Below are 57,671 nucleotides of genomic sequence, written 5' to 3'. Positions count from 1 at the left end.
GTAAGAACAACCCTGATTTAAGCAGCTTCCCGATCAATGCGGACATTGTCGAGCGTTACTACCAAACTCGTGCCATCAAAGCCATGCTTGCAGCCTATCAACGTAAAGAACGTGCAGGCTTACTGATTATGGCAACAGGCACAGGTAAAACACGTACTGCCATTGCACTGGTCGATGTGCTGATGAAAGCCAATGTAGTGCAAAAAGCCTTATTCCTTGCAGACCGCACTTCATTGGTCAATCAAGCGCACAATGCCTTTAAAGCCAATTTAAAAGATGCCTCATTCGTCAATTTACTTGAGGATAAAAATCAAGTTGGTCGAGTGTATTTCTCGACCTATCAAACCATGATGGGTTTGATTGATGAAATGAATGCCGATGGCACACGTAAATTCGGTACAGGCATGTTTGACCTGATTATTGTCGATGAAGCACACCGCAGCGTCTATCAAAAGTTTGGTGAAATTTTTAAATATTTCGACAGCCTACTGGTGGGCTTAACTGCGACACCGCGGGATGAAGTGGATCGTGATACATACGCACTGTTTGGCTTAGAAAGCGGTGTCCCAACCGATTACTACGACCTCGATCAAGCCATTGCCGATGGCTATCTTGTGCCACCGAAAGCTTATTCTGTTCCGCTTAAATTTATGCGTGAAGGCGTGAAATATGACGAACTCTCAGAAGAGGAAAAACAACACTGGGACAGTCTAAATTGGGGCGATGAAGATGCACCTGAAGAAGTCTCAGCATCCAAGATTAATAAAGAGCTGTTTAATACAGGCACGATTGATTTAATGCTCAAGCACTTGATGGAAAATGGTATTAAGACCGAAGGTGGAGATCGTTTGGGTAAAACCATTATCTTTGCCGTCAATCAAAAACATGCCCAGTTTATTGCTGATCGCTTCAATGAAAACTATCCGCAATATGATGGCAAGTTTGCCCGTGTCATTACCCATGCCACTAAGTATCCTCAAAGCCTGATTGATGACTTTAGCAAGAAAGATTTACCTGAACCGCAAATTGCGATTTCAGTGGATATGCTCGATACAGGCATCGATGTACCTGAAGTGGTCAACTTAGTGTTCTTTAAAGCTGTGCGTTCTAAAGTGAAGTTTATGCAGATGATTGGACGTGGTACTCGACTCTGCAAAGAATTGTTTAGCCCTGAAAAAGATAAAAAAGAATTCTTTATTTTCGACTATTGCTCTAACTTTGAATACTTCAATGAAAACCCTGATGGTGCGCCTGTATCGACCACAGAGCCTCTTGGACAACGTTTGTTTAAAGCACGTTTAAATATCCTGAGTTTACTGAATGCGAAGGACGATGCCACCGAAGAGCTAAAAGCTGTACAGCAAGATCTACGTCAGAGTTTACAGACTGAAGTGAAGTCCATGAACAATGATAACTTCATTGTGAAATCTGAACTTGAGCATGTTGAGCATTTCAAAAATGATGATGCTTGGAACAACTTAGATGACCTTGCCATTGGTACGTTACGAGAACACATTTCTAAATTACCAAACCAGTTTGAGCCTGAAACCTTAGAGGCCAAACTGTTTGATATGTTGTGTTATAACCTTGAACTAGCTGTGTTGGAACAGAACAATACAGCGATTCAGAGTTATGCCAATCGAGTGATTGAAATTGCTTCTAAACTGGAAAGCAAAGAAAATATTCCTGTTGTTGCAGAACAGATTGCGCTAATTCAAGACATTCAAACCGTTGAATATTGGAAAGGCATTACCTTGCCAATGCTTGAGGCGATGCGTAAACGTATTCGCGGCTTGGTGAAACTGATTGAAAAATCGACCTCAACTATTGTCTACTCCATGCTTGATGATGAAATTGGAGATATGCAAGCAGTTGATATTCCAGTGGTATCAAGTGGCGTAAACCTTGCCCAGTACCGTAAGCGTGTAGAGAGCTTTATTAAGGCGAATGAAGACCACATTACCATTGCCAAGCTCAAGCGTGGTTTGGCATTGACTCCAACGGATTTGAGTGAACTTGAACGCTTTGTTTTTGAAGCACAAGAAGTAGAAAGCAAGGAAAGATTTGAAGCATGTTTTGGGACAGAAAAATCTTTACCACTTTTCATTCGCTCATTGGTCGGTTTGGATCGTAAAGCTGTACAAGAAGCCTTTTCAACTTATTTACAAGGTTCAAGCTATAATGAAAAGCAAATCCGCTTTGTGGAAATGATGATTGATCATTTGACTCAAAATGGTGTGCTCGATGCTGCACAACTATATGAGCCACCATTTAATCAGATTCACTATGAAGGCATTGATGGTGTGTTTGCTGATGGAGATGCTGACAACATATTTGGGGTGGTTGAAGCATTTAATGAAGCGGTGGCTTAGATTATTAAATAGGTAATAACATGACTAATAAATATTATAATTCATTAAAGCAGGTTTGGGTTTCTGCTGATAAAGATGACGGAATTGAGAACGAAACTTTTGAGTCCGATATTAAAGGGAAATTAAAATCAGCTCTTCAGATGCCTAATCTTATGGTGTTGGCGGGAAGTGGAACATCATTAGGTGATGTTGTAAAAGGTCCCAAAATGTGGGATTTATGGTTGGCATGCACCACTAATGATATGGATATAATTGCTAAGGAGTGTTTTGCTGAAAATAAATTTGATATCACTATTGAGTCAAATCAAAACATAGAAATATGCCTATCCCATTGCGAAGCTTACTCACAAGTTAGTACAACAAAAGAAAAAACGACTCTATTCATAAAAAAATGCAAGGAATTAATTTTAGAAAAATGCCGTTTTATTAATGATAAAGATGCACAACTTCTTGGTCATAAAGAATTTATTAGAAAATTAGCTAGAAGAAAATCAAAAGATCCTAGAGTTAAGCTTTTTACAACCAATTATGATACCTGTTTTGAAGATGCCGCTGGACTATTAGGTATTACTGTAATTGATGGTTTTTCATTCTCTATGCCTCGGATCTATGATGCAAGGTTTTTTGATATGGATATTGTTCGTAGAAACACTTCTTCTTCTTCGACCAACACCCATTATTTAGAAGGTGTTTATCAACTCTATAAACTCCATGGCTCTACAAATTGGAGTCGTCGTAACACTAACTCTTATATCATCGAACAAGCAGAAAATGTAACAGCTGAAAATAGTTGTATGATTTTTCCTGCAAAGGGAAAATATCAGCAGTCATATATACAGCCTCACTTAGAGTTAATTGCTCGCTTTTCTCAAAGTTTAAGAGAGCCGAATACATGTTTAATCATTGCTGGATTTGGATTTAATGATGATCATTTATCCGAGCCAATATTATCCGCAATTCTCTCAAATCCACACTTAAAAGTTATAATTGTCTCGCCAACTATTGAAAGTGATATTGAAAAACCATCATCTGAAACATCGAAGTATTGGGGAATGTTTAAAAAAATTGCAGATGATAGAAAGAATGATGAGATTTTCTTTCTAAATTGTGATTTTCAGCAATTTTCGAGTTTTATTCCTGATCTTACGGCTTTATCTCCTGCCGAAAATTTTCATGAAAATATGAAAAAATTATTTGGAGATAGAGATGCTTAATGAAAAGGGTGTAATCAAATCAGAATTACTTTTTGGAAAGGTAAATGCAGTTACTGCCAATTCTGTAAACTTTGAGTATATAAATTTACAACACCAAGCAACTTACTATCATGGCAAACGTTATGGAAAAGGAGAAGTTGGTGAGTTCATATTAATTGAAAGTCAAGTGAACTTAATTCTTGGTCGTATCGTAGAAATCAAAAAGGATGATTTAGATAAGTCTAATTTAGACATAGCTGGGCGAATCCAACTTCTTGGCACAATTCAAATGGACAGTTTGTATGTAACTGCTGGAGTTGAATATTATCCAAATATTAATGATCTGATCTATTCAGCACCTCATGAACTTATCGCTCAGCTTCCTAAAAGAATGAATAAAGGAACACCAAAAGTTGAACTAAATTTAGGTTTCATAGATTTAGATCAGGGTTGCGATATAAATGTAACACCTGAAAAACTATTCGGTCGCCACCTAGGAATCTTAGGTTCAACAGGTGGTGGTAAAAGTTATACGACAGCCAAAATATTAGAAGAATGTCGAAGATTTAACTCGAAAATAATTATTCTTGATCCAACTGGAGAATATAAAGATTTCATTGGTGATGATATTGAAAATATTCATTTGAGTGATCCCATTAGCCCAGCCGTTGGGTCTTGCGCTGTAAGTTTGCCAGCAGAATGCTTCCAAGAGACTGATTTTATAGCATTGTTTGAACCTTCAGGCAAAGCACAAGGTCCTAAATTTAGAGATGCTATTCGTAGTCTTAGACTTGTTCATTTATTAATGCTTAAAAACGATCAGCATTTAGAAAAAATTAATGACGGTGTTTTTTTAAAAATTGGAAAAAACGAAAGTAATTGGACAGAATCTATCAAGTATGTTCGAGGTACAGAGCTTATCGAAGATCCTTATATGCCATTTAACCCATTAAGATTATGTAAACAAATTCACCAAGAATGTATTTATCCAGCAGATCAAAATGGAGTATGGAAACCTGATCCATCGGGTTTCAGCTATTGTCTTTCATTAATATCAAGAATACATGGAATAACGACATCTAAAACTTTTAGATTTGTTTTTAAACCAGAGGATTTGCCAACTCTTGTACAAAAAATAGATGATTTTTACATATCAGATAAAAAAATTTTAAGAATCGATCTAAGTGATGTAGGTTTTGAATTTAAGGCTAGAGAAATTGTTGCAAATGTAATTGGAAGACATTTGTTAAATCAGGCTAGAGCAAGACGATTTTGTAATAAGCCAATAGTTGTCTTTCTTGATGAAGCACATAACTTTCTTGGAAAAGCTATTGGTAATGAAGATACCATTGCCCAATTAGATTCATTTGAATTAATTGCAAAAGAAGGACGTAAATTTGGTCTGAATATTTGTTTGGCAACCCAGCGACCAAGAGATATCACAGAAGGAGTGCTAAGCCAATTAGGAACACTGATTGTCCATAGACTTACTAATGATCGTGACAGAGAAATTATTGAACGTGCATGTGGTGAGATAGATAAAGCTGCATCCGATTTTCTACCAAGCCTACAACCGGGTGAAGCTGTTCTAATAGGTAATGACTTTCCGATACCACTAACTATTAATATCCACAAGCCTTCGATAACTCCAAACTCATCTGGGGCAGATTTTCAAAATAAATGGTTGTAAATTGATCGGTATATAAGTGAATAGAGATAGTAGAATATGCCAAAAAATATTGATTTGGATGAAGAGCGTAGAAATGAATTAAGCATGCAAATGCTGGAAGACCTTAAAGCAATTGCGGCTTTAGAGCAAAGACCGATAAATTATTTTAAAATGGATAAAAAGGGAATTTTCTGTGAGGTACAAATTTTACAAAATAATCAGGTTAAGAAGAGCAAGGACAATCCGAGTAAGTCAATTAAAAATTAATTTCAGATTCTGTTTTAAATAGATGCTGAAATTGTTTTTAACTTTGACCTCTGTAGATCAATCAGCATAATATGAGGCTTAGTACAAAGTACGTTTGATTGATTATTAAATTTAATTAATCGCAATTTTATATCACTAATATAAATAGGCCTTAGGAATATATAGAAAATTATGACCCTAGAAGATTTAATCAACAATTTGAAAAATGATAAGTTAGATTTGGAAATAAAAATCCGTTCTCTATGTGATTTTTATTTCTATTCGGGGTCTTCTCAAGAAAATGCTAAAATAATAGCCAATGAACATGATGATAATCAAATTGATTTAATTGTTTTTGCTACCCAAGTTGTTGATAAATTGAACAAAAAAGAAGTAATTAATATAGATCAATTTGAACATGTTTTTTTCAACTTAGTAGTTTTAACGAATAGATTGAATTTCCCTGAACTCATAAATATTGTTTTAAATTTTGAGAAAATATTTAAACATGATTCCATGAGGTTTCACTATCTAAAAAAAGTAGCACAAAAAAATATTAGTTATGCAGAATATTTGTTTAATTTCATAGTTACTAGATTAGATGTACATTATGATAAGTTAGGTCTAGCAGTAGCTTGCTTAACCATTTTTGACCCTATCAAAACAAAAGACTTTATTTTGAATCACTTTGACCTAGAGGAAAAGAATATAGATTCATTATTAAATGCAGTTCGATACTTAGAATACTCTTCAACTATTGATGCGCATCAAATAGTAGATAAAATTAATAATTTAATAAACAAAGATCAGCTAAATAGCTCTCAATTTTCTCAGATTTTAGAAATTGTTACTTACATTTCCTTGCAACATAACAATCTAGAAAATCATGTTATTAATACAATAGAGCTAATTCTTAGTAAGATTAGTCCCACTGATATTTCAGAAAAAGCTGCCAACTTATTGTTTTTTGAAAGTGCTAAGATTTCAAAAAGCTTAAAGCAAAATTTTTATCAAATGATCATCAATGCTGAAAATATTTCTCATCAAATTTGTAATAATTTGGGTCTAACTATAGAAAATCAAAGTACTGATGAAGATCTTAGAGAATTAATAGAGATTATTGAACAACTTTTACTAAAACACGAAAATATTTCCATTAAAAACTTTCATACCTATTATATTTGTGAAAATTCAGACCTGCTTAATAAAATAGTTACACGATGGTTTCTCTCCAAAAAGAAAAATTTATGGGAATCTGCATCGGATATAATTACATCTAATCATATTAAGTCATTGCACATAGATTTTTCATGGGTTATTAATTTTAAAGAAGAAGACTCTATTTTTTTAACAAAGAAAGCAATTGGATGGTTATATATACACGAAGGCCTCATTCTTAACTTTATAATGGACATTTTAAATTGTATAAAAAATCCAAAAATAGTTCTCCAAATTTTAGATTTAGCTTTCCAACATGTAATTATAAATTATGAACCTCAACAAGTTGCCTTCTTTTTTGACTTAAAGAATTACACTGAGGAAGAAACGAAAAGTATAATTATAGGATTAAAAACCGAACATGAAGTTATTTATACCGATATAAAACAAGCTAGTGATTTAAAAGAGTTAGCCTGCCCCTTAGAGCACTCAAGACTAATACAATATAAAAGACATCATGAAAATGAAAAAATAAACAAATCAGCTGATGCTCAGTCAGTATTTGCTGATCTATTTACAAAAAAAATTATGTTATATGGCGAAACTCATATCCACATTGCGAATACTGGAAGCAATGAGATAACTCTTCAAGAAGATGCTCTCAGTTCTTTTTATTATAATATGACTTTACCTCTACAATATTTCACCGATCCCGTATTATCAGCATATCAAAGACAAATTTTTATGAATGAGGGGATGGAAAAATGAAATTAATATTGAAAGAATACTTAAGATCATTAAAAGAGCGTAATGAACTAGATGCCCTCCTACCTGACCTCTTAACCGAAATGGGAATGATTGTAACATCTTTGCCACAAAGAGGAACACGTCAAAATGGTGTGGACATAATGGCGGTAGGTAAAAATACTAAGCAGGAAGATACGGTCTTTTTATTTTCAGTAAAAGATGGTGATTTAAATCGTACACATTGGAACGGTGGAAGTGATCAAGCACTGAGACCTTCTATCGAAGATATTATTGATGTATATATACCTAATAGAATCCCTCAAGAGCATAAAAATAAAAAGGTTGTCATATGCCTATGCTTTGGTGGAAATATCTTAGAACAGGTTAGAGAACTTGTTTCCAGTTACACCTCTCAAAAAACAACAAAACGCATCTCATTTGAAGAATGGAATGGAGATAAAATAGCTGAATTAATTATTCAGCATTTACTCAAAGAATCTCTTTTACCAGTTGGTTTTCGCGAAGAATTAAGACGTTCAATTGCAATGATAGAAGAGCCTGAGGCTTCTATTCAATATTTCCATTCTTTGTTGCAACTTATTGAAAAATCAGCACTAAGTGTTTTACGTAAAATTCGCTTGATAAACCTATGTCTATGGGTTCTATACTCATGGTCACGAAACTTATATAATCTAGAAAGTGTTTATCAATGTTCTGAAAAAGCTCTCTTTATATCTTGGTTGATTGTCAAAGATATTTATCCGAATAAAAATAAAGAAGCTACAGAAGTGAGAATTGCTTTTGAAAATATAGTTAGAGTTTATAGACAAATTACTGAAAATTTTATAGATAAATTTAAGCCTTATTGCGATAAACAATATGCAATATCCGCTAATGCGCATTATGGTAGCCATGCAAATACGAATATAAAACTATTTGATATTCTGAGTAGATTTTCTGTTTATGCATATTGGTTATATTCAGATATACAGAATGAAAATGATCAGGATCTTAAACAGAAATTAATCGACAAGCTTTGTAATCATCTTGATGTGTTACAATCATTAATATTGAATAACTCAATTCTTTTTACACCAATAAAAGATTCTCAAATTATAGAAATTTCATTATTTATTCTAGCATTTAATCTGAGTAATGAAGAAGAACATATTAAATTCCTTAAGCTCTACGTAACTAATTTAATAAATGCATTAAAAACATCATACGGTATAAACTACTTGTATCCTGTTATATATGAAGATTTTGAAAAGCTATTAAATCATTCATCACAACATGATGATAGTTATTTTAAAGAAGCAACATCTGGTAGCTTAATGCTTCCAACTTTAGCATTAATTAGTGCTCTTTTTGAAGATGGTCCATCTTTTAAAATAATTCAAGAAATACAAAAGAACAAACTTTCTCATTGTAATTTTCAATTTTGGTTTCCAAGAGAAAAATCAGAAAACATCATGTTAAGCTCATCTGATCGACTGCATGGAGCTTGTTGGTCAAGTGTACCAATTCAAAAAAACATGCCTGAATTTCTGAATGAGGTTCAAATCATGTTATCTCAAAATGAACATTTGAAAAATTTTTCACTTTTGAAAAATAATTTAGATCCTATATTTTTAGTTGCCTGTAGACATTATCGCCAACCTATTCCTTTGAATTTCACAATTTAAGATTTAGATATATTATCTAACTTTCTTGTGGGCAATTAGGATGAAAATATGGAATTTTTATTTATTTTTTATTAAATTTTATGGAATTTTTTAAATATGGAATTTTTTTTTAAATAAATCTTAAAAACAAAAACTTATAGAAAAATTCCATTTTTACTTGTATAGATTGGTTGGCGTTAAAGTATTTAAAACCTGTTTGGTCTAAACCTGTTAAAGACACAGTTTCAAGTTCTAGACCATTTTTATGTAAGTCTTCGGAAACCACTTGTTGTACTTTTTGCACAAAGTCCACGCGTTTTTCATGCAACTCTTCCATCGCCATTTCAGCTGCTACTGCACGCAAGGAATCGACAAATTTCCCTTCTACAAGGTTCTTCAACTCATTTGGAGACATGGTTTTTTGTCCCAGAGTCTGTGCGGCAACTGCAATTGATTCTGCTAGTGGCTTCACACGGACATAGAACTCAGCCATGACATCGACGCGCATACGGTCACGGGTAATGAGCGCTTGATCATCAGCACGGCGAACCTCTAAACGTAGCGTGTTCATGTTGACAGGGATAATTTCATGTAATACAGGCAGTACAATTGCACCGCCGCCTAAAATGACTTTTTCGCCGCCAAAACCGGTACGTACGAAAGAGATTTCTTTGCTTGAACGACGGTAAAGACGAGCAATAATAATGCCGATAATGACCAGAGCAGCAAAGATAATCCCTGCAAGAATAAGAATGTTATAGAAATTGTTGCTGAGCATAAGGGTCCCGATTTTATTTAAAGTTATCAGTAGAAAATAAAAGAATTAAAGTGAAATGGCTTTAAAGCCAATCTTGGTTTTTTGAGTCAAAATGACTTCTTGACCTTGAGAAAAATGAAGGTCTGTTTCAGGTTCAACCAGTACATAATGCGTTTGTCCGAACTGATCTTGAACACGTGCTTGAGCAGGTGAGTTGACTTTAGCCTCACCTAAAATAATCAGTGCTGTTCGTCCAATTAGTTCTTCACTGTAAATTGCTGTGGTTTCATCTTGTGGCAAAATTTTAGCAATCAGCATGGCGCTGTAACGTATCATAGGCATCGAAAATACGAGGCAAAGAGGTGCCATGATCCATGCACTCCAATAGCTCCCGGTCCAAGTTTGAAGAATGGACTGTAGAATAAAGCCACTTAAGCTATACAGGGTGAGGAAGATAATCAGCCAAACCAAGAGAGGAACACGGCCAATAAACAACCAATCCAGCAGGGCATTGAGCCAACCTTGATCGGCATCTAGTGCAATGTCGACGTCTTTAGTACTGCCTAAGTCATCAGGTAGGAATTGGTCAAGTAGGCCTTGTGAGCCGCCGCCTAATACCAATAAAATCAATTGTAGCAGTCCCAATAAAAACATCAGACTGAGGCAAATACTAAAAATTAAATTGGATGGGTGAGTAAATAATTCCCACATTCTAAAGGTTCTCTATTTTTATGCTGTTATCAATTAAGTGTAAATTTTTAAAAAGAATTGTATTGAAATTGGGCTTTAGCATAGCATTCAAAAAACAGAATGTCTAAGTTTGTTGGAACGTAAAGTGAGAGCAGTTTAATTGGGATTTAGTAAATTTTAGGCAAAAAAATACGCAATGATTGGGGTATTCATTGCGTAGAACTACGAATCTGTTGTTACACAGTTTCGGTAAAAAGGAGAAATGTTATATCTCAGGGTTAATCTAAGCTATGAACTTATCATAAGGTCTGCGCGTTCTTATTTCATGAGTATTCACGTTAATTACTGTAAATTTAGGTTAACAAACGACACTAAATGTCAGTTTTTGAGATGCATGTAGCTTATTCGTGTTTATTTCGCGATTAAAAAAGCCTTTCTCTGTGAGAAAGGCTTTAAAGAAGCGCATTAGTTTAAGACCGGATTAGAAATGAAACACCCCTAAACCTGATTTAACTTCATCTAGAGTCTGTTGAGTGATATCACGACATTTGTCTGTACCGGTCTTTAAAATATCCATGATGTAATCAGGATCTTTCGCAAGTTCCATTCGACGTTCACGAATTGGCGTGATCAGCTCTTTCAATACGCCTTCAAGACGCTTTTTCACCGTACCATCGCCCAAACCGCCACGGCGGTAATGTGCTTTAAGTTCTTCAACTTCTTCTTTGTTTGGATCAAACGCATCTAAATAGGTAAATACGATATTACCTTCAACCTGACCTGGGTCTTCAACACGCAGGTGGTTCGGGTCGGTGTACATCGCATTCACAGCTTTTTTAATGTCTTTATCTGTTGCATCCAACACAATGGTATTGCCTAAAGATTTCGACATTTTGGCTTTACCATCAAAGCCGGGTAAACGGCTCATATTGGAAAGCAGAGCCTTACACTCAGGTAGTAATTCCTGACCAATCTGACGGTTTAAGCGGCGTACGATTTCATTGGTCTGTTCGATCATTGGAATCTGGTCTTCACCGACAGGTACAACCGTTGCTTTAAATGCGGTGATATCTGCCGCTTGTGCGACGGGGTAGCATAAGAAACCAGCTGGAATATCTCGTTCGAAACCACGCATCTGAATTTCAGACTTAATGGTTGGGTTACGTTCTAAACGAGACACGGTCACAAAGTTGAGATACAACATGGTGAGTTCATTTAACGCTGGTAAGCTCGACTGAACGCAAATGGTGGTTTTGGTTGGGTCGATCCCGACTGCTAAGTAATCTGTGGCAACTTCAAGAATATTGCGGCGAACTTTTTCAAAGTTATCTGCATTGTCAGTAAAGGCTTGCGCATCGGCCAATAATAAATGCTGATGGTGTGAATCCTGCAAACCCACACGTGAACGTAAAGATCCGACAAAGTGCCCTAAATGAAGTTGTCCCGTTGGACGGTCGCCTGTCAAAATAACAGGACGGTTGTCTTGATTACTCATTATCTATTTCCAAAGTCGTCGTAGCGACATGCTATTTTCAAAGAATGCAGACATTGTACGGCATAATCTTTTTCAATGTCAGTCTTAAAAAAACTGCAGTGAAAAAATTATAAAATCAGTTAAATTTCAAAAAACAAATATTCAAAAGCTTAGATCACAGATTAAAATGTCAGAATTCTCAAGATGGATAAAAATAAATGGCGAGTAGCTTATTAATATTACTAGATGATATTGCCACGATATTAGATGACGTTGCGGTCATGAGCAAAATGGCGGCAAAAAAAACGGCGGGTGTTTTGGGCGATGATTTAGCACTCAATGCACAACAGGTCAGTGGGGTTCGTACTGACCGTGAGCTGCCTGTGGTTTGGGCTGTGGCAAAAGGCTCTTTTGTTAATAAATTGATTTTAGTCCCTGCGGCGCTGTTGATTAGTGTGGTTGCACCGTGGCTGATCACGCCACTGTTAATGATTGGTGGCTTATTTCTATGCTATGAAGGGGTAGAAAAAGTCCTGCACAGTTTGCATCACAAAAAAGCCAAAACCGAAGAAGAAGCCAGCCAAGAATTAACTGCGATTGAAACGGATATGGCGACTTTTGAGAAAGATAAAGTCAAAGGGGCGATTCGTACCGACTTTATTTTGTCGGCAGAAATTGTGGTGATTTCATTGGGGACTGTGGCTGCTGCAACTTTTTCAACCAAAGTTATGGTGTTGTCTGTAATTGCCATTTTAATGACTGTCGGTGTATATGGTTTTGTGGCGATGATTGTCAAAATTGATGATTTAGGACTGTATCTGACTCAGCAAGCCTCTTCATTTAAGCAAACGATTGGCCGCGGTTTATTGGCTTTTGCACCAAAGCTGATGAAGACCTTAACTATCGTGGGCACTATCGCGATGTTTTTAGTGGGTGGCGGTATTATTTCCCACGGCGTGCCTTTATTGCATCATTTCACTGAAGGTTCAGTGGATTATGCTGAACATATTCCAACTGTGGGCAGTATCATTGGAGCATTAACCCCAACACTGATTAATTTAGTGATCGGTTTTGTGGCTGGTTTGATTGTATTGGCTATTGTGAGCTTGATTAAAAAAGTTTGGCCAAGTTCAAAAAAGGCATAAACTGGATTGGGTCAGCATGAATTAGAAGAAGGAAGAGTGCTATGCGTTGGAAGGGACGTCGAGTCAGTAGCAATGTCGAGGATCGCCGCGGTGGTGGCGGTGTCAAGGCGGGTGGCATCAGTATTTTAGGGCTGATCGTGGCCTTTGTGGCATGGAAATTTCTAGGAGTCGATCCGCAGCAAGCCTACCAAGCCACTAAACAAGTGACTGCACAAACTGGAGCAGCAGAAACCCAAGGTTTGGATAACCCAACGCCTGATCAGCAGGAAGCGATGGACTTTGTCGGTACGGTACTGGCCGATACTGAAGACACATGGAGTCAAATTTTCCAACAGCAATTGGGACAACAATATGTTCCACCGAAGTTGGTGATGTTTTCAGGGGTGATCAATTCGGGTTGTGGTACTGCTCAGTCTGCAATGGGGCCGTTTTACTGTCCAGCAGATCAGAAGGTGTATATCGACACTACTTTCTTTAAAGACATGCGGACTCAAATGGGTATTGGCGGTGAGCAAAACCAAACGGAGTTGGCGCGCCAAGATCAAGCGGGTGACTTTGCTCAGGCTTATGTAGTGGCACATGAGGTTGGACATCATATTCAGACCATTTTAGGGATTTCTGAACAAGTGCAAAAGGCTCGTGCACAGGGCTCAAAAGCGCAAGGCAATGCTTTATCGGTACGCCAAGAGTTACAGGCTGACTGTTTAGCAGGAGTATGGGCGCATCATAACAATCAACGAACTCAGTTCTTAGAGCAAGGCGATGTTGAAGAGGCGATGGATGCGGCACATAAGATTGGTGATGATTACCTACAAAAGCGGGCAACAGGGCAAGTGGTCCCTGATAGCTTTACCCATGGAACCAGTCAGCAGCGTATGACTTGGTTTGGCACGGGCTTTAAGTCGGGGCAAGTTGAAAGTTGTGATACTTTTAATCAAGCCATTTAAGTCATAAAAAAAGAGGTGATTAATCACCTCTTTTTATTTTAACCAATTCATTTCTATCGGTTTAAGAACTGCTTAAAGTTTCGAGCAATACGGACACTCACATATAACGCAATACAGGCAAATAACAACACCCCAAACACCACATACTTTAAGTTGCTCATATCCGCACGGTAAAACTGTTGAATTTGTTCAGGCGTATAACGCAATGTTTTAACATCTTGTGTGCGTGTATCGAGATAACTGACTTGCTGAATATAGTTAAACTGACCTGCTTTGAGTAGTTCAATTGACTGAATTTGGCGGGTATGTTGTTCGTTGTAATCATCCACACAAATGTCAGTTAAATAATGATCACAGCTGAGTTTGGCGATATAACCCTGATTGGCCACATGCAAATAAATATGATCATCGGGAGCTTTATTGTTTGAAAGTAGAACCAGTGTTTGATCGGGACGAGAGTTCATTTTAAAACTTTGAGCTGCGGCGAAAGTTTGCTCAGCTTGTAAAATTTCTTTGGTTTTTGCAAAGCAGGTCAGAAACAACGCAAAGGTGGTCATGAAAATAATCAGTGCGAAGAACATCCGAAAGATGGTTTTAAAAGTGAATTGCATAGGAGATCAAACTTGGCCAAAGGGAAAGTTCACGCATAAAAAACATGCATATGTCTTATGTTAATTCATCATCAGGAGAAATGTTAAAAAAATTATTTTTTTCGGGCGTTGATGTGAAAAATGATTAAAATATTTCGAGCATCAATGTGTATGAAATGAACTTTTATTCCATATATCAGCACCGAAAGCCGCCGTCTCCCCAACCGCCCAATTTGGAAGTTCAATGGGAAATTATTTTTTTCTACAAGTTTTTACCGTTATTTTTGCATTATCCATTGCAACGACTATTTTTAATAAACGTATTTTAGGTTTTCCCCAAGCCATTGGCGTACCCATCGTTTCTGCCATTTTTGTCTTTATTTTACAGTGGGGCGCGAGCCTGCTGAGTGGTAATCAGTTTATTACCATCAATATTCACAACATTGAAGAAGCGGTTCGTCACATCGACTTTTATGACTTTTTAATCAATGGTGTGATTTGCTTCATTTTGACCTCTTCGGCACTGAAGTTCAAAGTCTCAGACTTACGTAGTTACTGGAAGCCGATCAGCATTTTAGCCAGTATTGCACTGGTGCTGTGCGCCGTGTTTTTTGGGGTGGTGCTCTACGGTTATCAGTTCATTATTGGACAACATGTCGATTTATTGGTGCTTTTGCTATTGGGGGCTGCATTGGGTGCAACGGATCCGATTGGGATCAAAGGCGTACTTAGTTCGGTACGTGCGCCACATCATTTAATGGTCAAGCTCGAAGGTGAATCACTGTTTAATGATGCCATGTGTATTGCCTTATTCATGACGCTCTTAAATGTCTTACAAGGTGAAAATTTTACTGTCATGGGTGTGTTGCAGACCTTACTCTATGAAATTTTTGTCGCCGTCATTATTGGTTGGGCCTTTGGTTTAGGGATCTTGCGACTGCTGCGTGGTAAGCACGAAATGGAGTCTCTCATTTTGACCACAGCACTCTTGGCCTGCGGTTCGTACTTGGTTGCACTGTTTGCTCATGCTTCAGCACCGATTGCTTGCGTCATCGGTGGTTTAATTGTGGGGAACAAGTGGAAAGAAATTTTACAAGAGCGCGAGATACGGGAAGTAAACCATTTTTGGCATACGGTTGAAGGGATTATTAACTCGTTCTTATTCACCTTAATTGGTTTGGAACTGTTTATTTTAGATCTCAGCTTTAGTCTAATTTTTGGTGGCATCATCGCGTTTATTATTCTGCATGCTTCACGTTTTGCAGCGAACTATTTATCTTTTGCCTTTTTTCCCTCTTTCCGTAAGAAAAGTTATAACGGAAGTTTGGCGATTTTGTCATGGGGGGGAGTGCGTGGAGGGATCTCCTTAGCATTGATCTTAGCGGTAGCTAACGTGCCTGAGTTAAGTGAATACAGCAGTATTTTGATTGGTTATACTTTTATCGCCGTGTTGCTTTCAGGCATGGTCTGCGGTCTAGGATTACCTGCTGTAATGAATGCGTTTTACTACAATCCGAATGAAGAAAAGACGGGTTTTAAAGGTTGGTATCAACGTCTGTGTAATAAAATGAACCGTAAAGGTTTCAAGTACATTATTGGTGAAGATGCACAGGGCTATGAAACCATTATTGTCTATCAACCTGAAGCATTGATTGATGTTAAAGCAGATGATGGCATTGCTGCGGTGCATAACCCTGAGCGAGTTCAGGAAGTGAAACGGCTGGAAAGTCCTGATAATTTTTAGTGATTTGCTCAATCAAGAAGCCCCTGTATTGGGGCTTTTTAGAATGAATGAGCTGGTTTATTTGAATCAAATAATGATGTCATTATGGAATACTTAGAATAGGGCACATTTGAAATGGCAGAATCGATAATCAAAGAACTAGCCCCGATGATTTTTCAGGTGATCGCTCAGATTCCTTATGGGCGGGTAGCCAGTTATGGACAAATTGCACGTTTAGCAGGTATTCCCAAACATGCACGTTTAGTAGGCTATGTGCTAAAACATATGGATGCAGACAGTAGTTTGCCTTGGTATCGGGTAATCAACTCCCAAGGAAAAATTAGCCTAAGTAAACTGAATGATCAGGGACAGAACATTCAAGCACAGTTACTTCTGGCGGAAGGTATTTTAGTGATTGGGGACAAAGTGAAAATGAAAGAGTTCCAGTGGGATATTTAAAATAGAAATGCTCTACCTCCGTAGAAGTAGAGCACTCGATGTATTACTGACGAACAACTAAAACTGGAATGTGCGCTTCACCTAAAACACTTTGTGCAACACTGCCTAGGAATAAACGTTTTAAACCTGTACGGCCATGAGAGCCAATGACAATGAGGTCTGCTTTAGATGTTTCTGCTTCTTTGATAATTTCACGGTGCACCACCTGACCTTCAAGTAGTTTTGCTTCAACAGGAATGCCCAGATCGCTAAATTTAGCCGCAGCTTCCTCTAGCGTTTTCAAAACTGAAGTACGTGCACGTTCAATTAAGTCATTGGTTTGAGTTGCAGAAATGTATTCGGCAGCAATGTAAGGGTCAAGTGCAAGTACTTGAACGACTGTAATTTTTCCGCCAAATGCTTTAGCAAGTTCAGCCGCTTGCGCAACTGCTGCATATGATGTTTCTGAACCGTCTACAGGGACTAAAATGTTTTGGTATGCCATGGTTATTTCTCCTTATTATCAACTGATTATACGTACAGATTTCTGTTCTAATGTATCACGGGTTAAATACAGCTTATACCTTAATATTAGCTGTATTTTTTAAAGAATAAAACCTAGTAAATTCATATGGATATTTGCATATGAAATGCTAATTTCTCACTTCTAAATTAGCACAAAAGCGTGTGAATAATAATCAATTTAACACTAAAGTTGAATGTAAATGTAGCGTTTAAGAAACATAGGCTTTGTCTAAAAAATAGCTTATATTTATGAATAGCTTACTACTTTATAAATACGATGACAGATACGAATCAACTGAATTGGCAACGGACAAATTTAGAGAATATAGAAACAGCTTGGGAAAGTGACCTTTGGGGATTCAATAGAGTGTGCCAGAGTTTTTCTGTATAGCTTTATATGACTTTAAAATATTTTTACTAATCTAAATTTATGCTAAACAGTAATACTTTGTCATGTATTTAATTTAGATTCATTGTGATTTAAATCTATAATTGCTGATTTTAAGACTTGTAAGCAAATTTTAGCAGTTTGTTCTCTAGGAGGCTTTGTTGCACAAAGATTTGAAATGCAAAGCGCCCCTAATTGAGCCAAATTTAAGGCGTAACTTGGGTAAGTGGTCGACCTAATTCCGTAAATCTGTTAAGGACTGCTACACGTGCATGGATCTCATTCACTTGGCTATCAAAACTCCTTGCACTGAGTTTATCTCCTAATAATTTGATGCAATGCATCTTAGTTTCAACCAAACTTCGCCGATGATAGCCTGACCATTTTTTCCATAGTGTCCTGCCTAAACGTTTAATTGTTCGAAGTAATTCATTTCGCTCTAGCGAGCTACTCTTTGTATCTTTCCATGGTTTCGCATTTTTTCTAGGTGGAATCACCGCATGCGCTTGCCGATCTGCAATGACCTGACGGCATTGCTTGGTGTCATAAGCTCCATCGGTATAAACAGAGTCAATCCGCTCATCTTGTGGAATCTGATTAAGTAAATCACCAAGCACCTGTGAATCACTGACATTATTGGTTGTAAGCTGAACTGCTCGTATTTGTAGGGTTTTAGCATCTATACCAATATGAAGTTTACGCCATTGGCGACGATATTCAGGTCCATGTTTCTTGCGTTTCCATTCGCCCTCACCTAGAAACTTCATGCCTGTAGAGTCCATGAGTAGATGCAGCCCATCGCTACTTTTTTGGTAGCTGATTACAATATCAATATGCTTTTGTCTTCTACAAAGCGTGGTGTAATCTGGAGCTATCCAATTTAATCCGCAAAGTTTAATCAGACTTTGCACAAAGCCAGTGACCATACGTAAAGACAGACGGAATAAGGATTTAATCATTAAGCAGCATTGGATGGCTGCGTCGGAGTAGGTTTGATTTCGCCCTTGTTTGCCTTTTGATGGCGCATACCATTGCGTAGCAGGATCAAACCAAATGGCAATATTTCCGCGACTCATGAGTGCTCGGTTATATGCGGGCCAATTGGTTGTGCGGTAGATTTTGTGTGTAGGCTTCTTCATTTGAAAATTATATCGCTGAAAAACCCTTTACAGATAGGTTTGTGCAACAAAGCCTAATGATTAGGGTCTGTTGACATTTACTGTTCATAATTAACCCTATAAAGGTAGCCATAAAAATATACAGGCTAAAGCAACAGAACTTTGATAATTTCTTTTGAGCTTGTCATATCGAGTAGCTATTCCTCTAAATTGCTTTAATCTACAAAACATATTTTCAACTAAATGCCTGATTTTATATAAATACCAGTCCATATGGTCATTGTTCGATTGGCTATTTGTTTTCTTTGGTATATTCGCTTTAGTCCCTGTTTTCCTGATCTGTTCACGCAGTGGTTCTGAATCATAGCCTTTATCTGCACATACCACTTTTGTCTCTTTTAAATCTAATGTTGATATTAAATCAGGTGCAACTTTAACATCATGTGTGGTTCCATCGGTAATCATGAAATCAATAGGATTGCCATGTGCATCAACAATCAAATGTATTTTTGAGGAGTTTCCTCCTACACTTTTAGAAATAGATTGATTCGCTATGCCGGCAGAATGTTGATGAGCACGTACATGAGAGCCATCAATAAAAATCCACTCCATATCGGGGCATGAGGCTAATAATTTGAATAATCTAAGTAACTTACCGCTGCTTGACCAACGATTAAAACGTTTGAAAATAGAGTTTGAATGACCAAAACAACAAGGAATATCTCGCCACGGACAGCCTGTTCTAATTCTATAGAGAATAGCTTCAATAAAATTGCGTAAATTTGAGTTGTGGTGAATGGATAAATTACGCAGAATAACTTTCAACTTTTGCCAGTGTTGATCTGTCAGCATGGTACGAGGCATAGCGAATAGTAAAATTGGGTTTGGCGATTTGATTTTACTACTTCGCTATTTTTTTAAGCTAAAAGTGTCAACACACCCTAGATCTTTTTTTGTATATATTCAATCAACGTATCTACATCACTCGTCTGTAACTGCTCACGCATCTTTAAAAACAGCTTTTCATCTAAGTCATAGAGCTTCAGTGCAAGCAGTTTTTCGATATCAACTTCGGGAAAGCGATACTTAATAATCTTGGCAGGCACACCACCCACAACTGCATAGGGTGGAATATCTTTGGTCACGACAGCGCCCGTTGCCACTACTGCACCTTCACCGAGTGTTACACCTGGCATAATCATGGCACGAGAGCCAATCCAGCAGCCATCCCCAATGATTGTATCACCTGCGGGCACAAAACTACGCGTATCAAAAGGAAAGGCCGAAATCCAGTCAGTACGATGCAGTTGGTTACCACCCATCATAATGACGCATTCTGCGCCAAAACAAACGAAGTTACCGATATAGAGCTGATCAATTGGTTTGTCTATGGTCGAGGGTTTATCATGTAAATAACGCACAACACAACGTTCAAAACCTTGATCCCAATACGCTGAGTAGTAAGAGTAATTCCCTTTAATGTGAATATTCGGATTCTTCACCGTTTTAGAGATGAACTCAAACTCACACCAGTGTTTGACAGGAGAATTAATCAGGGGCTCAGACATAAAAAGACAGCGTTGAAGAGTGTGAGAAATTATAACAAATAAAAGTCTTGCTTTGAAAAAGAGAGGAAATGAATACCCTAAATCTATCTCATTCTTGGAGTGAAATTTCCCACGTGCATAAGAAGAGGGCTAGGGAGAGATATTTGGGAAAATACAAAAACAAAAAACCCCTCAATAGAGGGGTTTCTACAGCCGTAAATATCAAAGAAACTTAGATATATGCAACTTTTACAATTTCGTATTCAACTTCACCCTGAGGGGTTTGAATTTTTGCTTCGTCACCTTCACTTTTACCCAAAAGGCCACGTGCGATAGGAGAGTTCACTGAAATTTTATTGATTTTAAAATCAGCTTCGTCGTCACCAACGATCATATAGGTCTTTTGTTCTTCGGTGTCTAAGTTTTCGATAGTAACTGTCACCCCAAAAACCACACGACCGTTCTGTTCAAGTTCTTTTACATCGATAACTTGAGCCGCACCCAATTTACCTTCGATGTCTTGAACACGACCTTCACAGAAACCTTGTTGCTCACGCGCAGCATGGTATTCCGCATTTTCTTTCAAATCCCCGTGCTCACGTGCTTCAGCAATTGCCGCAATAATACGTGGACGTTCAATACTTTTTAATTGATGTAATTCTTTCTCTAAGGCTAATTTGCCTTGGGGAGTCATAGGATAACGTTGCATTGTTGTCCCTCAAGTCGGTGAGTGTAAAAAAATATAGGTTTATAAATGAAAAAAGCCCGCCACCGAGAGGTGACGGGACTTCTCGGTAAACGAATTAACCTACAGTTTGTAAATCTTGCAAACGGTATACATCCATTGGCAATTGAATCGCAAAAGCTTGGCATACAGCATCAGCACCGTTCAAGGTCGTAGTGTTATACACTTTCGCTTGAAGCGCTGAACGACGAATCGAGAACGAATCTTGTTGAGCTTGTTTGCCTTCAGTTGTATTGATAATGAGGTGAACTTCGCCATTTTTCAAGCGGTCCACGATATTAGGACGGCCTTCAGTGACTTTATTTACACGTTCACACTCAATACCTGCAGCTTTAATGAACTCATAAGTACCGCCAGTCGCAAGTACTTTGAAGCCAAAGCCTACCAGTTGCTTCGCAATACCAACAGCACGAGGTTTGTCTGAATCACGCACAGAGATAAATGCATGCTTCACTTCACCTTCTGTTGGAAGACCTGGTAAACGCTCGTTTGCACCTAAAACAGCTTTGTAGAATGCTTCACCAAAAGTTTTACCCACACCCATCACTTCGCCTGTAGATTTCATCTCAGGGCCAAGAATTGGGTCAACACCAGGGAACTTATTGAAAGGGAATACTGCTTCTTTTACTGAGAAATATGTAGGGATAATTTCTTTCGTGAATCCTTGAGATTCTAAAGATTGACCCGCCATACAACGTGCAGCAACTTTCGCTAATGATTCACCGATACATTTAGAAACGAACGGTACAGTACGTGATGCACGTGGATTCACTTCTAAGATGTAAACGTCAGTGCCTTTTACAGCAAACTGTACGTTCATCAAACCAATTACGCCAAGCTCTTTCGCCATAGCAATGGTTTGACGACGCATATCATCCTGAACTTCTTGAGATAAAGAGTACGGAGGAATAGAACATGCTGAGTCACCTGAGTGAATGCCTGCTTGTTCGATATGCTGCATGATACCGCCGATCACAACGTCTTTACCGTCAGATACGCAGTCTACGTCAACTTCAATTGCATCATCTAAGAAACGGTCAAGAAGAACAGGTGCTTCATTTGATGCTTGTACCGCATCACGTAAGTAGCGCTTAAGTTCGTCGTCGTTGTATACGATTTCCATCGCACGACCACCGAGTACATAAGAAGGACGTACCACAAGTGGGTAGCCGACTTTCGATGCTTCAGCCATACCTTCTTCAGCAGATTTTACGATGCTGTTGTTTGGTTGGCGAAGTTGTAGACGTTGAATCATTTGTTGGAAACGTTCACGGTCTTCTGCGCGGTCAATCGCATCCGGTGATGTACCGATAATTGGCGCACCTGCTTCTTCTAAAGCACGAGCCAATTTAAGCGGAGTTTGACCACCGTACTGCACGATAATGCCTTTTGGCTTTTCAGTACGTACGATTTCAAGTACATCTTCCAAAGTGATTGGTTCGAAGTACAAGCGATCTGAAGTGTCGTAATCTGTTGAAACTGTTTCAGGGTTACAGTTCACCATGATGGTCTCAAAACCATCTTCACGCATTGCAAGCGCCGCGTGTACACAGCAGTAATCGAATTCGATCCCTTGACCAATACGGTTAGGGCCACCACCGATCACCATGATCTTATCTTTATCAGATGGGTTTGATTCACACTCATCATCGTAAGTTGAGTACATGTAGGCAGTGTCAGATTCGAATTCTGCTGCACAAGTATCCACACGTTTGTAAACTGGAGTCACGCCCAAGTTCCAACGGTGCTTACGGAATTGTTTTTGTGAAATACCCATCAAGTTCGCGATGCGAAGGTCAGATAAACCTTTACGTTTGAACGAACGGATGTTGTCTGCGTTTAGATCACCAAAACCTAAAGTTTTGATTTCATTTTCAGTTTTGATGATGTCTTCGATTTGGATCAAGAACCATTTATCGATTTTCGTCGCTTGGAACACGTCTTCTAAGGTGAAACCATGACGGAATGCATCGGCTACATACCAAATACGCTCTGGACCCGGAACTTTAAGTTCAACCAAGATCTTTTCTTTCGCGCCTTCAGTACCTACAGCGATTTTTTCATCAAAACCACACGCACCAACTTCAAGACCACGAAGCGCTTTGTTTACAGACTCTTGGAAGTTACGACCAATCGCCATCACTTCACCCACAGACTTCATCTGTGTGGTCAGTGTTGCGTCTGCTTGTGGGAATTTTTCAAAGTTGAAACGTGGAATTTTTGTTACCACGTAGTCAATTGCAGGTTCGAACGAAGCAGGAGTTGTTCCACCCGTGATGTCATTTTTTAATTCATCAAGGGTATAACCAACTGCTAGTTTCGCAGCGATTTTTGCAATTGGGAAACCAGTTGCTTTTGATGCAAGGGCAGATGAACGCGATACACGTGGGTTCATCTCGATGATCACCATACGGCCAGTATCTGGACAGATACCGAACTGAACGTTAGAACCACCTGTTTCCACACCAATTTCACGAAGAACTGCTAAAGATGCATTACGCATCAATTGGTATTCTTTGTCTGTCAATGTTTGAGCAGGCGCAACAGTGATTGAGTCACCTGTGTGCACGCCCATTGGGTCAAAGTTTTCGATCGCACAAACGATAATACAGTTGTCGTTTTTGTCACGAACAACTTCCATCTCGTATTCTTTCCAACCAATTAAAGATTCATCAATCAATAATTGTTTGGTTGGAGAAAGATCGAAACCGCGTTCACAGATTTCAAGGAATTCTTCTTTGTTATAAGCGATACCGCCACCTGAACCACCCATCGTGAATGACGGACGGATAATCACAGGGAAGCCGAAGCGCGCTTGAATCTCTAAAGCTTCTTCCATGTTTTCAGCAATCGCAGCTTTTGGACATTCAAGACCAATTTTACGCATTGCTTCATCAAACAGTTTACGGTCTTCAGCTTTTTCAATCGCTTCTTTGGTCGCACCAATCAATTCAACATTGTATTTTTTTAAAATACCGTTGGCATCAAGTGCAAGCGCACAGTTCAATGCTGTTTGACCACCCATTGTTGGAAGGACAGCATCTGGACGCTCTTTTTCAATGATTTGTGCAACAGTCTGCCAAGTGATTGGCTCGATATATGTTGCGTCTGCCATCGCAGGGTCGGTCATAATGGTTGCTGGGTTAGAGTTCACCAAAATAACACGGTAGCCTTCTTCACGAAGAGCCTTACACGCTTGCGCACCTGAGTAGTCAAACTCACATGCCTGTCCGATGACAATCGGACCTGCACCAATAATTAAGATACTTTTAATGTCTGTACGTTTAGCCATGATCGCTTCCTTAATTACTTCTTAGATGCTTCGATAAGTTCGATGAAATGATCGAACAATGGTGCGCAGTCATGCGGACCAGGGCTTGCTTCAGGGTGACCTTGGAAGCTGAATGCTGGTTTGTCTGTACGATGAATCCCTTGAAGAGTTTGATCGAACAAAGACTTGTGCGTAGCTTTCAAGTTTGCAGGAAGAGTCTCTGCATCTACTGCGAAGCCGTGGTTTTGAGAAGTAATCATCACTGTGCCTGTTTCCATGTTTTGAACAGGGTGGTTAGCACCGTGGTGACCATGCGGCATTTTCACTGTTTTTGCACCTGAGGCAAGTGCAAGAATTTGGTGACCCAAGCAAATACCAAAGACGGGTAGGTTGCGAGCGTCTTCTACAATTGTTTTTACAGCTTCAATTGCGTAGTCACATGCAGCTGGATCGCCAGGGCCGTTCGATAAGAACACGCCATCTGGATTCAATGCTAGCACGTCAGCAGCAGGAGTTTGTGCAGGCACGACAGTGAGTTTACAACCGCGGTCTGCAAGCATACGTAAGATGTTGGTTTTGACACCGTAGTCGTATGCAACAACATGGAATTTAAGTTCAGGTTGTGTGAAGCCTTTGCCTAATACCCAAGAACCTTCTGTCCATTCGAAACCAGTTGGGTCACAGCATTCTTTAGCTAGGTCTAAACCATTTAAACCACCGAATGCGCGTGCTTTTTCTAAAGCCTGCTCTTCAGTAATATTTTCACCAGCAAGGATGCAACCATTTTGCGCACCTTTGTCACGCAAAATACGGGTTAATTTACGCGTATCAATATCTGCAATTGCGACAACATTATGTTCTTTTAAGTATTCGCCTAAAGATTGCGTTGATCGGAAGTTGCTATGCAATAAAGGTAGGTCACGAATGATTAATCCGTTGGCCCACACTTTATGAATTCGACCTGACTCAGCGTCTTCATCATTACAACCTGTGTTACCGATATGAGGGTAAGTTAAAGTCACAAGTTGCTGTGCATAACTCGGGTCAGTCAAAATTTCTTGATAGCCAGTCATGGCAGTGTTGAAAACGACTTCACCAGTCGTACTACCCGATGCACCAATAGACGTTCCTTTAAAGATCGTACCATCGGCAAGGGCTAAAATTGCTGGGGTGCTCAAACCAAAGCTCCTGAAATTTAGGCTGTAAAAAAGCGAGTAGACGAAAAAAAAGGAAGGCTATCTAAAAACCTACCCTCCCTATGTCTGCTCGCTTGAACTTAACATGGCACTATACGCAACTTCACTAACAAAGTCCATGCCAATAAGATGGAATTAACAAGATTAAAGTGCTTTTATTTTGTAGCGGAAGCTGTTTCTAAGTTTTGTAAAGAAAAATGTAACAACAAATAATTGTCTAACAAATCAAAATCTAAATTTTATCGAATCACGCTAAGCTGTCGCTGTATATATAACAACAGGAATAACATCATGACTGAACAAGACAAAGTGACCAAACCAAAGCCAGCGTTGAAAGAAGTCGTTGCAGAAAGCACTGAAAAGCTTGAGCAAGTGGCGAAAGAAGCGACAGAGCAGGTCACTGAAGCGGTAGTTGAAAGCAAAGAAAAGCTTGAGGCTGAAGCGAAGCAGTTGAATGCCAGTGTGCAAGAGCAACTCCTCCAGTTTAAACAAGATCTTTTACTGCGCTTAGAAACCATTAAAGGGCAGTTATCGAACTCTCAAAAAGACTTAACTGAACTAAAAGAGTTTGTTAAAACTGAGTTTACTGCTGTTTTAGATGACTTGACCAAACTAGGTAAAGAGTTAAAAGGTGATGTCAGCGAAATTTCAGTAAAACATAAAGATCAGTTGACTGAAACTTTCAAACGTTCAAAAGAACACACCTTAGATGCGTGGAATAAAGTTTCAAGCAAGTAATCTAGCTGTACGAGGCCCAAGATTAAGTGCATAAAAAAGTGAGGTCATAGCCTCACTTTTTTATTGATCTGGTTTATTTGTCTGGATTAAAACTGATGTAGCCAATCACGTTTATTGTGAAAGTCAGCTTGTTGGCCACTATGCTGCATGGCATAGAACTGTTGACCTTGTGAAGTATTCAACACCGCGGATAAACCCAGATATAGGTCAGCCCATTTGAGTTTGTGTTGCAGCATAAATTCAGTCAGATCAATGCTGACATTTAAACCATAGTGGGTGCGCTTCAATTGATTGAGTTCAATATCGTAAGCGACTTGTGGCGGCATATCTTCAGGATAGCGATATTCCTCAAACTGATAAGCCTGCCAAGCTTGCGAAGGGGAGAGATTGATCTCGCGATAATAATCTTCGCCTTTTACCCCGATAAAGACTTCAAAACAGGTGTTTTCCCATAAAAAGTCTTGACGAGGATTTGCATTCACGACTTCAGGCCAGTGCATGTACAAATTGGGATCGCGTAACCAAAAGCCGATATTGAGAGCATATGGGCTTTGTTGTTCAATCGCACCAACAAGCGAAATAGCTTGAAAGCGACGATCAAATGCACTGAGTTCGTAACTTGCCATAAAAAACTACAATTATTTTGCTGCGTGAGCGAAACGAACTAAATTAGACAATTTGGCATTTTGTTTCGCCGCTTTTTTGTAAAGCAATGCAATTTTACCAATGGTCTGTACAATTTCTGCACCTGTAGTTGAGGCAATTTCTGCAATGATTGCAGCGCGCTCTTCACGGTCTTCACCCGCGACTTTGACTTTAATCAATTCGTGGTCGTTTAAAGCACGTAAAATTTCTTCAACGACATTTTCAGTCAGACCTGAACCGCCAAGCATTACTACAGGGTTTAAAGCATGACCGATTTGACGCAAACGCTTGCGTTCCTGAATGGATAAAGTCGCCATAAAGATAACCTAATTTTAAAAACGGCTTAGTATAACAAACTGCGAAATTAAACGCTTTATATTCTGTGGAAATAATCGATTTAGATAATAGAAAAAAACAACTAAAACCCAAGATTTGGATACAGATGTATACTGCAAGCCTAGAGAATTTAACGTACAATTAAGTTTAAGAAATTTTAATGTTTTAGAGAGATATGGCAACACGCATTACCAACCAAAAGTTATCCAAAAGTAGCCGTGCGTGGATGAGAGAGCACCTTGATGATCATTTTGTGAAAAAAGCGCAAAAAGAAGGTTATCGAGCACGTGCAGCTTATAAGTTACTTGAAATTCAAGAAAAATATAACATTATTCGTCCAGGCATGACTGTGGTTGACTTGGGTGCTGCACCTGGAAGCTGGTCACAAATTGCAGGAAAGCTGGTCGGTGATCGAGGATTGGTGGTTGCATCTGACATTTTGGAAATGGATGCACTCCCAGATGTAACCTTCTTGCAAGGTGACTTCCGTGAGCAAGAAGTATTCGATAAATTGTTAAATATTTTAGATGGACGTAAAGTAGACGTTGTAATTTCAGATATGGCCCCCAATACTTCAGGTAACAAGGCTGTAGATCAACCTCGCCAGATTTACCTCTGTGAATTGGCCATCGATTTTGCTACGAAAGTGCTCGGTCCAAATGGTCAATTTGTTGTAAAGGTATTCCAAGGTACAGGCTTTGACGAGTTCCGCAAGCAAGTAGTCGACAACTTTGATGTGTTAAAAACAGTAAAACCTGCTGCATCACGTGCCCGATCTAAGGAAGTATTCTTAGTTGGGCAAGGCCGTAAGAAGGCTTTCAAATAAAGTTTACTTGCCAAGTCGTTAAAAATTGTGCATTTTGTACCTTTTTATTATTTTGCGAAGCTGATCTTCAGCAGAAACTTTAAGGTCACCCGATAGGGCATGATCAAATTAGATTGATATGGGAATAAAGCTTTGAGCGATCTCTTCAAGAATGCCATATTGTGGCTAGTGATACTGGGCGTACTGATCCTTATTTTCAGTAATGTCAGTAGCAATGAAAAGCCGACAGCGATGAATTATTCAGAGTTTGTTGCTGCGGTGAATGCTGGTCAAATTAAGCAAGTGACAATTGATGGCGAACGAATTCATGGCCAAAAATCAAACGGTTCAGAGTTTGAAAGTATTCGTCCTGCGGTTCAAGACCCAGAGCTTATGCCTAATCTGATTAAAAATAACGTTGTCGTTGAAGGTACTGCACCTGCACGTCAAGGTTTATTGATGCAACTTTTGATCGCAAGCTTCCCTGTACTTTTAATCATTTTGTTATTCATGTTCTTTATGCGCAACATGGGTGGCGGAGCAGGTGGTAAAAACGGTCCAATGAGTTTTGGTAAGTCAAAAGCAAAAATGTTGGCAGAAGACCAAATTAAAGTGACTTTTACCGACGTCGCTGGCTGTGATGAAGCAAAGCAAGAAGTTGTAGAAATTGTTGATTTCTTAAAAGATCCTTCAAAATTTAAACGCTTAGGTGCAACGATTCCTAAAGGCGTGTTAATGGTGGGTCCACCGGGTACAGGTAAAACTTTACTTGCAAAAGCAATTGCAGGTGAAGCGAAAGTACCATTCTTTAGTATTTCTGGTTCTGACTTTGTTGAAATGTTTGTGGGTGTGGGTGCATCACGTGTACGTGATATGTTCGAACAAGCCAAACGCCACGCGCCGTGTATCATCTTTATTGATGAGATTGATGCAGTGGGTCGTCATCGTGGGTCGGGTACTGGCGGTGGTCACGATGAGCGTGAACAAACCCTTAACCAAATGTTGGTGGAAATGGATGGCTTTGAAGGCAATGAAGGTATTATCGTCATTGCTGCAACAAACCGTGCCGATGTACTGGATAAGGCTTTACTTCGTCCGGGTCGTTTTGACCGCCAAGTAATGGTTGGCTTACCAGACATTAAAGGTCGTGAGCAAATTTTAAATGTTCACATGAAGAAATTGCCTTCAGTGACTGGTGTCGATGTACAAGTGCTTGCACGTGGTACACCGGGCTTCTCGGGTGCACAATTGGCGAACCTTGTGAACGAAGCTGCATTATTTGCTGCGCGTCGGAACAAGAACACTGTTGATATGCATGATTTTGAAGATGCAAAAGACAAGTTGTACATGGGCCCTGAACGTAAGTCGATGGTGATTCGTGAAGAAGAGCGTCGTGCAACAGCGTACCATGAAGCTGGTCATGCGATTGTGGCTGAAATTCTACCGGGTACAGACCCTGTACATAAAGTGACTATTATGCCGCGTGGTTGGGCGTTGGGTGTAACATGGCAGTTGCCTGAACATGACCAAACCAGCCACTATAAAGACAAAATGTTGAATGAACTTTCAATTTTGTTTGGTGGTCGTATTGCCGAAGAAATCTTTATCAACCAAATGTCGACAGGTGCTTCAAACGACTTTGAACGTGCAACTAAAATGGCACGTGCGATGGTGACCAAGTACGGTATGTCTGACAAACTGGGTGTAATGGTGTATGAAGATGATTCTCAGCAATCATTCATGGGCAGCATTGGTAGTCGTACGATTTCTGAAGCAACACAGCAACAAGTAGATGCTGAAGTTCGTCGTATCATCGATGAGCAATACCATGTAGCGCGCAATATCTTGGAAAACAATAAAGAGATTGCTCATGCGATGGTGAAAGCTTTGATGGAATGGGAAACGATTGATCGCGAGCAAATTCGTGACATTATGGAAGGTCGTGAGCCACAACCACCAAAAGTATATGTTGCAGAAAATCCTGTGATGGATGTAACTCCAACGGATGGTCCAAGTACACCACCACCATTACCATCTGCAACTTAATTTTTAAAAGTTAAAATAAAAAACCACCTTCGGGTGGTTTTTTATTGCGCAGATTTTCCACTGCCGATGAAGAAAAATAGGCACTTAAAAGTGGGAACGCGTTAAGATAATGTAAGTTGAACTGGAGAATATCACATGCAATTGATGGCTTTGCCGAAGAAAATCCTACGTTGTGGTGAGCTATCACTCGATCTGTCGGTACCGCATGTGATGGGTATTTTAAATGTGACGCCAGACTCGTTCAGTGATGGTGGCAAACATAATGGCAAAGCACAAGCGCTTGCGCATGTTCAGCAAATGATTGCGGATGGGGCTACAGTCATCGATGTTGGGGGTGAATCTACACGTCCAGGTGCATCTGTAGTTGAGGTTGAAGAAGAGATTCGTCGTGTCGTCCCAGTGGTGGAAGCTTTGGCTGAACTTGATGTAGTCATTTCGATTGATACCTCTCAACCTGAAGTAATTCAAGCTGCGGTCGCAGCAGGCGCACATATCTGGAATGATGTGAGAGCATTAACACGCCCGAATGCTTTAGAGATGGCAGCTGAACTGAATATTCCAGTGATCATCATGCATATGCGTGGTGAACCAACCACCATGAATAGTTTAGATCAATATGATAATGTCACTTTAGATGTGATGGCTGAGCTTTCCCAGCGTGTGGCGGATGCACTCAAGGCAGGTGTCAAAGCTGAAAATATCATGATTGATCCGGGTTTTGGCTTTGCTAAAAATGCAAAGCAGAACCTTAAGCTTTTAAACGAATTCCATCAGCTGAATCAGCTCGGGTATCCCATCTTGTCCGCATTGTCACGGAAGCGCTTTATCGGCGAAGCCTTAGGTGGGGCAGATGCAGGCCAGCGGGCCGTGGGTTCTGTAGCGGGACATTTGCTGAGTATTCAACAAGGCGCGTGTATGGTACGCACCCATGATGTCAAAGCCATGAGTGATGCGATCAAGGTTTGGCAAGCGATGAATCTTGCTTAATGGGGCGGCGGAATGCTGGGCTAATGATTTAATTTGAAAATTTGATCTATATTAGATTGTTAGACTGGCAGCATCTTCAGATGCTGCTTTTTTATTTGGTGATTTGTTCGGTTTATGTTATACAGACTCGTTTTTTAAGTTTCTCGTTTTGAGTGCCTGTATGTTTGCAGATTTACTTCTCCCTATGTTTGATGATGAATATTATCCCGATATTCTTGTTGCTGAAGTGAAGCAGCATGTTGAGACTTTTGCTAAAAAAATTGTAAAAGCAAAATCTGAGGGTGATATCTATCAATATGCCAATGCCACAGTAGCTGAAATTAATGAAATGAAGCCGCATTTTGAAGATCTAGATTCATCATTAGATGATTCTGCTGCCGATTTTATTGCTGAAGCGATGATGATGGTGGTGCAAGATGCTGGGTTTATGGATATTGAAATGGAAGAATTGGTGGTGAACAGAGAGTGGTGAGTCACTCTCTCATTTCAAGTTCTGTTGGTTTTGCTTTAGAAACAGAGTTTGCTGTTACAACTCATCTAAAAGATCGGTGAGATGACAGCTTTGCTTTAAATGCTCATCTCCAATCGCATCGACTGTCATCAGGTATTCGCCTTCGACCATTTCAGCATTTGCATTGAGATTCAGCCAAAATTTTGGATGCTTTTTCATGAGCTCACGAATATGTTGCTCATCTTTAGTGTGATTAAAGCTTAATTTAAAATGAGCATCTACTGATTTACACGCATGTAAATAGAGTTGACGGTCTTTTTCAATAATCGTGCCTGCAAACAAGTCATAAAACGTATCGCTATCTGTTTGCTGCGAGGTGGGGTTTGCATGGCTGACGTTTGAAAAAATTAGGCATAAGATGATAATAAGAGTGTTCTTTTTCATATTGTGATTGTTATGTGCTTCGAGGCATAAATTATAGACATAAAAAAACCAGCATATCGCTGGATTTTTTATTGCACCATCTTAATTAGCTTAAGAATGGTGCCCGAGGCCAGACTCGAACTGGCACGCTTTGTGGGCGGGGGATTTTAAATCCCCTGTGTCTACCGATTTCACCACTCGGGCATGAGCGCAATAATAGAGGACGAAATAAAAGTTGGCAAGTCTATTTGTGATTATTTGCTTTCTTTTCAATCAATTCAGCGGTTTATGTTTAAAAAATAGCAAAATTATCTGTGCTGCACTCGTTCAGGCTTCATAAAAATGTCATCGACTTGAGATATGGATGTCATCTTTTTCGCATAAATTTCAAGTCCATATCGTCTTTAGGCAATCCACATGACAAAAAAAATGAACCGCCGAGAACTTATTCAAAAAACTTTGGCAGGATTTGGTGCTTTATCTTTACCTATTTCACTAACCGCTTGTGGTGATGACGCCGATTCAAACACACAGCCCACTACGCAAGTGCAGTTTTTGCATGGGGTTGCCAGTGGTGATCCTTTACAAACTCAAGTTATCATTTGGACACGTGTAACACCGACGGACAGCAGTGCGCGTTTAGAGGTAGTGTGGGAAGTGGCAAAAGATGCAGACTTTAAACACATTACAGCAACTGGAAAGGTGCTGACCACGGCTGCACAAGATTTTACTGTGAAAGTGGATGTGACGGGACTGGCAGCAGGGCAAGTTTATTTCTACCGTTTTAAATCGGCGTCGAAATATTCGATCACTGGGCAAACCAAAACATTGGCAGCACAAGTACAGTTGGTACAGTTTGCGGTCTGCTCATGCTCAAATTATCCAGCGGGCTATTTCCATGTTTATAAAGAAATGGCCAAACAGGATGTCGATGTTGTGATTCATTTGGGGGATTACATTTACGAATATGGTATGGGCGAATATGCAACGGAAGAGGCTGTAGCGATGGGGCGCGCACTGGCGGATGATAATAATGCAGAAATTATTCGCTTAGATGACTATCGCAAACGTTATGCTTTATATAGATTAGATCAGGATTTACAGGCCGCGCATCAACGTCATCCTTTTATTGTGATTTGGGATGACCATGAACTCGCAAATGATGCCTGGGAAAAGGGTGCTGAAAATCATCAGTCAGATACTGAAGGTGATTTCTTTGAACGTAAACTTGCGGCACTGGCGGCCTATTTTGAATGGATGCCAATCCGTCCAATTGATGATCAGAATATCAAGATTTATCGTCAATTTGATTTTGGTACGCTTGTTCAACTGACGATGCTGGATACACGGATTATTGCACGTAATGTGCAATTAGATTATGCAAACTATATGACTGCTACAGGTTTAGATATTGCAAAATTCCAAGCCGATTTAATCAATCCTGTGCGTAGCTTGATGGGTGTGGAGCAGCGAAATTGGTTATTGCAGAAACTTCAGCAATCTACGGCAACATGGAATGTACTCGGCCAGCAGATTCTGATGAGCAAAATGTTTGTTCCAGCAGAATTGTTAATGTCGCTGGCAGAAATTACAGCAGGTAATCCTAGTCCTGAGACCTTAAGTAAAATCACCACACAAATCACTGAACTATTAAAAATTAAAGCTCGAATGGATGCAGGTGATCCAACCGTAAGTCCAGAGGAGAAAGCGCGTCTTGCGGTTACTGCACCTTATAACTTAGATGCGTGGGATGGTTATTTTGCTGAGCGTGAAATTTTGTATGGCACTTTGGCACAACTTAAGAAAAAAGTTGTGGTCCTTGCTGGAGATACCCATAATGCTTGGGCTTCGGATTTATCGAGTAAAGATGGGGTATTGGTTGGCGTGGAGTTGGCAACCAGTTCGGTCTCTTCCCCTGGGTTGGAGAAATATTTGTCCATTCCGATGCAACAACTCCAAGCGTTTGAATTTGCATTTACCAGCTTGATTGAGGAGTTAAATTATTGCAATTTGAATCAACGCGGTTATTTGAAAGTCCGTTTTACCGCAGAGCAGGTGCAAGCGGATTGGATATTTGTGGATAGCATTAAGCACAAAGAATACATCGTTGATGAAACTCGCTCGCATCAAGTGATATTAGACCCGACATTATTGCCAGTCAGTGCGTTAAAGCAAACGGCATAAAATGACCTTAGAAAAACCGAGCATCATTGCTCGGTTTTTTATAATTTTTCATCGATATAACTGTCGAGATCGATGTGCTTAATCTGCTTACAGTAAGCATGCTCATACTTCAGCAGTTGCACATATAAGTCTGCTTCATGCCCCAGCTGGGTTTTCCGTGCCTGATAATCTTCAGATTGATGGGAGCTAAAGCGTAATTGGAGTCGAGATTTGACTGTTTGCTTATAGGCCCAAAAACAGACACGTCTGAGTTGTTGTAACTGGTGATGTTCAACCGACTGGCTGTGGTCTCGAAATAAATTTTCTTTATAGAAGCGCACAAAACCAAAGTTCACACCAAAATAAAACAAGATCCACATCAGCAAACTGCTTTCAAGGAACATCAGATTTAGTCCACTTAAAAGAATCACTGCGGCGAGTTTGATGGGCGCATAGCGTTGCAGTTGATACAGGGAGTTTGATGAATGTTTAATTTGTTTAATGACAAAAGGTAAGACCCACATCAGCACCAATAAAATACTGATAATGGCATAACTGTGACTTTGGAGCGGATCGAGATTCTCCAAGTGAGTTAAGTAAAAATCTTTCAGAATTAAGCTGATTGGAATAAAAATCATCACCGCCAAAACCCACGGAATAACTTCACGCTGGTCATCTAAAATACCGCGTGTTTTGATTTGACTATAAAGCAAGTAATTACGTTTAAATGCGGCAGGGTAGCGGGTCTCTAATTGTTGCAGTAACAGTTGAACTTGTTTGGATTGCATCGTCAAAAAAGAGCGTATGAGAAAAATAGCCTTTACTATAGTAGATTTGGAAGGGGATGGCTCAAAAAAATACGTGAAACAGAATATTCACAGAGAAAAGCACAACAATTTCGCTTTTTCGCTCTGAATTATGCGAAAATGTCGGATTCAATTTTTTTGTCTAAGGGCAGTTCATGACTGATCATTCTCCTGAATCTTTAAGTGATATCGAAATTTTAGACATTTTGCAGTCTATGAAAGACGATGAGCTTGATACAGAGGCAAAAGAAGAGATTCGTAAAGGCGGTAAAGCGGGTCGTCAAGAAGCACATAAACTTGCGATTGTGGCTTTAAACCAATCTTTTGAAAGCAAATTTGTTGAAGCTGTAGCTTTGGCATTGGGCTTGAATGAAGGTCAAGCCAAAAAAATTCGTTATAAGAAAGACCGCATCCGTATTTTAAAAGTACGTGGGATTGATTACATGGCGATTGATGGTGCGGAAACAGCACAAGTCTTGTCACAAGTTGCACAAGCCATTGTACGGGAAGATGCGACCGTGACACATGATTTGCACAACATCTTCCCATTTTGGAAAGAAGGCTGGCCAATGGTTCAGTTTGACAGTGCATATAAAATTTTATCTGAAGATATTACCATTCACTATCAAGCAACTTTAGATAAATTGCTAGAATTGTATGGTCGTTAAGATCGCAGTATCAAAGCACCTTCGGGTGCTTTTTTTATGGGGCTATATTAGCTATGGAAAATCCAAGACAGTAATAAGCTGATGGGCCAAATGAACAGTCGCCACCATGTAATGAGTGGATTCCAGAAATATTGTCCAAAAGACAGAGTATCGTTAAAGCTGCGTTGCCCACGTTCATAAGCATAAGGTGTAATCCGCCATGCTAAAATCAGCAAAACAATCGCACTTACGATCAGAAGTGTGTGGCTGTATTGGGAAAAATAATAGTAAATCAGATAAAGCGCAGAATAAAAGAAAGTACACGCCAAAATAGCAGGCAATGAAAAAGACATAAGCTTGACTCTATTATATTGTTATATCAAGGCATTATAAATGAAAATACCCGATGTGATACATCGGGTATTTATCGGTTGTTGAGCTTAAGGTTCGTTATAACTCAGTATGAGTATTTGATTAACCCAGTGTTGAGTAAAGTGGGAAAATACCAAAGATCATCGCTGTAACCAGCATCACTAAACAAGTAATCACCGCCCACCTGATGGTAAATTCTTGGTGTTCACCAAAGTTAATTCCAGCCAATCCACAGAGTAAGTAAGTCGATGGAACCAATGGGGACAGTAAGTGTACAGGTTGACCAACAATCGATGCACGAGCCATTTCCACAGGAGTGATACCATAGTGTCCAGCGGCTTCAGAGAGTACAGGCAGTACACCAAAGTAGAAGGCATCATTCGACATGAAGAAGGTCAGTGGCATACTAATCACAGCCGTGATAGGTGCTAAATACGGCCCCATACTTTCTGGAATAATGGCAACCAGTTCTTGAGACATGGCTTCAACCATACCTGTACCCGATAAAATACCGGTAAAAATACCTGCCGCAAAGATAATCCCGACTACAGCTAAGGCACTGGCAGAGTGGTTACCAACCAAACGCTTTTGCATGTCTAGATCTGGATAGTTCACCACCAAGGCAATACACAGGGCAACCATGAACAGAATCGCCGCAGGTAAAATGCCCATTACTAAGCAGACCATCAAGACCAAAGTTAGTAGAGCGTTAAACCATCTTAAGTGGGCACGGTTGGCTTCAGGTTCTTGCGAAATCTGAATACTGTCACCATGGCTAATATCTAATTCCACAATACCAATGCGTTTACGCTCCATACGGCCATACATAAAGCCGAGGAAGTATAACCACCCAATTGCAACGAGCATTGGTAAAATCATCGGAACAAAGACATCGTTTGGATCGACATGCAATGCCGTTGCAGCACGTGCTGTTGGTCCACCCCATGGCGTTAGGTTCATGATTCCGCTCGCAAGCATCATTAGACAAGCCATAATTAAAGGGCTCATACCAATACGCTTATACAGCGGTAGCATTGCGGCAACACAGATCATGTAAGTGGTTGAACCGTCACCATCCAAGGAAACAATTAAAGTCAGTGTAATGGTGCCGAGGGTCACTTTTAAAGGATCACCTTTAACCTGCTTTAAAATCCACTTCACTGAAGGGTCGAATAGACCCGTGTCGATCATAATTGCAAAATAAAGGATTGCGAAAAGGAGCATTACGCCCGTAGGAGCGAGCTTTTTAATGCCTTCCATCATCATATTGCCAAGTTCAGCAATATCAAATCCAGCAAGGTTGTCAACAAAGAGACTTAAAACATAAGTAAGTAATGCAAAAATGATAGGGATTAAAGTTAAAGCAACAAGAGCGCTCAGTCGTTTGGACATGATTAAGTACATGAAGCACATAATCATGCCTAAACCTAAAATGGTCAGCATGGATCAATCCTTTGAACGTGTTAAGTCTGTTTATTCATCAAGTGACAGCGATAGTATGCAATTCAGCATGATTTTTAAATGCTCTTAAACATATGTAATTTTTCATTCTATTTTTCTAATAAATAATATATATCTGTAAAGTATGGTTAAGATACTTATTTTGTATAACTTCATATGGTTAAATCTGAAGCAAAAAAAACCTTGCAGTTGCAAGGTTTTAATTCAAGGCGATGTTTCTATTCCTCGACTGTTTGGGTTGCAGGCTGTAGTGTTTCTTCAAGTAAGCGCGTCACTAAAAGTTGGTCAATCTTAAAATGATCGACATCAACCACTTCAAATTTAAAGCCTGCGTATTCTACGGTATCGGCAGGGCGTGGAATTTTGCGTAGACGGTACATCATAAAACCAGCCAAGGTTTCATAATTTTCTTCATCTGGCATTTCATCAATGGCCAGTGCATGCTTCATGTCTTCAATCGGCGTGCTGCCATCAATCAGCCATGAATTATTATCACGTTTAATGATCTGTTGTTCGGCTTCAATTGGAGTAACCCAGTCGCCCATGACCGTAATCATAATGTCTGACAGGGTGATGACGCCCACGACCAAAGCATATTCGTTAATCACAACAGCAAACTTTTCTTTGGTGGAGCGGAAACGGTCTAATAACTCAGACAAGGTTAATGTGTCTGGAATGGTGAGAACATTACGAATAGTGCTTTCATTGAGTTGTAGTAAAGATTGATTATTCAGAATACGGACCAGAATATCTTTGGCATCCACATAGCCAATTACATCATCAATATTTTCACTACAAACTAAAAACTTAGAATAAGGATATTCAGCCAATTTTTGACGAATGCTGGCTTCAGATTCATTTAAAGTAAAATACACCACATTTTCACGCGTGGTCATACTTGAAGGTACATTCCGCTCTTCAAGTTCAAATACATTTTCAATGAAATGGTGTTCTTGCTTTTGTAGCACCCCAGCTTGCGCACCCGCATCCATCACTGCCGAAATATCATCAAAGGTAATGTTGTCATCACGGGTGGTATTCACTTTAAACAGGCGGAATAACAAGTTGGCAAGGGCATTAATAATCCAAGCCAAAGGTTTGCAGACCTTAATAAACACCTGAATGGGGTTAATCACTGCAATAGAGATTTTTTCAGGGGCAATCATGGCTAAACGTTTTGGCATGAGGTCAGCAAACAAAATAAATAGTGAGGTGACTAAAGTGAAAGATAGAGCAAAGCTAATGGTTTCAGACCAAGGGCCAGTATAAAAACGAGCAACAAAGCTCATGAAGTAAGGACGAAAAGCCCCTTCACCTAAAATACCGCCCAAGATTGCCACTGCGTTTAAGCCAATTTGTGAAGCGGCAAAGAAGTCAGCAGAATTTTCTTGTAAATTCAAAACTTTCTGTGCGCGATCATCGCCCGACTCAGCCAAGATTTTCAGCTTGACCTTACGTGCTCCTGCCAGTGCGATTTCTGTCAGAGACAAGAAACCCGCCCCAGCAATTAGGACTAGAATGATAACTATGTTTTGAAAAAGGCTCACGGAATCCACCTGTGATTCATCGTTATTATGAATATTTTTAACACAAAAAAATAAAGACAGTAATCACTTACTGTCTTCTATCATACCTGAGTTATTGGTATGAAAATGAATTATTTAGAGCTTGAATGCTTAATAATGTGAGAATTGCGAGTTATTGCCTAAAAACTCACGATTTTCTTCCTCAATCATTTGACGTGCCACATACAAAATCAGCTGTCTGAGCCAGCGATGTGCAGGATGGTGATGTAACAGTGGACACCATGCCATTTTCAACTCAAGTTCTGGAATATAAAAAGGTGGGTCTTTAATCAGGAGGTTTTGACTTTTGGCTTGTAAGCGTGCAATACGGGTCGGTAAAGTCGCGATCAAATCTACATTTGAAGCCAATAGTGCAGGCATTTGATAATGTCGGGTGAAGACCGAAATTTTACGTTTTTGGCCAATCCGTTCTAAAGCTTGATCAATCCAACCTAGACCTGCTTGTTTTTCAGGGTTAACGCCGAAACCAACGCCCATACCTGTTTTAGAGACCCAAATATGCTGTGCATCGAGGTAACTTTTTAGGTTTAAGTTGCTGGCAGCAGGGTGTTTACCATTGAGCAAACATGAAAAACTGTCACGCCAGACCAAAACTTGGTGGAAGCTTTGTGGAATTTCATTGAATCGGTTAATGGCTAGATCAACTTTACCTTGTTCCATATCACGATATGACACATCACTTGGGGTTAAGAAGTCTAAAACCACATTGGGTGCTTCAGAACGTAATGCTTTAACGAGGCGGGGAACTAAGGTTGCTTCGGCATAATCCGAAGTCATAATACGGAAAACACGATTTGAGGTATAAGGACGGAACTCGGTACGAGGTTCCAAAATCATGGAGAGATCAGAAAGAGCGTCACGTATGCGGGGTTGTAATTCTAAAGCCCGTTCGGTCGGTGTCATACCTTCAGAAGAACGAATTAGCAGGGGATCATTAAATAAGTTACGAAGACGACGTAGAATATTACTCATTGCTGGTTGGGTGACACCCAATTGTTCAGCTGCTCGGGTTACATTTTTTTCGCGTAAAAGTACGTCCAAGTAAATTAAGAGGTTTAGATCAACCCGCTCCAGATTCATAAAATAAATACCGAGAATAAAATCATGAAATTGTTTGCATTATGCCATAAGCCATCGGGCTTGTGTAATAAACTGACGAAAAAAAAAGCATCGGGTTGTACAAAGAATACCCCCTTCATTTTCTCAGAAAATGGGTTTTTATGCTTAAAAACGGAGAGCATATTAGTCCTAAGCAATGTCTCAATATGCGTAAATTGAGGCTCAGATTATTGCTTAGAAAATGGCTTAAGCTGGCCTGTTATTGATGGAATAAAAGCGTGATAAATACTCTTTTTGCTGAATATTGAACTTTTGTCATTTGGGTCAAATTAAGTATTGATTTTTGGTTTGAACTCTTTTTTCCAACGGCCGAGACTTAAGTCTAATGAAGAAATATTCGACAAAGGATGTATTTTTCACGGTTTTCTTATTTTATTTAAGTTTAAAAATAACAATTACTTAATTATGTTTTATCGAAATATAATTAGACTTTTATCTATATATTTTTTAAATAAATACTGAAAATTAATGCAGAATATTGGATTAATTTATTCTGTCAATCTAATCTGTATTCATCGCAACGAAGCGCTCTAAATCTAAGCAAAAGCTTGAGGGTCTGATTTTAGCTTTTCGTTGAAGAAAATCCTAATATTATTACAGGAAATATCATGACTACATATCAAACAGCGATTGATGCAATCCGCGAATTAAAAGCAAAATTCGGTAGCACTTGGGCAGACATCAGTCCTGAAGATGCTGCGCGTATGCAAATCCAAAACCGTTTCAAAACTGGTTTAGATATCGCTAAATACACAGCTGCAATTATGCGTCGTGATATGGCTGCTTATGATGCTGACTCTAGCAAATACACTCAGTCTTTGGGTTGCTGGCACGGTTTCATCGCACAACAAAAAATGATTGCGAACAAAAAATACTTCGGTACGACTGAACGTCGTTACATCTACCTTTCTGGTTGGATGGTTGCTGCGCTTCGTTCAGAATTTGGTCCACTTCCTGACCAATCTATGCATGAAAAAACTTCAGTACCTGCGTTGATCGAAGAAATCTACACGTTCTTACGCCAAGCTGATGCGAAAGAATTAAACGACCTTTTCCGTGCGCTTAAAAAAGCAAACGAAGCAGGCGATACTGCTAAAGCTGCTGAAATCACTGCACAAATCGACGGTTTCCAAACTCACGTTGTGCCAATTATTGCAGACATCGATGCTGGCTTCGGTAACGAAGAAGCGACTTACTTACTTGCTAAGAAAATGATCGAAGCGGGTGCTTGTGCACTACAAATCGAAAACCAAGTATCTGACGCGAAACAATGTGGTCACCAAGCTGGTAAAGTAACTGTTCCTCACGAAGACTTCATCTCTAAAATCCATGCATTACGTTATGCATTCTTAGAAATGGGTCTTGACGACGGTATCATCGTTGCGCGTACTGACTCTGAAGGCGCTGACTTGACTCAAAAAATCCCAGTGGTTAAAGAGCCAGGCGACATCGCTTCTCAATACATCGGTTTCCTAGACACTGTTGAAATTGACATTGCTGATGCTCAAGAAGACGAAATCTTAATCAAGCGTGATGGTAAACTTCACCGTCCAAAACGTTTGGCTTCTGGTTTATACCAATTCCGTCCAGACACACAAATTGACCGTGTTGTTCTTGACTGTGTATCTAGCCTTCAAAATGGTGCTGACCTTCTTTGGATCGAAACTGCGACTCCAAACGTTGACGAAATCGCGCACATGGTTAACCGTGTTAAAGAAACAGTTCCAAATGCGAAACTTGTTTACAACAACTCTCCATCATTCAACTGGACGTTGAACTTCCGTCAACAAGCTTACGACCGTTGGGTTGCTGAAGGTAAAGACGTTTCTGCTTACGACCGTGCTAAATTAATGAGCGCTGAGTACGATGCTACTGAATTAGCTGCTGATGCAGACGCTAAGATCCGTACATTCCAAGCAGATGCTGCTCGTGAAGCGGGTGTGTTCCATCACTTGATCACACTTCCGACTTACCACACTGCTGCTCTTTCTACTCATGAGCTTGCACAAGGTTACTTCGGTTCTGAAGGTATGTTGGCTTATGTTGCTGGCGTACAACGTAAAGAAATCCGTGGTGGTATCGCTTGTGTTAAACACCAAGCAATGGCGGGTTCTGACATCGGTGATGATCACAAAGAAATCTTCTCTGGTGACAACGCTCTTAAAGCGCACGATGATGCTAAAAACACAATGAACCAATTCGCTGCTCACTAAGCACTGAACTGATTCATAAAAAAACCCTGCTAAAGCAGGGTTTTTTTATGAATTAATTTTGAGCTTTTTGAACAGATTGAACGTGAAATATTGAACAAAGAGGTTAAGGCATCAGAATCAGTAGCCAAACAATAAAGATAATACTTAAAGAAACAAACTGTGCAGCACTACCCATGTCTTTGGCATTTTTTGAAAGCTCATGGCGCTCTAGTGAAATGCGATCCACAATCGCCTCAATGGCTGAATTGAACAATTCAACAATAATTGCAAGTAAACAAACGGCTACCATGAGGGCTTGTTCTAAGCGACTGACATCACAGAAAAAGCTTATTGGAATCAGAATCAGGTTAATCAATAGGACTTGGCGAAAAGCTGCTTCGTGCGCAAATGCGGCCTTAAAACCTGAAATGGAATAATGAGTTGCATTAAAAATACGCTTAAAACCTGACTTGCCTTTGAGTGGGGAATATTGGCTCATACCATCAACCATTTTAAAATTTCAGCCACAATACATGATCTATATTAAAAGTCACTTAATTATAGTATTCAAAAAGTGCTTAATCTATGTACACCTAAAATAAGGAGAAAGAGATTAAAAAAGCCTACTTTTTAATCTCTATAGTTAAAGGATGGATATTGGTTGAAAGTAAACGAGATGCTCAGTTGTTTGGTTTTCTTTGTGTGACTTATTCTATTTTTTTCAAAAAAGCATCCGCTGCTTGACGTCCCAAAGCAGGGTCATCGGTAAAGATACCATCCACTCCAGCTTTAAAGAAAATTTCAAACTCTGCCAGCGCGCCTTTTTCGCACTTTTCAGCGGCTATCGCGCTACAGTCTAAATAGTCTGCTAAGAAATTATTTTCTGGGCGTAGGGTATAAGGATGTACTTTTAAGCCCACTGCGTGTGCATCGTTTACAAAACTGGTCGGGGTCGCCGGCTGAGTATTGGGCACGATATAGGTTTTACTTGGCCCAACACCATGTGCATAACTTACGACGTCTTTCAGTCCTTGAGGTGTTGCCATATCACTATAGCGGAGTGTTGATTTGGCAAGCACAGCATCGGCAGGTTGTTCGGAGTTACCGCCATAGAGTTGAATAATTTTGGCATGTTGAATCGATTTTAATTGATCTAACTGTTGACGCATCTGTTTTAAGTTGCTGACTTCAAATGACTGGATATAGACTGGTGCAATGTCACGACTATAGCTGTGTTTGGCCAGCGTGGTTAATAGGCGTTGCTCCATGGCCAAATTGAGACCTTGGAAATAGCTGGGATGTTTGGTTTCGATATACAGGCCCACAATTTTTCCTGTCTTTTTATAGTGCGCATCTACGAGTTCAATAATTTCATCTAAAGTGGGCAGATCAAATTGATCATTATATTGGGCATTTGCTGGACGAATCTCTGGAATACGTTCTCGTGCCTTCAGTTGCTTCAGCTCGTTTAAAGTAAAGTCTTCAGTAAACCAACCTGTGTAAGTCACGCCATCAACGACTTTACTGGTCTTCCGTTCTGCAAACTGCGGCAAGCTGCTGACATTGGTGGTTCCTCCGATTTCATTTTCATGGCGAGCGATTAAATAACCGACTAGAGTTGGCACCAAATCAGGCTCAATAAAATCTGCACCATCATCAATTGCTTTTTGGTAAGCGGCTAAGGTATGTTCAGGGCGTAGCGCGCTGGCGCCGCGATGTCCAATAATAAGCAATGCAGGCTCAATGTATTCGGCGTTGTTTGATGGTGGCTGGGATGCTGCATTGTCTTTCTCATCATGATGACAGCCCAATAAACTTAAAAAAATAAAACTCAATAATGTTCTTTTTAACATGTGTTCCTCAACATTTTATTGTGGTGTTGCGGACTCAGGGTTCAATTTTAATATCTCAGATTAATGACAAATTGCGAAAAATTACAGGATGTCATCAATTGGTCAAAAAGCTTTCTTCATAGTTTCTTCATATTTAGCTCTAATGTTCTATTTCATGTTGTTAAGTCTTGTTTTTTAATGATTCGTCATAGAAGATCAAGCATAAAGTGATACCAGTTTCTAGATCTAGCCTCAGACCCAAGAGTACCGCAGACCCATGCTGTCTAAATTTTTTATTCATCGTCCAATTTTTGCTGGTGTGCTGGCGATTATCGTGATGGCATTTGGTTTATTTGCCACCTTTCAGTTGCCTGTAGAGCGCTACCCCGATATTGCACCTCCGCGAATTACGGTGAGTGCAACATATACAGGCGCGTCGGCAGAGACGGTGGAGGAGAGCGTTACTCAGGTTTTAGAACAGCAAATTAAAGGGATTGATCATTTACTGTATTTTAGTTCGAGCAGTGACTCGAATGGCCGTAGTCGAATCAGCATTAGTTTTGAAAATGGAACTGACCCAGATACCGCTCAGGTTCAAGTTCAAAATGCCATCAATGGGGTGATTAACCGCTTACCAGAAGATGTGCAGCGTCAAGGGGTCAATGTCTATAAGTCGCTTGGCGATACGCATATGGTGATTGGCCTATATGACCAAACAGGCAAAAGCAGCAATATTGCACTCTCTGATTATATGATGACGCATTTGGAGCAAGATTTAGCCCGTATTGATGGGGTTGGCGAGGTTGATGTTTTTGGTGCGCAGTATGCCATGCGCTTATGGCTGAATCCGCATAAACTGCGTCAATATGGACTGATGCCGAGTGATATTCGTGCGGCGGTTGAAGCGCAAAACACTCAAGTGGCCGCAGGAGCAATTGGCGAGTTACCCAGCCTGTCAGATCAATATTTAAATGCCAAAGTCACCTCCGGTACACGTTTAAAAACCGTTGAAGAATTTGAGAACATCATTGTCAAATCGACCCGCGATGGCAGTTTTATTTATTTAAAAGACGTCGCACGGGTGGAATTGGGTGCGGAAAATTACCAGTCATTTAATACCATTAATGGTTTTCCTTCAGCGGGGATGGGCATTTCACTTTCTTCAGGGGCTAATGCCTTAGCGACGTCTGCATTGATTAAGCAAGAGGTTGCCCGTTTATCTTCTAAACTTCCTGAAGGCTATCAAATTGTTTATCCACGTGATAACACGCCTTTTGTGCAAGAGTCGATTAAGGAAGTGGTCAAAACACTGTTTGAAGCAGTGCTTTTGGTGATTGTGGTCATGTTTGTCTTTTTGCAAAATTGGCGTGCAACGTTGATTCCTACTATCACAGTACCTGTTGTAATTTTAGGCACGCTCGCCATTCTGTATGTGCTCGGGATGAGTATCAACACCTTAACCTTATTTGCGTTGGTCTTAGCTATTGGGCTTCTGGTGGATGATGCGATTGTGGTGGTTGAAAACGTTGAACGGCTGATGCATGAACAGCAGATGAGTGCTCAACAAGCCTCAATTGCATCGATGCAGGAAATCAGTGGGGCATTGATTGGGATTACTTTGGTGTTAACCGCAGTGTTTATTCCCATGGCCTTTTTCGGTGGCTCGACAGGAGTGATCTACCGTCAGTTTTCAATGACCTTAGTTGCTGCCATGGCGCTATCGTTGCTGGTCGCATTAATTCTGACACCTGCACTATGTGCCTTAATTTTAAAACCCAATGATAAATCGGCACGATGGGCAACTTGGTTTAATCTGACGTTAGATCAGCTAAAACAGCGTTATTTAAAGCTGAGTAGCCAGACCATTCAGCACAGTAAAATCATGCTGGTAGTTTTTGTGGCGTTAATTGCCGTCTTTGCGCTGTTTTATCGTGCTTTGCCGACCAGTTTTATTCCCAGTGAAGATCAGGGTATTTTAAGTGTCCAGTTTAAACTGGCCGATGGTGCACCGCTGAGTCAAAGCCGTGTGGTTGGGGAAGAAATTCGCCAATACTTTTTAGATAAAGAACAGGCCAATATCTATTTGGTGATGATCCGTTATGGTCGTAATTTCTCGGGGACGGGACAAAATTTAGGTCAGGGTTTTATTGCGTTGAAACATTGGGATGAACGTAAGGGGAAAGAGAACTCCGCACAAGCGATTCGAGAACGGGCGATTGCTCATTTTAGATCGCATCGAAATGCGCAAATTAATGTAAATATGCCGTCTTCAGTCAGTGGCTTAGGGCAAACCGATGGCATGGAGTTTTGGATACGTGATATCAATGGCGAAGGTCGTGCCTATTTAGAAGCACAGTTCAAAACTTTGCAGGAAGCATCCAAGCAGTATTCTAGTTTTAGCAATTTAGATAAACGTTCTAACCCAGATAAAGCCGAACTCAAAGTGGATGTGAACCAAAAGCAAGCTTTGGCCAATGGACTCAGCCAGACCGCCATTAATAGCACTTTATCCAGTGCTTGGGGTGGAAGTTATATCAATGACTTTATTGACCGTGGTCGGATTAAGCGGGTAATTATGCAAGGGGATGCCGAATTTCGTTCAAAACCTGATGATCTTCAAGCATGGACCGTACGTAATGATCTGAACCAAATGATTCCTTTTACAAATTTTGCTCAAGTATCTTGGAGTGGAGGCCCTGAGGTAGTGAATCGCTTTATGGGCTATACCGCACTAGAAATGGAGGCGGATACAGCACAAAATGTTAGTTCTGGACAAGCCATGCAAGACGTACAAAACATGGTACGAGGGCATGATGGTATAGATTTGGCTTGGAGCGGGTTATCGTTCGAGGAAAACAAGTCCAATAACCAAGCATTGCTGCTGTATTTGGTCTCCATAGGCTTTATCTTTTTATGCCTTGCTGCACTTTATGAAAGTTGGAGTATTCCAACTGCAGTCATGAGTGCGATTCCACTCGGTATCGGTGGCAATATTTTGTTCAGTTATCTGACGGGTTTTCCGAATGATATTTACTTTCAAATTGCCTTGCTGACTACAATTGGTCTGTCCTGTAAAAATGCGATTTTAATTGTGGAATTTGCTTCACTGGCGCAGCAAAAAGGCCAAACCGCAATTGAAGCTGCCTTGGAAGGCGCAAGCTTACGGTTACGCCCGATTTTAATGACGTCTTTGGCTTTTGGCGCGGGTGTTACACCTCTGGTCTTTGCTTTTGGTGCAGGGGCCGCAAGTCGTCAGGAAATTGGGGTGAGTGTACTTGGTGGCGTGATTTTTGGCACGGTGTTGGTATTGCTGTTTATTCCTTTAATGTATGTCTTGGTTCGCCGTGTGTTTCATGGACGAACACCTCAGGACGAGGTTTAAGATCGAATCCGAAACATTCGTGTGCAGTCTGAATAGGCAAAGCGAACCTTTAACCCAATCAGGCTGAAAGGCCTGACATTTAAAGATCGTTTGCTATACTCGCATAGATAAAGAATACAATATTTGAGTGGTGTATGCCAAATCCGTCATTTTCACAGCAAGATTTCCAAGAGCAATTAAATCAGCCCGATAACCATGCTTTTATTCAAAGTTTGAAACAGTACAGCACTGCGTATTTGGCTGATATTTTAATGGGCCTGCCTATAAATGACCAAATTCGGCTATTGGAACAATTACCACAAGCCAGTTATGTCTTTGAGTTTTTAGCATTAACCCAGCAGCAGCAGCTAGCAGCGCAATTGCCTCAGGCTTTGCTGGTGAAGCTACTGGCTCATATGCATTCGGATGACCGTACTGATTTATTTCAAAGCTTGGCACAAGAGGTTCAAGGTCAGATTTTTCCGCAGCTAGATGCGCATGTTCAAGCCCAGCTGAATGATTTAATACACTATCCAGCTGAGTCTGCGGGTGCAATTATGAGCACTGAAGTCATTACGGTACATGCCGAAATGACCATGCAACAGGCGATTCAACATATACGACAGCATGCAGCGGAAAGTGAAACTTTATATCTCATCTATGTGACCGATGCCTCGCGTTATTTACACGGGGTGATTTCGCTGCGGCAAATTATTCAGTCTCCGCCTGAGCAATTGATTGGACAGGTTATGACCAGTCATGTCATTACGGGTTTAGTCAGTGAGGATCAGGAAAGTATTGCACAGAAACTGGCTCATTATGATTTTATGGCTTTGCCCATTGTCGATGAGCAGCAGCGTCTATTGGGGATTGTGACTTATGACGATGCAATGGATGTGGTGCAACAAGAAACCACAGAAGATATTCTAAAAAGTAGTGCGGTTGCGGCCAGTCCGCAGATGAGTATTAAAACGGCTCCAATCCTATTACTGTATCAGAAGCGGGTGTTTTGGTTGGTGTTTCTGGTTTTTGGTAGTTTACTCTCGGGACTAGGAATTGCACACTTTGAAGACTTGATTGCGGCACATATCGTTTTGGTATTTTTCCTTCCTTTACTGGTGGGAAGTGGGGGAAATGCGGGGTCTCAGTCTGCAACCTTAATGGTACGTGCACTGGCAACGGGCGATGTACATTTTAAAGACTGGTTTTATTTGCTAGGACGTGAAAGTTTGGTTGCACTGTGCTTGGGTGGAACCATGGCAATGGCAGTCTCCATCTTGGGCTATTTCCGTGGGGATATTCTGGTCGCTGTAGTATTGGCACTGAGTATGATGGGCATTGTGTTGATGGGTTGTTTGATTGGTATGAGTCTGCCGTTTATCTTAAACCGCATGAAACTCGACCCAGCCAGTGCATCCGCACCTTTGGTCACCTCAATTTGTGATGCGTCAGGCGTGGTGGTATATCTGCTGATTGCGTCGCAAATTCTGACCTTGTCTTAAGCTTGTAAGCAATTGTTTCAGCACAAAGTTAGCACAGAAAAAAGTCATAAAAACCAGCATAATTCAGCGGGTTTATGATGTTAATGTGGTTGAAATGATGGAGGTCAGTAACAACATGCCTGAATCCTTAGAACAAAAAAAAATGAGCCAGCAAGATGTCATTCGTTTAGAGCGTGATTTGGCCAAATATGCCAATATGATGGATTCTGTGGTGCGTATCCCGTTCACCAAGCAGGGGGTCGGTGCAGATGCTGCGTTGAGTACTGTTCCGATTGCTGGGGATATCGCAGGTTTTGCCCTAACGTGTTATGCCATTTATAAAGCCAAGCAAATTGGTGTACCGCAAGAGAAATTGAGTCCAGTATTGAAGCTGGCTATGATTGATGCCGTCGTCGGTTTTATCCCTGTTCTAGGGACACTGTTTGATATTTTTATACGTCCGAGTCGTAAAGCACTGGATGTGGTTCATGACCATATTCGGGAAGAATACCAAATCCATTCAGAGCATCATGTGACTCATCCTTTTCTTCATGAAAAATTGGAAAAGAAACAGCAACAGTCCGCATTTTGGCGAAACCCAGTAGTGGCATGGCTTTGGCTATACATCCCCGATTTGTTTGGCCTGATCTTTTTGGTGTGTTTTATGGGCTTATTGTGGTGGGGTGGTAGTGTGATGTGGCATTGGTTACAGGGACTAAACTTAGGATAGCCACTCATGAAATTTGAAGGTCAGATTACGGCAAATTTGCCATCGATTGATTTAGCGCGCACCGCTTCATTTTACCAAGGCTTGGGCTTTAATCTGGTTTATCAGTCCGCAGAGTGGATGATTCTGCGTTTGGGCGAAATGACACTGGAGTTTTTCCATCATCCGCATTTAGACCCAAATAGTTCATGGCATAGTGCCTGTATTCGCGTTGCGGAAATTCAACCCTATTATGAATACTGGTCTAAAGTGAATTGGTCGTTGTGGGAAAGCGCTCGTATGACCGATATTCAGGATTTTGACGAGATCCGCCAGTTTTGCATCATTGACCCAAATGGCAGTTTACTACGCTGTATCGAAGTGACGATTGAATAAAAATGTTCTGTTATGCAGAGTCACAAAAAAGCCTCCAAGTGGAGGCTTTTTAAAATCTTGTGAACGAATTGTTTATGGACAATCGAGCTGTTGTAAAGCAGCAACACGTTGTTCAATCGTCGGGTGGGTTTGGAACAAAGCGGCTAAACTAAAGCCTTGCTCTTGACCTGCGGCGATTGCAAATGCTTTCATTTCTTTAGGCATCGCATCTGGAAGTTGTGACTCGGCTTGTAAACGTAACAAGGCTGAAATCATTGCTTGTTTGCCTGCAAGACGCGCGCCTGCTTCATCTGCACGATATTCGCGGTAGCGGGAGAACCACATCACGATTGCAGAAGCTAAAATACCAAAGACAATATCAAGCACGATGGTAATGGCAAAATAAGCTAAACCTGGTGCTTCACCGTCTTCACGACCAAAGACATTACGGTCAATGAAATCACCTGCGACACGTGCAAAGAACATCACAAAGGCGTTCACGACACCTTGAACCAGCGCCAAAGTCACCATGTCACCATTGGCCACGTGACCAATTTCGTGAGCCAAGACTGCGCGAAGCTCGTCTTTATTCATACGCTCAAGTAAGCCAGTAGAAACTGCAACTAATGCATCGTTCTTGTTCCAACCTGTAGCAAAAGCATTAGATTGGTAAGACGGGAAAATACCGACTTCTGGCATTTTAATACCAGAACGTTGCGCCAATTGAGCGACTTCTTGTAACAACCATGCTTCAGCTTGGTTGCGCGGGGCATTGGGGTCAATTAACTCTGTACCAGTTGTTTTTTTCGCCATCCATTTTGACATGAATAGAGAAATCATTGAGCCAACCATACCAAAGACAAAACAGATAACCAGTAGGTTACCTAGATTTAAGCCACCCGCGCCATGGTAACTACCGACACCGAAGAGTGACAAGATAATGCCAGCTACAACCAGTACCGCGAGGTTGGTTAGCAAGAACAAACCAATCCGCATCATTGAGAAAATCCTCTTATAATAAAAAAATAATCTGATTTATAAATCGAAAATCATTGATCTCAATATGAGGTGAAACTCATCAAAATTCAAGAAAAAATAATAAAACTGCTATAAAAATTATTCTGAAATTTGGATGCGGGCAGAGGCGGTTGCATTGGCCGTGGCATAGGAACCAGGCGCATCAGTAAAACTGCCATCAGCTGCGAGGATAATTTGACGTGAAGGTGCGCTACGACTCACACTGAGTTGTGTGTTTGGAGAAGAGTCTGCATCGTAATGTGCAGATTGGGCAATGACTTGAGCATTGGCTGGTGTGTTATTTGAGCCTGCAGAAATGTTGATCCCGCCTGCATATAAATTGCTATAACGGCTACTCACACGGCGAACATAGTCTTGAGTTTCACGGAAGGGTGGAATGCCACCATACTTTTGTACATTGCCTTCGCCAGCATTGTAGCCTGCAAGCGCAAGACTGGTGTTGCCGTTAAAGCGTTTCATCAGCCATGCCAAATACTTTGCACCTGCATTTATGTTCTGCTGTGGATCATATGCATTAGACACATTAAAGCGCCGTGCTGTCGCAGGCATGAGTTGCATAAGCCCCTGAGCCCCAACAGGTGAGCGTGCGTTGACATTAAAGCCTGATTCGGTATGCATAACCGCTTTAATTAAACCTTCAGAAACGCCGTGGGTTTGAGCCGCTTGGCGAATAATGTGGTCAAAAGCATTTTTGTTGCGACTATAACTGGGCAACACGGAGGACTCAGAAGCCCCCCAGTTACTATAACTGTGGATATTACTGTCTGGATAATAGGTTTTCTTTTCGACTTTTAAGTTGCTATAACGACTTTGTTTATTGGTTAACAAGGTCGTGCCGTTGGAATCTCTCAATTGGTAGATGGTTTGACCCGCGTGACAATCTAGTGCCATGAACGAAATCGTCATACACCCCAAAACGTAAAAACGACTCAAAAGCAGCTTATTTTTCATTATCTATTATTAATCGTAAAAAAATCGATTTCAGTGACTAGAAATGAGTTTAGCAAAAAAAGAACCGTCTGAAACTATTTTAAGTTCAAAAAATCCATGTCTTTGTAAAAATCAAGTCAAATTGTTGAGCAAGTAATCAAAAAAAATAATTAATTTATTTTTAATGAGGATTGCTTGACTGGGTTAAGTTATTGAAATTTAATATTAAATAAATTGATTAAAAAATGATCAATTTAAATAGAAGCCTTAAAGAGTGGGGGGAACACCCTGTCAAGTCGATTAGAATCCACAAAGTTATCCCCAGCTTTTGTGGAAAAATGTGGAAAAGTCCAAAACATAAGCAGTTCAGCTAAAATATGAACGCAATCGTTCAAAGTTAAACCGATTTCAATACATGAATATGACAGCAATGACAATTCATGAGAATTTACATTCTTTAGGTGCGAGATGGCTGTGAATCGGATAAAATTGCGCGGTATTTTTTTTAAGGTTTAACTCGTCTATGTTCTCGCCAGTTGAGTCCAATCAGGGATTTAATTTTAAACCAGAACTACCCACTAGCTCTGCGTATTATCGTCTGTTGAAAAAGTTACGCCGTCAGGTGGGTCATGCCATTCGCGATTTTAAAATGATCGAAGAAGGCGATAAAGTGATGGTCTGCATTTCCGGTGGTAAGGACAGTTATACCTTGCTCGATATTATGTTGCAGTTTAAACGCATTGCACCGATCAATTTTGATGTGGTGGCTGTGAATTTGGACCAGAAGCAACCGGGTTTCCCTGAGGACGTGTTACCACGTTATTTAGAAGAGAATAATATTCCCTACTATATCTTAGAAAAAGACACCTACAGCATCACCAAACGCTTAACGCCTGAAGGCAAAACCTACTGTGCAGTTTGTTCACGCTTACGCCGTGGCTCTTTATACGGCTTTGCGCAAGAAATTGGCGCGACCAAAGTGGCGTTGGGCCATCACCGTGATGATATCTTGGCGACTTTCTTCTTGAACTTATTCCATGGCGGCAGCTTAAAGGCGATGCCTCCTAAATTGTTATCGTCAGATAAAAAGAATATCTTGATTCGCCCACTGGCTTATGTGGAAGAAAAAGACATCATTAAATATGCTGAAATGCGTCAGTTCCCGATTATTCCATGTAACTTGTGTGGTTCTCAGGAAAACCTGCAACGTGCCATGTTAAATGACATGTTGCGCGAGTGGGATAAAGCACATCCAAAGCGTTTACACAGTATTTTTGGCGCCTTGCAGAATGTTTCGCCATCGCAGCTGGCAGACCGTGAGTTATTCGACTTTGAAGCGTTAGATAGCGAACGTGAATTCGACTTTAAAGGTGAAAGTTGTTCAACGGAAGATGAACCGGAGAACAAACGCATTAACATGGTTAATCTTGGCTTTGCTGCAGACTAATTTTGTCAGTTAGGCCAATGCAAAACACCAATCAATGATTGGTGTTTTTTTTATGTGGATGATTTTGATAAACTTTGTATAAGAAATATAAAATATGAACGGTACGTACAAAAAACTTTAGGCACATGTAGGATATACATGCTATAACAATCTCCGAGCTTATTTAGCTTCACAATGATGCCGTCTGGATAGGCAGCACACAACGAACAAAGAATTGAGGAAACATCATGCCTGCTTTTTTAACTGATGATTGGTTTTCAACTGTAGAAACATTAACTGCTCAAGCGGGGAATTTGAACCTGCCGCCAGCACTTGCGAATCTTGCAATTAACTTAGTTGTTGCTGACAATGCGGGTAATACCGAGTTATCTTTAGATGGCGGCGCAATTAAAAAAGGCTTGTCTTCAAACGCGAAAACAACTTTGAACATGGATGCTGAAACACTACGTAAAGTGTTCCTTGAGTTTGATATGGCTGCAGCAATGCAAGCGTTCATGACGGGTAAAATAAAAGTTCAAGGCGATATGTCACAGTTGATGGCATTGCAAACAGCGAAGCCAAGCCAAGAGCAAAAAGATTTATTTAAGAAAGTGCTTGAGCAAACAGCTTAAGTGTTCTGAAATAAAAAAAGCTTACCTTTATAGGTAAGCTTTTTTTATGCCGATAGAGAGGATCTTTTAGATATTGACCAACTGCGGCGTGGTTTTAATATGTTCAAGATAAGCACGGATACGTGTCACATACTGTAGTGCTTGACGGTAACGGCCATTCTTCGCTTGGTTCTGTTGTAAGTAAGCATACAAATTGAGCCAGTTATTTGGGTCTTGACCTTGTGCCTGAATGCGTTTTTGAATCTGATTCACCGCACCCGGTCCCATATTGTACGCAACCAGTGCATACCAGTTCCGGTCAGGAAAGGGGATATCATCATAGCGACTCAGCATTTGGTCGTAGTACTTGGCACCACCTTGAATGCTTTGCGCAGGATCGGTACGGTTACTTACACCCATGGCTTTGGCTGTGCTATTGGTCAACATCATCAAACCGCGGACACCCGTGGGAGAAATGGAGTTCGGTTTAAGATAAGACTCTTGATAACCAATCGCTGCTAATAAGTGCCAATCTAAATCGTACTTTTGCGCTGTGCTTTTAAAACTGGCCTTATAGATCGGCATACGCTGACGCAAATCGCGTTGAATCGTATTCCAGTTTTCAGGCTTCACGACATTGCGGTTGTAAAAAGAGGCCAATTGACCAATTGAACCAGATTGTTTACCACGGCAGACAAATCCGCTCGCCGTTTGCGTCAATGGATCATTCGCATGTTTAAATACCCAGTTCAGCTCAGTATTGAGGCCATTTTTACGTAAAACGTTTAAATCACCACAAGTAGCAGAAAAGGTTGCGAGACTTTTTTGCTCAATCGTTTGAACACTTGCCGTCGTCATTGCAAAATTTGCTTTGCCCTGTGCTACCCATTTCAGTGCTGTAGCGTTATCGGGGACGGTTTTGAAGTCTAGCTTTACATTTAAGCTGTCTGCATAGTTACGTGCAAGGTCATAACCAAAACCATGCAAATGCTGACCATCTTTAAAAACGGTCGTTGGGTTTTCCACTGAAACGACAGTCAATTTATTATGATTGACGACGTTATCATACTGGTAGGTCTTACTTGCATTAATACTATGAAATGGAATTAACAAAGTACTTAAAGCAAGGGCTTTCAACGGGAGAGAGAAAGTTAATGAATTAAGGCAAAGCCTCGATCCAGAAGTTGAACTACTGTGCATGTTGTCTCCGCTACAAGTAATTTATGCCCTAGAACGCAAAGGCAAAAACATGCCTTAAAACGAGTTCAAGTTGTCTAAATTCAATAAGAGGTTGGGCATTCATGACGTCATTCAAAATGACATGGGATTAAGAAGATTATGTAGAAAAACTACATAGATTAAAAAATAGGCAATTAATTTAAGATGTGCGCATAATATATAGCAATTTTAAAAGTGTCAAATTTTGTGCAATATTTTTTTAAAAAATGTAACATAACGATTTAATTTAATTCAGGAATTTATTTTATAAACTTCTGTTGTGGAGAAATAAGGGATAAAATAATCCTTTGTTGTAAATCAAGAAGCAGATTTAGACGGCATTCATCATGAAATCAAACTTAATTACACGTGCAGGTCACGACAAATTGGTGGCGGAATTAAAGCAGCTTTGGCATGAAGAACGCCCTGAAATTACCAAGAAAGTAAACTGGGCGGCGAGCCTTGGCGACCGTAGTGAAAACGCGGATTATCAGTACAACAAACAGATCTTACGTAAGATTGATCGACGGGTTCGCTACTTGGGAAAACGCCTCGAAGAACTTCGTATTATCGACTTTTCTGAAGAGCAGGCTGGCAAGATTTATTTTGGCGCTTGGGTCGAAATTGAAAATGACGCAGGGGAACAAAAAACCTTACGCATCGTCGGAGTAGATGAAATTTACGATCATCACCCGCAGCACATCTCCATCGACTCGCCGATGGCACGTGCTTTACTGTCCAAACAAGTCGATGATGAAATTGAAGTGTTGACGCCAACTGGAAAAAAACACTGGTATGTCAATTCAATTCGTTATGACAGACCTGAAAGTTCAGAGAACTAAAAGATTTTGCTTTAATTTTAGCCACTTGGTGTGATTTTTGAAGAAAAGTATTTGCCAAGTAGATTGAATGTTTATATGATGTCGCCCATGGAAGCGTGGCAGAGCGGTTTAATGCACCGGTCTTGAAAACCGACGAGGGTGTGAGTCCTCCGTGAGTTCGAATCTCACCGCTTCCGCCAAATTCAAAAACCCTGACTAAGTCAGGGTTTTTTTTATGCCTTTTTTAAAGTTAATTTTTAAAAGATGCCAGAGTTATTGATCAATTTTCCATCCTATAGAGGCTGTAAATTTAATATCTTATTGAGATTGAACATTTTTTAGCTGAATAGTGGCTTTTTGCAGGCCATGAGATGAAAAATATTTGCCAAAAAATATTTTTATTTATATGATAGCGCCCATGGAAGCGTGGCAGAGCGGTTTAATGCACCGGTCTTGAAAACCGACGAGGGTGTGAGTCCTCCGTGAGTTCGAATCTCACCGCTTCCGCCAAATTATTTTTAAATACAAATTAAAATTAATCAATAACCCAAGTTTAAGTTGGGCCATTACGGCAAGCAGTGTGTGGAACAGCACATATAATGTCAGTGATCAAATTCTAAAAAAGCAGTCAGGCCTTCTCTTGCTGCTTTTTTTATTTAAGGTATTGAAGTCTTCTTTTATAGTATTCAGCTATAGCTTGAGTTGTCCAACTCGATCCTTTTTAGATTCACTATTCGTTTCAGACAAGCAGTTATAGAGACTGCGCTGTTGCACTGCGTAGCAGTCATTTCTGTAGATCAGGTTTTTAATTTCATCTGTGTGGTTTTTAACATCCTTCTTTCGGCCTATCTAGCAACTCATTACATATAAGTTGGAACAACATATGCCGTGTAAAAGCATAGAGCAATTGTTCTGGTTCGCTTTCTATTAACTGTCATTGCGATGGGGCTATTGAAGGGTATTCTCCCGCATTTGATTTATCTGATATTTCCTTCATTAAATAAGCAAAGGTGGCTTGCATATTTTTACAGATTCTATAAATTAGGTAGATCGGTCTACTTAGTTGAGTGTGATGAATACGAAAACCGCGAAACAGAAAATTTTAGATGCAGCCGCGATTTTGTTTTATAACGACGGCATTACCAGTACAGGGATTAATAGCATTACCGATAAGGCCAAAGTTGCCAAAATGTCCTTATATAATAATTTCCCGACCAAGGCTGACTTGATCACCTCTTATATAGAAGCACGGCATCAAGAGTGGTTAGATTTGTATGCGCTTCGAAACCAACAAGCCCATACCCCTATTGATAAAATTGTCGCGGTTTTTGAAGCCTATCAAGACCATGCTGAGTTTGCCTATGAAAAAGGTTTTCGGGGTTGCGGTTTGTTGAATGCTGCTGCTGAGTTCCCAGCGCACAGCGCCGAGCGCTTGGCTGTAAAACGGCATAAGGATGAAATTGAAAACATTATCTCTACACAGCTTGCCCTT

Annotated in this window: 48 protein-coding genes, 3 tRNA genes and 2 pseudogenes (2 of these 53 cut by a window edge); 28 read left to right on the top strand and 25 right to left on the bottom strand. The window is 40.1% G+C overall.

Going from position 1 to position 57,671, the window contains the following annotated elements:
- From AC4CVD_RS12495 to AC4CVD_RS12470, 6 genes are all read left to right on the top strand, one after another.
- Window positions 1–2,372: the 3' portion of a DEAD/DEAH box helicase family protein gene (locus tag AC4CVD_RS12495; RefSeq protein WP_490753221.1), read on the top strand. Its footprint begins 1,069 nt before the window's first position; the window shows 2,372 of its 3,441 coding nt (coding positions 1,070–3,441); the start codon falls outside the window, past its left edge; its stop codon occupies window positions 2,370–2,372.
- A 20-nt stretch (window positions 2,373–2,392) separates the two neighbouring features.
- Window positions 2,393–3,586, top strand: a complete 1,194-nt coding sequence (locus AC4CVD_RS12490; protein WP_490753220.1) for an SIR2 family protein — start codon at window positions 2,393–2,395, stop codon at window positions 3,584–3,586.
- Complete coding sequence (locus tag AC4CVD_RS12485) at window positions 3,579–5,255, top strand: ATP-binding protein (RefSeq protein ID WP_291390257.1); 1,677 nt, start codon at window positions 3,579–3,581, stop codon at window positions 5,253–5,255. Before AC4CVD_RS12490 ends, AC4CVD_RS12485 begins: the two co-directional genes overlap by 8 nt.
- A 36-nt stretch (window positions 5,256–5,291) precedes the next feature.
- On the top strand, window positions 5,292–5,501 hold the full coding sequence (locus AC4CVD_RS12480; RefSeq protein WP_291390255.1) for a hypothetical protein: 210 nt from the start codon (window positions 5,292–5,294) through the stop codon (window positions 5,499–5,501).
- A 171-nt stretch (window positions 5,502–5,672) separates the two neighbouring features.
- Window positions 5,673–7,406 carry a hypothetical protein gene (locus AC4CVD_RS12475; RefSeq protein WP_490753219.1) on the top strand — a complete coding sequence of 578 codons (1,734 nt, stop codon included), beginning with the start codon at window positions 5,673–5,675 and terminating at the stop codon, window positions 7,404–7,406.
- The gene (locus AC4CVD_RS12470; RefSeq protein ID WP_291390251.1) at window positions 7,403–9,070 is read left to right on the top strand and encodes a hypothetical protein; all 1,668 of its coding nucleotides are present in this window, start codon (window positions 7,403–7,405) and stop codon (window positions 9,068–9,070) included. The genes AC4CVD_RS12475 and AC4CVD_RS12470 overlap by 4 nt, the downstream gene beginning before the upstream one ends.
- Window positions 9,071–9,221: 151 nt before the next feature.
- Here the strand turns inward: AC4CVD_RS12470 and AC4CVD_RS12465 are convergent.
- From AC4CVD_RS12465 to trpS, 3 genes and pseudogenes are all read right to left on the bottom strand, one after another.
- Window positions 9,222–9,827 (bottom strand): annotated as a pseudogene (locus AC4CVD_RS12465) (flotillin family protein); the annotation flags it as partial.
- 45 nt (window positions 9,828–9,872) lie between these two features.
- Window positions 9,873–10,517, bottom strand: a complete 645-nt coding sequence (locus AC4CVD_RS12460) for a YqiJ family protein (RefSeq protein WP_490753218.1) — start codon at window positions 10,515–10,517, stop codon at window positions 9,873–9,875.
- A 460-nt stretch (window positions 10,518–10,977) separates the two neighbouring features.
- Window positions 10,978–11,991 (bottom strand): tryptophan--tRNA ligase, encoded by a 1,014-nt coding sequence (gene trpS, locus AC4CVD_RS12455; protein ID WP_004695576.1) that lies wholly within the window; start codon window positions 11,989–11,991, stop codon window positions 10,978–10,980.
- 197 nt (window positions 11,992–12,188) lie between these two features.
- Between trpS and AC4CVD_RS12450 the strand changes: the two genes are divergently transcribed.
- Together AC4CVD_RS12450 and ypfJ are read left to right on the top strand one after the other, a co-directional pair.
- Window positions 12,189–13,115: a DUF808 domain-containing protein gene (locus tag AC4CVD_RS12450; RefSeq protein WP_114836765.1), complete on the top strand. Its 927-nt coding sequence runs from the start codon at window positions 12,189–12,191 to the stop codon at window positions 13,113–13,115.
- Between the two features lie 41 nt (window positions 13,116–13,156).
- Complete coding sequence (gene ypfJ, locus AC4CVD_RS12445; RefSeq protein WP_490753217.1) at window positions 13,157–14,062, top strand: KPN_02809 family neutral zinc metallopeptidase; 906 nt, start codon at window positions 13,157–13,159, stop codon at window positions 14,060–14,062.
- Between the two features lie 53 nt (window positions 14,063–14,115).
- Here the strand turns inward: ypfJ and AC4CVD_RS12440 are convergent, their stop codons facing one another.
- Window positions 14,116–14,673, bottom strand: coding sequence for a hypothetical protein (locus AC4CVD_RS12440; RefSeq protein WP_490753216.1), 558 nt, complete (start codon window positions 14,671–14,673; stop codon window positions 14,116–14,118).
- A gap of 223 nt (window positions 14,674–14,896) precedes the next feature.
- On the opposite strand from AC4CVD_RS12440, the gene AC4CVD_RS12435 reads away from it, so the two are divergent.
- Window positions 14,897–16,396 carry a cation:proton antiporter gene (locus AC4CVD_RS12435; RefSeq protein ID WP_078388592.1) on the top strand — a complete coding sequence of 500 codons (1,500 nt, stop codon included), beginning with the start codon at window positions 14,897–14,899 and terminating at the stop codon, window positions 16,394–16,396.
- 114 nt (window positions 16,397–16,510) lie between these two features.
- Window positions 16,511–16,834, top strand: coding sequence for an MGMT family protein (locus AC4CVD_RS12430; RefSeq protein ID WP_490753215.1), 324 nt, complete (start codon window positions 16,511–16,513; stop codon window positions 16,832–16,834).
- Between the two features lie 43 nt (window positions 16,835–16,877).
- Here AC4CVD_RS12430 and AC4CVD_RS12425 read toward each other — a convergent pair whose 3' ends face one another.
- The 7 genes and pseudogenes from AC4CVD_RS12425 to carA form a co-directional block, all read right to left on the bottom strand.
- Complete coding sequence (locus AC4CVD_RS12425) at window positions 16,878–17,318, bottom strand: universal stress protein (RefSeq protein ID WP_004695589.1); 441 nt, start codon at window positions 17,316–17,318, stop codon at window positions 16,878–16,880.
- A gap of 614 nt (window positions 17,319–17,932) precedes the next feature.
- Complete coding sequence (locus AC4CVD_RS12420; RefSeq protein WP_053579251.1) at window positions 17,933–18,865, bottom strand: IS5-like element ISAba12 family transposase; 933 nt, start codon at window positions 18,863–18,865, stop codon at window positions 17,933–17,935.
- 77 nt (window positions 18,866–18,942) lie between these two features.
- Window positions 18,943–19,708: pseudogene (locus AC4CVD_RS12415) on the bottom strand (IS5-like element ISAba31 family transposase).
- Window positions 19,709–19,785: 77 nt separating this feature from the next.
- The gene (locus tag AC4CVD_RS12410) at window positions 19,786–20,412 is read right to left on the bottom strand and encodes a CatB-related O-acetyltransferase (RefSeq protein ID WP_490753214.1); all 627 of its coding nucleotides are present in this window, start codon (window positions 20,410–20,412) and stop codon (window positions 19,786–19,788) included.
- Window positions 20,413–20,623: 211 nt separating this feature from the next.
- On the bottom strand, window positions 20,624–21,100 hold the full coding sequence (gene greA, locus AC4CVD_RS12405; protein ID WP_005400425.1) for a transcription elongation factor GreA: 477 nt from the start codon (window positions 21,098–21,100) through the stop codon (window positions 20,624–20,626).
- A 94-nt stretch (window positions 21,101–21,194) separates the two neighbouring features.
- Window positions 21,195–24,428, bottom strand: a complete 3,234-nt coding sequence (carB, locus tag AC4CVD_RS12400; RefSeq protein ID WP_490753213.1) for a carbamoyl-phosphate synthase large subunit — start codon at window positions 24,426–24,428, stop codon at window positions 21,195–21,197.
- Between the two features lie 14 nt (window positions 24,429–24,442).
- The gene (gene carA / locus AC4CVD_RS12395; RefSeq protein WP_004695603.1) at window positions 24,443–25,585 is read right to left on the bottom strand and encodes a glutamine-hydrolyzing carbamoyl-phosphate synthase small subunit; all 1,143 of its coding nucleotides are present in this window, start codon (window positions 25,583–25,585) and stop codon (window positions 24,443–24,445) included.
- Between the two features lie 309 nt (window positions 25,586–25,894).
- Between carA and AC4CVD_RS12390 the strand changes: the two genes are divergently transcribed.
- Complete coding sequence (locus tag AC4CVD_RS12390; protein WP_114836993.1) at window positions 25,895–26,341, top strand: hypothetical protein; 447 nt, start codon at window positions 25,895–25,897, stop codon at window positions 26,339–26,341.
- 86 nt (window positions 26,342–26,427) lie between these two features.
- Here AC4CVD_RS12390 and AC4CVD_RS12385 read toward each other — a convergent pair whose 3' ends face one another.
- Together AC4CVD_RS12385 and yhbY are read right to left on the bottom strand one after the other, a co-directional pair.
- Window positions 26,428–26,967, bottom strand: a complete 540-nt coding sequence (locus AC4CVD_RS12385; RefSeq protein ID WP_004695605.1) for a DOMON-like domain-containing protein — start codon at window positions 26,965–26,967, stop codon at window positions 26,428–26,430.
- A gap of 12 nt (window positions 26,968–26,979) precedes the next feature.
- Window positions 26,980–27,303 carry a ribosome assembly RNA-binding protein YhbY gene (gene yhbY / locus AC4CVD_RS12380; protein WP_004695606.1) on the bottom strand — a complete coding sequence of 108 codons (324 nt, stop codon included), beginning with the start codon at window positions 27,301–27,303 and terminating at the stop codon, window positions 26,980–26,982.
- 194 nt (window positions 27,304–27,497) lie between these two features.
- On the opposite strand from yhbY, the gene rlmE reads away from it, so the two are divergent.
- The 4 genes from rlmE to AC4CVD_RS12360 all read left to right on the top strand — a co-directional run bounded on the left by rlmE (window position 27,498) and on the right by AC4CVD_RS12360 (window position 31,632).
- Entirely contained in the window at window positions 27,498–28,148 is a 651-nt protein-coding gene (gene rlmE / locus AC4CVD_RS12375; protein ID WP_004695608.1) for a 23S rRNA (uridine(2552)-2'-O)-methyltransferase RlmE, read from the top strand.
- A gap of 132 nt (window positions 28,149–28,280) precedes the next feature.
- Window positions 28,281–30,173, top strand: coding sequence for an ATP-dependent zinc metalloprotease FtsH (gene ftsH, locus AC4CVD_RS12370; protein WP_159127305.1), 1,893 nt, complete (start codon window positions 28,281–28,283; stop codon window positions 30,171–30,173).
- 135 nt (window positions 30,174–30,308) lie between these two features.
- Window positions 30,309–31,160, top strand: coding sequence for a dihydropteroate synthase (gene folP / locus AC4CVD_RS12365; protein WP_317112233.1), 852 nt, complete (start codon window positions 30,309–30,311; stop codon window positions 31,158–31,160).
- Window positions 31,161–31,320: 160 nt separating this feature from the next.
- Window positions 31,321–31,632 (top strand): DUF5713 family protein, encoded by a 312-nt coding sequence (locus AC4CVD_RS12360; protein ID WP_004982696.1) that lies wholly within the window; start codon window positions 31,321–31,323, stop codon window positions 31,630–31,632.
- Window positions 31,633–31,686: 54 nt separating this feature from the next.
- On the opposite strand, the gene AC4CVD_RS12355 is transcribed toward AC4CVD_RS12360, so the two are convergent.
- Complete coding sequence (locus AC4CVD_RS12355; RefSeq protein WP_078425328.1) at window positions 31,687–32,055, bottom strand: hypothetical protein; 369 nt, start codon at window positions 32,053–32,055, stop codon at window positions 31,687–31,689.
- Between the two features lie 97 nt (window positions 32,056–32,152).
- Window positions 32,153–32,238, bottom strand: a tRNA-Leu gene (locus AC4CVD_RS12350).
- Window positions 32,239–32,451: 213 nt separating this feature from the next.
- Here AC4CVD_RS12350 and AC4CVD_RS12345 point away from each other — a divergent pair.
- Window positions 32,452–34,218 carry an alkaline phosphatase D family protein gene (locus AC4CVD_RS12345; protein WP_490753212.1) on the top strand — a complete coding sequence of 589 codons (1,767 nt, stop codon included), beginning with the start codon at window positions 32,452–32,454 and terminating at the stop codon, window positions 34,216–34,218.
- 38 nt (window positions 34,219–34,256) lie between these two features.
- On the opposite strand, the gene AC4CVD_RS12340 is transcribed toward AC4CVD_RS12345, so the two are convergent.
- On the bottom strand, window positions 34,257–34,985 hold the full coding sequence (locus AC4CVD_RS12340) for a hypothetical protein (RefSeq protein ID WP_419276403.1): 729 nt from the start codon (window positions 34,983–34,985) through the stop codon (window positions 34,257–34,259).
- A gap of 173 nt (window positions 34,986–35,158) precedes the next feature.
- Here AC4CVD_RS12340 and AC4CVD_RS12335 point away from each other — a divergent pair, with 173 nt between their 5' ends.
- Window positions 35,159–35,671, top strand: coding sequence for a hypothetical protein (locus AC4CVD_RS12335; RefSeq protein ID WP_004695616.1), 513 nt, complete (start codon window positions 35,159–35,161; stop codon window positions 35,669–35,671).
- 47 nt (window positions 35,672–35,718) lie between these two features.
- Here the strand turns inward: AC4CVD_RS12335 and AC4CVD_RS12330 are convergent, their stop codons facing one another.
- From AC4CVD_RS12330 to AC4CVD_RS12315, 4 genes are all read right to left on the bottom strand, one after another.
- Window positions 35,719–36,003 (bottom strand): hypothetical protein, encoded by a 285-nt coding sequence (locus AC4CVD_RS12330; protein ID WP_004695618.1) that lies wholly within the window; start codon window positions 36,001–36,003, stop codon window positions 35,719–35,721.
- A gap of 121 nt (window positions 36,004–36,124) precedes the next feature.
- Complete coding sequence (locus AC4CVD_RS12325; RefSeq protein WP_078388602.1) at window positions 36,125–37,465, bottom strand: CitMHS family transporter; 1,341 nt, start codon at window positions 37,463–37,465, stop codon at window positions 36,125–36,127.
- Between the two features lie 236 nt (window positions 37,466–37,701).
- Window positions 37,702–39,030, bottom strand: a complete 1,329-nt coding sequence (gene paeA / locus AC4CVD_RS12320; RefSeq protein WP_004695622.1) for a polyamine export protein PaeA — start codon at window positions 39,028–39,030, stop codon at window positions 37,702–37,704.
- Between the two features lie 129 nt (window positions 39,031–39,159).
- Window positions 39,160–40,149: a LysR family transcriptional regulator gene (locus tag AC4CVD_RS12315; protein ID WP_004695623.1), complete on the bottom strand. Its 990-nt coding sequence runs from the start codon at window positions 40,147–40,149 to the stop codon at window positions 39,160–39,162.
- A gap of 647 nt (window positions 40,150–40,796) precedes the next feature.
- Here AC4CVD_RS12315 and AC4CVD_RS12310 point away from each other — a divergent pair.
- Window positions 40,797–42,401 (top strand): isocitrate lyase, encoded by a 1,605-nt coding sequence (locus AC4CVD_RS12310; protein ID WP_078388603.1) that lies wholly within the window; start codon window positions 40,797–40,799, stop codon window positions 42,399–42,401.
- 103 nt (window positions 42,402–42,504) lie between these two features.
- Here the strand turns inward: AC4CVD_RS12310 and AC4CVD_RS12305 are convergent, their stop codons facing one another.
- Window positions 42,505–42,879, bottom strand: a complete 375-nt coding sequence (locus tag AC4CVD_RS12305; protein ID WP_419381286.1) for a diacylglycerol kinase — start codon at window positions 42,877–42,879, stop codon at window positions 42,505–42,507.
- 208 nt (window positions 42,880–43,087) lie between these two features.
- A complete protein-coding gene (locus tag AC4CVD_RS12300; RefSeq protein WP_490753211.1) occupies window positions 43,088–44,233 on the bottom strand; it encodes a glycerophosphodiester phosphodiesterase in 1,146 nt (381 codons plus the stop codon).
- Window positions 44,234–44,489: 256 nt separating this feature from the next.
- On the opposite strand from AC4CVD_RS12300, the gene AC4CVD_RS12295 reads away from it, so the two are divergent.
- The 4 genes from AC4CVD_RS12295 (at window position 44,490) to AC4CVD_RS12280 (ending at window position 50,156) form a co-directional block, all read left to right on the top strand.
- Window positions 44,490–47,594, top strand: a complete 3,105-nt coding sequence (locus AC4CVD_RS12295; RefSeq protein ID WP_490753210.1) for a multidrug efflux RND transporter permease subunit — start codon at window positions 44,490–44,492, stop codon at window positions 47,592–47,594.
- Between the two features lie 134 nt (window positions 47,595–47,728).
- Complete coding sequence (gene mgtE, locus AC4CVD_RS12290) at window positions 47,729–49,075, top strand: magnesium transporter (protein WP_490753209.1); 1,347 nt, start codon at window positions 47,729–47,731, stop codon at window positions 49,073–49,075.
- Window positions 49,076–49,190: 115 nt separating this feature from the next.
- Window positions 49,191–49,784 carry a DUF4112 domain-containing protein gene (locus tag AC4CVD_RS12285; RefSeq protein ID WP_419276457.1) on the top strand — a complete coding sequence of 198 codons (594 nt, stop codon included), beginning with the start codon at window positions 49,191–49,193 and terminating at the stop codon, window positions 49,782–49,784.
- Window positions 49,785–49,790: 6 nt separating this feature from the next.
- Window positions 49,791–50,156: a bleomycin resistance protein gene (locus AC4CVD_RS12280; protein WP_490753208.1), complete on the top strand. Its 366-nt coding sequence runs from the start codon at window positions 49,791–49,793 to the stop codon at window positions 50,154–50,156.
- A 72-nt stretch (window positions 50,157–50,228) separates the two neighbouring features.
- On the opposite strand, the gene htpX is transcribed toward AC4CVD_RS12280, so the two are convergent.
- Both htpX and AC4CVD_RS12270 read right to left on the bottom strand, forming a co-directional pair.
- Window positions 50,229–51,134: a protease HtpX gene (htpX, locus tag AC4CVD_RS12275; protein WP_004695643.1), complete on the bottom strand. Its 906-nt coding sequence runs from the start codon at window positions 51,132–51,134 to the stop codon at window positions 50,229–50,231.
- A 117-nt stretch (window positions 51,135–51,251) separates the two neighbouring features.
- Window positions 51,252–52,124 carry a lytic transglycosylase domain-containing protein gene (locus AC4CVD_RS12270; RefSeq protein ID WP_419381399.1) on the bottom strand — a complete coding sequence of 291 codons (873 nt, stop codon included), beginning with the start codon at window positions 52,122–52,124 and terminating at the stop codon, window positions 51,252–51,254.
- 502 nt (window positions 52,125–52,626) lie between these two features.
- Between AC4CVD_RS12270 and ttcA the strand changes: the two genes are divergently transcribed.
- The gene (gene ttcA, locus AC4CVD_RS12265) at window positions 52,627–53,550 is read left to right on the top strand and encodes a tRNA 2-thiocytidine(32) synthetase TtcA (protein WP_004695645.1); all 924 of its coding nucleotides are present in this window, start codon (window positions 52,627–52,629) and stop codon (window positions 53,548–53,550) included.
- Window positions 53,551–53,777: 227 nt separating this feature from the next.
- On the top strand, window positions 53,778–54,161 hold the full coding sequence (locus tag AC4CVD_RS12260; protein ID WP_004695646.1) for an SCP2 sterol-binding domain-containing protein: 384 nt from the start codon (window positions 53,778–53,780) through the stop codon (window positions 54,159–54,161).
- Window positions 54,162–54,227: 66 nt separating this feature from the next.
- On the opposite strand, the gene AC4CVD_RS12255 is transcribed toward AC4CVD_RS12260, so the two are convergent.
- Window positions 54,228–55,340 carry an MltF family protein gene (locus tag AC4CVD_RS12255; protein ID WP_279688138.1) on the bottom strand — a complete coding sequence of 371 codons (1,113 nt, stop codon included), beginning with the start codon at window positions 55,338–55,340 and terminating at the stop codon, window positions 54,228–54,230.
- Window positions 55,341–55,705: 365 nt separating this feature from the next.
- Between AC4CVD_RS12255 and greB the strand changes: the two genes are divergently transcribed.
- The 4 genes from greB to AC4CVD_RS12235 form a co-directional block, all read left to right on the top strand.
- Window positions 55,706–56,200, top strand: a complete 495-nt coding sequence (greB, locus tag AC4CVD_RS12250) for a transcription elongation factor GreB (protein ID WP_004695648.1) — start codon at window positions 55,706–55,708, stop codon at window positions 56,198–56,200.
- 89 nt (window positions 56,201–56,289) lie between these two features.
- Window positions 56,290–56,379, top strand: a tRNA-Ser gene (locus tag AC4CVD_RS12245).
- A 220-nt stretch (window positions 56,380–56,599) separates the two neighbouring features.
- A tRNA-Ser gene (locus tag AC4CVD_RS12240) sits at window positions 56,600–56,689 on the top strand.
- 562 nt (window positions 56,690–57,251) lie between these two features.
- Window positions 57,252–57,671 carry the 5' portion of a TetR/AcrR family transcriptional regulator gene (locus AC4CVD_RS12235; protein ID WP_183173005.1) on the top strand. Its footprint extends 159 nt past the window's final position, so only the first 420 of its 579 coding nucleotides appear in the window; the start codon lies at window positions 57,252–57,254; its stop codon lies beyond the right edge, outside the window.

The sequence above is a fragment of the Acinetobacter sp. LipI_23 genome (genome assembly GCF_058243045.1).
Note: the sequence above shows the minus strand (reverse complement) of the source record. Positions and strands in the feature narration are given on the sequence as shown.

Coding starts and splice junctions, on each gene's coding strand:
- AC4CVD_RS12490 (WP_490753220.1), top strand. CDS start 2,393: ATGACTAATAAATATTATAATTCATTAAAGCAGGTTTGGGTTTCTGCT.
- AC4CVD_RS12485 (WP_291390257.1), top strand. CDS start 3,579: ATGCTTAATGAAAAGGGTGTAATCAAATCAGAATTACTTTTTGGAAAG.
- AC4CVD_RS12480 (WP_291390255.1), top strand. CDS start 5,292: ATGCCAAAAAATATTGATTTGGATGAAGAGCGTAGAAATGAATTAAGC.
- AC4CVD_RS12475 (WP_490753219.1), top strand. CDS start 5,673: ATGACCCTAGAAGATTTAATCAACAATTTGAAAAATGATAAGTTAGAT.
- AC4CVD_RS12470 (WP_291390251.1), top strand. CDS start 7,403: ATGAAATTAATATTGAAAGAATACTTAAGATCATTAAAAGAGCGTAAT.
- AC4CVD_RS12460 (WP_490753218.1), bottom strand. CDS start 10,517: ATGTGGGAATTATTTACTCACCCATCCAATTTAATTTTTAGTATTTGC.
- trpS (WP_004695576.1), bottom strand. CDS start 11,991: ATGAGTAATCAAGACAACCGTCCTGTTATTTTGACAGGCGACCGTCCA.
- AC4CVD_RS12450 (WP_114836765.1), top strand. CDS start 12,189: ATGGCGAGTAGCTTATTAATATTACTAGATGATATTGCCACGATATTA.
- ypfJ (WP_490753217.1), top strand. CDS start 13,157: ATGCGTTGGAAGGGACGTCGAGTCAGTAGCAATGTCGAGGATCGCCGC.
- AC4CVD_RS12440 (WP_490753216.1), bottom strand. CDS start 14,673: ATGCAATTCACTTTTAAAACCATCTTTCGGATGTTCTTCGCACTGATT.
- AC4CVD_RS12435 (WP_078388592.1), top strand. CDS start 14,897: ATGGGAAATTATTTTTTTCTACAAGTTTTTACCGTTATTTTTGCATTA.
- AC4CVD_RS12430 (WP_490753215.1), top strand. CDS start 16,511: ATGGCAGAATCGATAATCAAAGAACTAGCCCCGATGATTTTTCAGGTG.
- AC4CVD_RS12425 (WP_004695589.1), bottom strand. CDS start 17,318: ATGGCATACCAAAACATTTTAGTCCCTGTAGACGGTTCAGAAACATCA.
- AC4CVD_RS12420 (WP_053579251.1), bottom strand. CDS start 18,865: ATGAAGAAGCCTACACACAAAATCTACCGCACAACCAATTGGCCCGCA.
- AC4CVD_RS12410 (WP_490753214.1), bottom strand. CDS start 20,412: ATGTCTGAGCCCCTGATTAATTCTCCTGTCAAACACTGGTGTGAGTTT.
- greA (WP_005400425.1), bottom strand. CDS start 21,100: ATGCAACGTTATCCTATGACTCCCCAAGGCAAATTAGCCTTAGAGAAA.
- carB (WP_490753213.1), bottom strand. CDS start 24,428: ATGGCTAAACGTACAGACATTAAAAGTATCTTAATTATTGGTGCAGGT.
- AC4CVD_RS12390 (WP_114836993.1), top strand. CDS start 25,895: ATGACTGAACAAGACAAAGTGACCAAACCAAAGCCAGCGTTGAAAGAA.
- AC4CVD_RS12385 (WP_004695605.1), bottom strand. CDS start 26,967: ATGGCAAGTTACGAACTCAGTGCATTTGATCGTCGCTTTCAAGCTATT.
- yhbY (WP_004695606.1), bottom strand. CDS start 27,303: ATGGCGACTTTATCCATTCAGGAACGCAAGCGTTTGCGTCAAATCGGT.
- rlmE (WP_004695608.1), top strand. CDS start 27,498: ATGGCAACACGCATTACCAACCAAAAGTTATCCAAAAGTAGCCGTGCG.
- folP (WP_317112233.1), top strand. CDS start 30,309: ATGCAATTGATGGCTTTGCCGAAGAAAATCCTACGTTGTGGTGAGCTA.
- AC4CVD_RS12360 (WP_004982696.1), top strand. CDS start 31,321: ATGTTTGCAGATTTACTTCTCCCTATGTTTGATGATGAATATTATCCC.
- AC4CVD_RS12355 (WP_078425328.1), bottom strand. CDS start 32,055: ATGAAAAAGAACACTCTTATTATCATCTTATGCCTAATTTTTTCAAAC.
- AC4CVD_RS12345 (WP_490753212.1), top strand. CDS start 32,452: ATGACAAAAAAAATGAACCGCCGAGAACTTATTCAAAAAACTTTGGCA.
- AC4CVD_RS12340 (WP_419276403.1), bottom strand. CDS start 34,985: ATGCAATCCAAACAAGTTCAACTGTTACTGCAACAATTAGAGACCCGC.
- AC4CVD_RS12335 (WP_004695616.1), top strand. CDS start 35,159: ATGACTGATCATTCTCCTGAATCTTTAAGTGATATCGAAATTTTAGAC.
- AC4CVD_RS12330 (WP_004695618.1), bottom strand. CDS start 36,003: ATGTCTTTTTCATTGCCTGCTATTTTGGCGTGTACTTTCTTTTATTCT.
- AC4CVD_RS12325 (WP_078388602.1), bottom strand. CDS start 37,465: ATGCTGACCATTTTAGGTTTAGGCATGATTATGTGCTTCATGTACTTA.
- AC4CVD_RS12315 (WP_004695623.1), bottom strand. CDS start 40,149: ATGAATCTGGAGCGGGTTGATCTAAACCTCTTAATTTACTTGGACGTA.
- AC4CVD_RS12310 (WP_078388603.1), top strand. CDS start 40,797: ATGACTACATATCAAACAGCGATTGATGCAATCCGCGAATTAAAAGCA.
- AC4CVD_RS12305 (WP_419381286.1), bottom strand. CDS start 42,879: ATGAGCCAATATTCCCCACTCAAAGGCAAGTCAGGTTTTAAGCGTATT.
- AC4CVD_RS12300 (WP_490753211.1), bottom strand. CDS start 44,233: ATGTTAAAAAGAACATTATTGAGTTTTATTTTTTTAAGTTTATTGGGC.
- AC4CVD_RS12295 (WP_490753210.1), top strand. CDS start 44,490: ATGCTGTCTAAATTTTTTATTCATCGTCCAATTTTTGCTGGTGTGCTG.
- mgtE (WP_490753209.1), top strand. CDS start 47,729: ATGCCAAATCCGTCATTTTCACAGCAAGATTTCCAAGAGCAATTAAAT.
- AC4CVD_RS12285 (WP_419276457.1), top strand. CDS start 49,191: ATGCCTGAATCCTTAGAACAAAAAAAAATGAGCCAGCAAGATGTCATT.
- AC4CVD_RS12280 (WP_490753208.1), top strand. CDS start 49,791: ATGAAATTTGAAGGTCAGATTACGGCAAATTTGCCATCGATTGATTTA.
- htpX (WP_004695643.1), bottom strand. CDS start 51,134: ATGATGCGGATTGGTTTGTTCTTGCTAACCAACCTCGCGGTACTGGTT.
- AC4CVD_RS12270 (WP_419381399.1), bottom strand. CDS start 52,124: ATGAAAAATAAGCTGCTTTTGAGTCGTTTTTACGTTTTGGGGTGTATG.
- ttcA (WP_004695645.1), top strand. CDS start 52,627: ATGTTCTCGCCAGTTGAGTCCAATCAGGGATTTAATTTTAAACCAGAA.
- AC4CVD_RS12260 (WP_004695646.1), top strand. CDS start 53,778: ATGCCTGCTTTTTTAACTGATGATTGGTTTTCAACTGTAGAAACATTA.
- AC4CVD_RS12255 (WP_279688138.1), bottom strand. CDS start 55,340: ATGCACAGTAGTTCAACTTCTGGATCGAGGCTTTGCCTTAATTCATTA.
- greB (WP_004695648.1), top strand. CDS start 55,706: ATGAAATCAAACTTAATTACACGTGCAGGTCACGACAAATTGGTGGCG.